The organism is Streptococcus sp. SK140, from assembly GCF_000259525.1.
Lineage (GTDB): Bacteria > Bacillota > Bacilli > Lactobacillales > Streptococcaceae > Streptococcus.
The window spans coordinates 54,852-112,522 of the sequence record NZ_AJML01000039.1 but is presented as its reverse complement, the minus strand read 5'-3'; the positions used below and the strand labels follow the sequence as shown (position 1 = coordinate 112,522).

Annotated in this window: 56 protein-coding genes, 1 other RNA gene and 2 pseudogenes (2 of these 59 cut by a window edge); 54 read left to right on the top strand and 5 right to left on the bottom strand. The window is 39.3% G+C overall.

The window, feature by feature from the left end; translation table 11 throughout:
- The 27 genes and pseudogenes from HMPREF1116_RS10490 to tnpA all read left to right on the top strand — a co-directional run.
- On the top strand, nt 1-788 hold the final stretch of the coding sequence (locus tag HMPREF1116_RS10490; RefSeq protein ID WP_000768688.1) for a peptide ABC transporter substrate-binding protein. The gene continues 1,171 nt to the left of window position 1, outside the view; the window shows 788 of its 1,959 coding nt (coding positions 1,172-1,959); the start codon falls outside the window, past its left edge; the stop codon is at nt 786-788.
- Between the two features lie 306 nt (nt 789-1,094).
- Nucleotides 1,095-2,540 (top strand): LCP family glycopolymer transferase CpsA, encoded by a 1,446-nt coding sequence (gene cpsA, locus HMPREF1116_RS10485; RefSeq protein WP_025171307.1) that lies wholly within the window; start codon nt 1,095-1,097, stop codon nt 2,538-2,540.
- Nucleotide 2,541: 1 nt separating this feature from the next.
- Complete coding sequence (cps4B, locus tag HMPREF1116_RS10480; protein ID WP_000565321.1) at nt 2,542-3,273, top strand: capsular polysaccharide biosynthesis protein Cps4B; 732 nt, start codon at nt 2,542-2,544, stop codon at nt 3,271-3,273.
- An 8-nt stretch (nt 3,274-3,281) separates the two neighbouring features.
- The gene (locus HMPREF1116_RS10475) at nt 3,282-3,974 is read left to right on the top strand and encodes a capsular polysaccharide biosynthesis protein (protein ID WP_000662752.1); all 693 of its coding nucleotides are present in this window, start codon (nt 3,282-3,284) and stop codon (nt 3,972-3,974) included.
- 10 nt (nt 3,975-3,984) lie between these two features.
- The gene (locus HMPREF1116_RS10470; RefSeq protein WP_001086091.1) at nt 3,985-4,668 is read left to right on the top strand and encodes a tyrosine-protein kinase; all 684 of its coding nucleotides are present in this window, start codon (nt 3,985-3,987) and stop codon (nt 4,666-4,668) included.
- A 21-nt stretch (nt 4,669-4,689) separates the two neighbouring features.
- Nucleotides 4,690-6,060 (top strand): sugar transferase, encoded by a 1,371-nt coding sequence (locus tag HMPREF1116_RS10465; RefSeq protein ID WP_000399058.1) that lies wholly within the window; start codon nt 4,690-4,692, stop codon nt 6,058-6,060.
- Between the two features lie 4 nt (nt 6,061-6,064).
- Entirely contained in the window at nt 6,065-6,850 is a 786-nt protein-coding gene (locus tag HMPREF1116_RS10460; RefSeq protein ID WP_007555815.1) for a LicD family protein, read from the top strand.
- Between the two features lie 19 nt (nt 6,851-6,869).
- Nucleotides 6,870-7,592, top strand: coding sequence for a WecB/TagA/CpsF family glycosyltransferase (locus HMPREF1116_RS10455; RefSeq protein WP_000538981.1), 723 nt, complete (start codon nt 6,870-6,872; stop codon nt 7,590-7,592).
- Nucleotides 7,567-8,652: a glycosyltransferase family 4 protein gene (locus HMPREF1116_RS10450; protein ID WP_000787303.1), complete on the top strand. Its 1,086-nt coding sequence runs from the start codon at nt 7,567-7,569 to the stop codon at nt 8,650-8,652. The genes HMPREF1116_RS10455 and HMPREF1116_RS10450 overlap by 26 nt, the downstream gene beginning before the upstream one ends.
- Nucleotides 8,649-9,737, top strand: coding sequence for a non-hydrolyzing UDP-N-acetylglucosamine 2-epimerase (wecB, locus tag HMPREF1116_RS10445; RefSeq protein ID WP_000757461.1), 1,089 nt, complete (start codon nt 8,649-8,651; stop codon nt 9,735-9,737). The genes HMPREF1116_RS10450 and wecB overlap by 4 nt, the downstream gene beginning before the upstream one ends.
- Nucleotides 9,738-9,742: 5 nt before the next feature.
- Nucleotides 9,743-10,708 carry a glycosyltransferase family 2 protein gene (locus HMPREF1116_RS10440; protein WP_000362088.1) on the top strand — a complete coding sequence of 322 codons (966 nt, stop codon included), beginning with the start codon at nt 9,743-9,745 and terminating at the stop codon, nt 10,706-10,708.
- 6 nt (nt 10,709-10,714) lie between these two features.
- Nucleotides 10,715-12,130 (top strand): flippase, encoded by a 1,416-nt coding sequence (locus tag HMPREF1116_RS10435; protein ID WP_000866218.1) that lies wholly within the window; start codon nt 10,715-10,717, stop codon nt 12,128-12,130.
- A gap of 214 nt (nt 12,131-12,344) precedes the next feature.
- Complete coding sequence (locus HMPREF1116_RS10430) at nt 12,345-13,493, top strand: hypothetical protein (RefSeq protein WP_007555917.1); 1,149 nt, start codon at nt 12,345-12,347, stop codon at nt 13,491-13,493.
- Between the two features lie 125 nt (nt 13,494-13,618).
- Nucleotides 13,619-14,719 carry a UDP-galactopyranose mutase gene (gene glf / locus HMPREF1116_RS10425; protein ID WP_000272511.1) on the top strand — a complete coding sequence of 367 codons (1,101 nt, stop codon included), beginning with the start codon at nt 13,619-13,621 and terminating at the stop codon, nt 14,717-14,719.
- A complete protein-coding gene (locus HMPREF1116_RS10420) occupies nt 14,716-15,708 on the top strand; it encodes a stealth family protein (protein WP_000191294.1) in 993 nt (330 codons plus the stop codon). The genes glf and HMPREF1116_RS10420 overlap by 4 nt, the downstream gene beginning before the upstream one ends.
- A 10-nt stretch (nt 15,709-15,718) precedes the next feature.
- A complete protein-coding gene (locus HMPREF1116_RS10415) occupies nt 15,719-16,774 on the top strand; it encodes a sugar transferase (protein WP_000878658.1) in 1,056 nt (351 codons plus the stop codon).
- Nucleotides 16,775-17,270: 496 nt separating this feature from the next.
- Nucleotides 17,271-18,462: pseudogene (gene ftsA / locus HMPREF1116_RS10410) on the top strand (cell division protein FtsA); the annotation flags it as partial.
- Nucleotides 18,453-18,644 carry a cell division protein FtsA C-terminal domain-containing protein gene (locus tag HMPREF1116_RS12585; protein ID WP_398578144.1) on the top strand — a complete coding sequence of 64 codons (192 nt, stop codon included), beginning with the start codon at nt 18,453-18,455 and terminating at the stop codon, nt 18,642-18,644. The pseudogene ftsA and the gene HMPREF1116_RS12585, both read left to right, overlap by 10 nt.
- Nucleotides 18,645-18,661: 17 nt before the next feature.
- Nucleotides 18,662-19,918 carry a cell division protein FtsZ gene (gene ftsZ / locus HMPREF1116_RS10405; protein ID WP_000144264.1) on the top strand — a complete coding sequence of 419 codons (1,257 nt, stop codon included), beginning with the start codon at nt 18,662-18,664 and terminating at the stop codon, nt 19,916-19,918.
- A 5-nt stretch (nt 19,919-19,923) separates the two neighbouring features.
- Complete coding sequence (locus HMPREF1116_RS10400) at nt 19,924-20,595, top strand: YggS family pyridoxal phosphate-dependent enzyme (protein WP_025171305.1); 672 nt, start codon at nt 19,924-19,926, stop codon at nt 20,593-20,595.
- A gap of 9 nt (nt 20,596-20,604) precedes the next feature.
- Nucleotides 20,605-21,156 (top strand): cell division protein SepF, encoded by a 552-nt coding sequence (locus HMPREF1116_RS10395; protein WP_000053352.1) that lies wholly within the window; start codon nt 20,605-20,607, stop codon nt 21,154-21,156.
- Nucleotides 21,156-21,419 (top strand): YggT family protein, encoded by a 264-nt coding sequence (locus tag HMPREF1116_RS10390; protein ID WP_000576493.1) that lies wholly within the window; start codon nt 21,156-21,158, stop codon nt 21,417-21,419. The genes HMPREF1116_RS10395 and HMPREF1116_RS10390 overlap by 1 nt, the downstream gene beginning before the upstream one ends.
- Nucleotides 21,416-22,201 (top strand): YlmH family RNA-binding protein, encoded by a 786-nt coding sequence (locus HMPREF1116_RS10385; protein ID WP_001224258.1) that lies wholly within the window; start codon nt 21,416-21,418, stop codon nt 22,199-22,201. Before HMPREF1116_RS10390 ends, HMPREF1116_RS10385 begins: the two co-directional genes overlap by 4 nt.
- Nucleotides 22,202-22,209: 8 nt before the next feature.
- The gene (locus HMPREF1116_RS10380) at nt 22,210-22,464 is read left to right on the top strand and encodes a DivIVA domain-containing protein (protein WP_000028986.1); all 255 of its coding nucleotides are present in this window, start codon (nt 22,210-22,212) and stop codon (nt 22,462-22,464) included.
- A 16-nt stretch (nt 22,465-22,480) separates the two neighbouring features.
- Complete coding sequence (locus HMPREF1116_RS10375) at nt 22,481-23,266, top strand: DivIVA domain-containing protein (RefSeq protein ID WP_001123200.1); 786 nt, start codon at nt 22,481-22,483, stop codon at nt 23,264-23,266.
- 258 nt (nt 23,267-23,524) lie between these two features.
- Complete coding sequence (gene ileS, locus HMPREF1116_RS10370) at nt 23,525-26,317, top strand: isoleucine--tRNA ligase (RefSeq protein ID WP_000768138.1); 2,793 nt, start codon at nt 23,525-23,527, stop codon at nt 26,315-26,317.
- A gap of 208 nt (nt 26,318-26,525) precedes the next feature.
- Nucleotides 26,526-27,040, top strand: a pseudogene (tnpA, locus tag HMPREF1116_RS10360) (IS200/IS605 family transposase).
- 453 nt (nt 27,041-27,493) lie between these two features.
- Here tnpA and ssrA read toward each other — a convergent pair.
- Nucleotides 27,494-27,841, bottom strand: a transfer-messenger RNA (tmRNA) gene (gene ssrA, locus HMPREF1116_RS11965).
- A 206-nt stretch (nt 27,842-28,047) separates the two neighbouring features.
- Between ssrA and recJ the strand changes: the two genes are divergently transcribed.
- From recJ to dnaJ, 21 genes are all read left to right on the top strand, one after another.
- The gene (recJ, locus tag HMPREF1116_RS10355; RefSeq protein WP_025171304.1) at nt 28,048-30,273 is read left to right on the top strand and encodes a single-stranded-DNA-specific exonuclease RecJ; all 2,226 of its coding nucleotides are present in this window, start codon (nt 28,048-28,050) and stop codon (nt 30,271-30,273) included.
- Between the two features lie 134 nt (nt 30,274-30,407).
- Nucleotides 30,408-30,692, top strand: a complete 285-nt coding sequence (locus HMPREF1116_RS10350) for a DUF2695 domain-containing protein (RefSeq protein WP_000359372.1) — start codon at nt 30,408-30,410, stop codon at nt 30,690-30,692.
- 226 nt (nt 30,693-30,918) lie between these two features.
- Nucleotides 30,919-32,580 carry a ribonuclease J gene (locus tag HMPREF1116_RS10345; RefSeq protein ID WP_001092164.1) on the top strand — a complete coding sequence of 554 codons (1,662 nt, stop codon included), beginning with the start codon at nt 30,919-30,921 and terminating at the stop codon, nt 32,578-32,580.
- A gap of 65 nt (nt 32,581-32,645) precedes the next feature.
- Entirely contained in the window at nt 32,646-33,425 is a 780-nt protein-coding gene (locus tag HMPREF1116_RS10340) for an alpha/beta hydrolase (protein WP_000280000.1), read from the top strand.
- 106 nt (nt 33,426-33,531) lie between these two features.
- A complete protein-coding gene (locus tag HMPREF1116_RS10335) occupies nt 33,532-34,233 on the top strand; it encodes a M57 family metalloprotease (protein WP_025171303.1) in 702 nt (233 codons plus the stop codon).
- 70 nt (nt 34,234-34,303) lie between these two features.
- On the top strand, nt 34,304-36,127 hold the full coding sequence (uvrC, locus tag HMPREF1116_RS10330; protein WP_001061164.1) for an excinuclease ABC subunit UvrC: 1,824 nt from the start codon (nt 34,304-34,306) through the stop codon (nt 36,125-36,127).
- Between the two features lie 71 nt (nt 36,128-36,198).
- On the top strand, nt 36,199-37,149 hold the full coding sequence (gene rsmH, locus HMPREF1116_RS10325; RefSeq protein WP_000159438.1) for a 16S rRNA (cytosine(1402)-N(4))-methyltransferase RsmH: 951 nt from the start codon (nt 36,199-36,201) through the stop codon (nt 37,147-37,149).
- Between the two features lie 9 nt (nt 37,150-37,158).
- Nucleotides 37,159-37,476, top strand: coding sequence for a cell division protein FtsL (gene ftsL / locus HMPREF1116_RS10320; protein ID WP_000229661.1), 318 nt, complete (start codon nt 37,159-37,161; stop codon nt 37,474-37,476).
- Nucleotides 37,477-37,479: 3 nt separating this feature from the next.
- Entirely contained in the window at nt 37,480-39,735 is a 2,256-nt protein-coding gene (gene pbp2x, locus HMPREF1116_RS10315; RefSeq protein ID WP_000860454.1) for a penicillin-binding protein PBP2X, read from the top strand.
- Nucleotide 39,736: 1 nt separating this feature from the next.
- A complete protein-coding gene (gene mraY, locus HMPREF1116_RS10310) occupies nt 39,737-40,717 on the top strand; it encodes a phospho-N-acetylmuramoyl-pentapeptide-transferase (RefSeq protein ID WP_000908759.1) in 981 nt (326 codons plus the stop codon).
- Between the two features lie 126 nt (nt 40,718-40,843).
- On the top strand, nt 40,844-41,371 hold the full coding sequence (locus HMPREF1116_RS10305; RefSeq protein ID WP_025171302.1) for an FUSC family protein: 528 nt from the start codon (nt 40,844-40,846) through the stop codon (nt 41,369-41,371).
- 75 nt (nt 41,372-41,446) lie between these two features.
- Nucleotides 41,447-41,803 (top strand): transcriptional repressor GlnR, encoded by a 357-nt coding sequence (glnR, locus tag HMPREF1116_RS10300; protein ID WP_000659543.1) that lies wholly within the window; start codon nt 41,447-41,449, stop codon nt 41,801-41,803.
- A gap of 35 nt (nt 41,804-41,838) precedes the next feature.
- Nucleotides 41,839-43,185 carry a type I glutamate--ammonia ligase gene (gene glnA, locus HMPREF1116_RS10295; RefSeq protein WP_001122888.1) on the top strand — a complete coding sequence of 449 codons (1,347 nt, stop codon included), beginning with the start codon at nt 41,839-41,841 and terminating at the stop codon, nt 43,183-43,185.
- A gap of 120 nt (nt 43,186-43,305) precedes the next feature.
- Entirely contained in the window at nt 43,306-43,626 is a 321-nt protein-coding gene (locus HMPREF1116_RS10290) for a PadR family transcriptional regulator (protein ID WP_000524678.1), read from the top strand.
- Nucleotides 43,626-44,201 carry a DUF2812 domain-containing protein gene (locus tag HMPREF1116_RS10285; RefSeq protein WP_000412844.1) on the top strand — a complete coding sequence of 192 codons (576 nt, stop codon included), beginning with the start codon at nt 43,626-43,628 and terminating at the stop codon, nt 44,199-44,201. The genes HMPREF1116_RS10290 and HMPREF1116_RS10285 overlap by 1 nt, the downstream gene beginning before the upstream one ends.
- Nucleotides 44,202-44,235: 34 nt before the next feature.
- Entirely contained in the window at nt 44,236-44,742 is a 507-nt protein-coding gene (locus HMPREF1116_RS10280; protein ID WP_001086362.1) for a DUF2812 domain-containing protein, read from the top strand.
- Between the two features lie 166 nt (nt 44,743-44,908).
- Nucleotides 44,909-45,943 carry a heat-inducible transcriptional repressor HrcA gene (gene hrcA, locus HMPREF1116_RS10275; protein ID WP_000255788.1) on the top strand — a complete coding sequence of 345 codons (1,035 nt, stop codon included), beginning with the start codon at nt 44,909-44,911 and terminating at the stop codon, nt 45,941-45,943.
- Nucleotides 45,944-45,969: 26 nt separating this feature from the next.
- Entirely contained in the window at nt 45,970-46,485 is a 516-nt protein-coding gene (grpE, locus tag HMPREF1116_RS10270) for a nucleotide exchange factor GrpE (RefSeq protein ID WP_000046046.1), read from the top strand.
- A 368-nt stretch (nt 46,486-46,853) separates the two neighbouring features.
- Nucleotides 46,854-48,677 carry a molecular chaperone DnaK gene (gene dnaK, locus HMPREF1116_RS10265; protein ID WP_000034680.1) on the top strand — a complete coding sequence of 608 codons (1,824 nt, stop codon included), beginning with the start codon at nt 46,854-46,856 and terminating at the stop codon, nt 48,675-48,677.
- Nucleotides 48,678-48,885: 208 nt separating this feature from the next.
- Nucleotides 48,886-49,518: a DJ-1/PfpI family protein gene (locus tag HMPREF1116_RS10260; RefSeq protein ID WP_000756341.1), complete on the top strand. Its 633-nt coding sequence runs from the start codon at nt 48,886-48,888 to the stop codon at nt 49,516-49,518.
- 272 nt (nt 49,519-49,790) lie between these two features.
- Nucleotides 49,791-50,927, top strand: coding sequence for a molecular chaperone DnaJ (gene dnaJ / locus HMPREF1116_RS10255; protein ID WP_001066325.1), 1,137 nt, complete (start codon nt 49,791-49,793; stop codon nt 50,925-50,927).
- Between the two features lie 74 nt (nt 50,928-51,001).
- Here the strand turns inward: dnaJ and HMPREF1116_RS10250 are convergent, their stop codons facing one another.
- The 3 genes from HMPREF1116_RS10250 to HMPREF1116_RS10240 all read right to left on the bottom strand — a co-directional run bounded on the left by HMPREF1116_RS10250 (nt 51,002) and on the right by HMPREF1116_RS10240 (nt 52,443).
- On the bottom strand, nt 51,002-51,655 hold the full coding sequence (locus HMPREF1116_RS10250; RefSeq protein WP_000808555.1) for a hypothetical protein: 654 nt from the start codon (nt 51,653-51,655) through the stop codon (nt 51,002-51,004).
- A gap of 80 nt (nt 51,656-51,735) precedes the next feature.
- A complete protein-coding gene (locus HMPREF1116_RS10245) occupies nt 51,736-52,023 on the bottom strand; it encodes a hypothetical protein (protein ID WP_000777763.1) in 288 nt (95 codons plus the stop codon).
- Between the two features lie 9 nt (nt 52,024-52,032).
- A complete protein-coding gene (locus HMPREF1116_RS10240) occupies nt 52,033-52,443 on the bottom strand; it encodes an HIT family protein (RefSeq protein WP_001278295.1) in 411 nt (136 codons plus the stop codon).
- Between the two features lie 67 nt (nt 52,444-52,510).
- Here HMPREF1116_RS10240 and HMPREF1116_RS10235 point away from each other — a divergent pair, with 67 nt between their 5' ends.
- Nucleotides 52,511-53,242, top strand: coding sequence for an ABC transporter ATP-binding protein (locus tag HMPREF1116_RS10235; protein WP_000889947.1), 732 nt, complete (start codon nt 52,511-52,513; stop codon nt 53,240-53,242).
- Nucleotides 53,239-54,288, top strand: a complete 1,050-nt coding sequence (locus tag HMPREF1116_RS10230; protein WP_000653797.1) for an ABC transporter permease — start codon at nt 53,239-53,241, stop codon at nt 54,286-54,288. Before HMPREF1116_RS10235 ends, HMPREF1116_RS10230 begins: the two co-directional genes overlap by 4 nt.
- Before the next feature lie 164 nt (nt 54,289-54,452).
- Here the strand turns inward: HMPREF1116_RS10230 and HMPREF1116_RS10225 are convergent, their stop codons facing one another.
- Entirely contained in the window at nt 54,453-54,782 is a 330-nt protein-coding gene (locus HMPREF1116_RS10225; protein WP_000132698.1) for a hypothetical protein, read from the bottom strand.
- A gap of 311 nt (nt 54,783-55,093) precedes the next feature.
- On the opposite strand from HMPREF1116_RS10225, the gene HMPREF1116_RS10220 reads away from it, so the two are divergent.
- The 4 genes from HMPREF1116_RS10220 to HMPREF1116_RS10205 form a co-directional block, all read left to right on the top strand.
- Nucleotides 55,094-55,399, top strand: a complete 306-nt coding sequence (locus tag HMPREF1116_RS10220; RefSeq protein WP_231161349.1) for a LytTR family DNA-binding domain-containing protein — start codon at nt 55,094-55,096, stop codon at nt 55,397-55,399.
- A 4-nt stretch (nt 55,400-55,403) separates the two neighbouring features.
- Nucleotides 55,404-56,141 (top strand): response regulator transcription factor, encoded by a 738-nt coding sequence (locus HMPREF1116_RS10215; RefSeq protein WP_001219115.1) that lies wholly within the window; start codon nt 55,404-55,406, stop codon nt 56,139-56,141.
- A gap of 13 nt (nt 56,142-56,154) precedes the next feature.
- Nucleotides 56,155-57,504, top strand: a complete 1,350-nt coding sequence (locus HMPREF1116_RS10210) for a sensor histidine kinase (protein ID WP_001017635.1) — start codon at nt 56,155-56,157, stop codon at nt 57,502-57,504.
- A 101-nt stretch (nt 57,505-57,605) separates the two neighbouring features.
- Nucleotides 57,606-57,671 carry the start of a hypothetical protein gene (locus HMPREF1116_RS10205; protein WP_001072333.1) on the top strand. The gene runs 291 nt beyond the window's last position, so only the first 66 of its 357 coding nucleotides appear in the window; it begins with the start codon at nt 57,606-57,608; the stop codon falls past the right edge of the window.

The following is a 57,671-nucleotide window of genomic DNA, read 5'->3' as shown; positions in this document are numbered from 1 at the left end:
CCCAGTGGTCAAATATGAATCTTGAAGATGCTCAAGATGGATACTTCAACAAAGAAAAAGCACAAGCTCAATTTGCTGAGGCTAAGAAAGAGTTAGAAGCTCAAGGTGTGAGCTTCCCAATTCATTTGGACTTGCCTGTAGACCAAGTTAACAAAACCTTGCTTCCAAAGATTAATTCGCTTAAACAATCTGTCGAATCAACTCTTGGGGCAGAAAATGTAGTGATTGATGTAGTTCAAATTTCAACAGAAGACTATGCCAATGCGACATTCCAAGCACCAACTACAGCTGATCATGACTATGATTTGAACTTGGATGGTTGGTCTGCGGACTACCAAGATCCATCAACTTATCTCAATCCTTTCAACGCTGAGGATGGATTCTATCTCAAGATTTTAGGGCTTGATCCAAGCAAGGATGCTGATAAGATTACAAGTATTGGATTGGACCAATATACTAAAAAATTGAAAGCGGCTGATGCAGAAAATACAGATGTAGCTAAACGCTATGAAAACTATGCAGACGCACAAGCCTGGTTGATTGATAGTTCGCTATTGCTTCCTGTAAATTCAAACGGTGGTGGGGCTTCAGTGACACGTGTTACACCATTTACACGAGCTTACTCACTTGTCGGAATCAAAGGTACTGGAAGTAACTACAAGTACATGAGACTGCAAACAGAGGTAGTAACAACTGCTCAATTTGACGAAGCGAAAGCTAAATGGGAACAAGAACGTAAAAATTCTGTCGAAAAGAGTCAAAAAGACTTTGAAAGTCACGTGAAATAAGTATAAAGAGTGGTAGTAGAACAGAAATCGGTAAACCCAAACTTCATCTCATAGTTTAAAAGATGAACAAAAAATCATCTGCTGTCGTGATAAAGTTTCATGATCAATAAACATAAAGGTCGGGATTTTTATCTCTGCCTTTTTAACTGAGAAATCTCTTTTAAGTAAAGTTTTAGCTGTTTTATCATTGAAATTTACTATTCATGTTTTTAAGGTGAATAAAAACGGTTACTTAATATGTCTTAATGGTATCCAGTACTACTTTATGATATAATAAAAATAAAAAATACTTTGTAGAGGTGTAAGTTGAGTAGACATTCAAAAGAAAGAAAAACGAGCAAGATTCAACAAAGCATCAATATTATTTTGTTGTTTGTGTATACCGTGCTTGCTTGTTTTTTGCTGTTTTTAATATTCAGATATCATATTTTAGCAATTAGTTATGCCAATATTCTTATAGCAATCGTGATGATCTTGCTTGCGCTAATAGCTTTATTTTTGATTCTAAAGAGAAAAGCTAAGATTTTCACCATGATTTTACTCTTGGTGTCGGTATTTGTCAGTTCCATTTCTTTGATTGGAGTTCATCAATTTATCAGCCTAGCAAATCAACTCAATGCGACATCTAACTATTCTAGTTACTCTATCAGTGTTGCAGTTTTGGCGGATAGCGAGATTGGAAATGTCTCGGAATTATCCAGTGTGACGGCTCCGACCAAAACAGATGCAGAAAATATTAAAAAACTGCTCGATGATATTAAGACAAGTCAGAGTAAAGACTTAACGGTTGAAGAGAGTGCTTCCTATCTTGCGGCTTATAAGAGTTTGCTGGCTGGAGAGGCCAAGGCAATCGTTTTGAACAGTGTCTTTGAAAATCTGATCGAGCAAGAGTACCCAGACCATGCCAAAAAGATCAAGAAGATTTATACCAAAGAACTAACCAAGACTGTTGAGGCACCTAAGGTTTCTCAAAACAAGGCTTTTAATATCTATATTAGTGGGATTGATACATACGGACCGATTAGCTCCGTTTCTCGTTCGGATGTCAATATCATCATGACGGTTAATCAAGAAACCAAGAAAATTCTTCTGACAACAACGCCTCGTGATGCTTATGTGCCTATAGCTGATGGCGGTAATAACCAAAATGATAAATTGACCCATGCAGGTATTTACGGCGTGGATGCTTCCATTCATACATTAGAAAATCTCTATGGAATTGATTTGAATTACTATGCACGACTCAACTTCACTTCCTTCTTGAAATTGATTGATCTCTTAGGTGGTGTCGATGTTTATAATGATCAAGACTTCACATCACTTCATGGGAACTATCACTTCCCTGTTGGGAATGTGCACCTAAACTCTGAGCAGGCTCTAGGATTTGTCCGTGAACGTTACTCCTTAACCAATGGTGATGGTGATCGTGGACGTAATCAACAAAAAGTCATTGCTGCCATTATTCAAAAACTAACTTCAGCAGAAGCCTTGAAGAACTTTGATGGTATTATGCAAAGTCTGCAAGATTCTGTACAAACAAATATGCCTCCTGAAACCATGGTTAGCTTAGTAAATGCCCAACTAGCAAGTGGAGGGAAATATACTGTCATCACTCGAGATCTAAAGGGAACTGGTCGTATGGATCTTCCTTCCTATGCCATGCCTGACAGTAGCCTTTATATGCTAGAGGTGGATCCAAATAGCTTAGAGACACTCAAAACAGAAATCAAAGATATCATGGAAGGAAAATAAGATGATTGATATCCATTCACACATAGTTTTTGATGTAGACGATGGCCCAAAGAATAAGGCAGAGAGTATAGCGCTTCTGAAGGAAGCCTATGCCCAAGGAGTCCGTACCATCGTTTCGACCTCCCATCGTCGGAAGGGGATGTTTGAAACACCAGAGGAGGACATTGCAAGAAATTTTAAAGTTGTCAAGGAGTTGGCTAAAGAGATTGCTCTCGACTTAACCATCTTGTATGGAGCAGAAATCTATTACAGCAGTGATGCTTTAAACAAATTAGAGAACCAACAGATTCCACAACTAAATGGCACTCGCTATGCCTTGATAGAATTCAGCATGAATACCCCTTATCGTGAAATCCATAGCGCATTGACCAATATTTTGATGTTGGGAATAACCCCTGTTATTGCCCATATAGAACGTTATGATGCTTTGGAAAATAATGAAAAAAGGGTGCATGACCTCATCAACATGGGATGTTATACACAGGTCAACAGTTCGAGTATCCTCAAACCAAAATTGTTTGGTGATACTTATAAATTTATGAAAAAGCGTGCTCGCTATTTCTTAGAGAGGGACTTGGTCCATATAGTTGCTAGTGATATGCATAATCTAGATGGTCGTCCACCTTATATGCGAGAGGCTTATGAGATAGTGAGCAAAAAATATGGCCAAGATAAGGCTAGGGAACTCTTTGTGGAAAATCCTGAAAAAGTCATTAAAGATCAAATAATCTAGGAGTTAAAATGAAAGAACAAGAAACTATTGAAATCAACGTTATTCAGTTGTTAAAGGCGCTATGGGCAAAGAAGGTACTAATTCTCCTTGTAGCTATCGTAGCAGGAGCTGTTTCCTTTGCATATAGTAGTTTTGTAGTCAAACCTGAGTATAGAAGTACAACGCGAATCTATGTGGTAAACCGAAACCAAAGTGATAAACCAGGATTGACAAACCAGGATCTACAAGCAGGAACATACTTGGTTAAGGACTACCGTGAGATCATTCTTTCTCAAGATGTTCTTGAAAAGGTGGTTTCTGATCTTGGCTTGACTATCAATGCAAAAACATTAGCGAAAAAGGTTCAGGTAACAGTTCCTGCAGATACACGTATCGTATCTATTTCGGTTAGCGACCATAGACCAGATGAAGCAAGTCGTATTGCAAATGCACTGCGAGAAGTTGCAGCACAGAAAATCATCGCAGTTACTCGAGTTTCGGATGTAACGACTCTTGAAGAAGCCCGTCCAGCTACTGGACCATCATCACCAAATATCCGACGCAATACCTTAATGGGAATCGGTGCTGGTGCAGGTCTGGTGATTGTCGCGGTTCTATTAGTTGAACTATTAGATGATCGTGTGAAACGTCCAGAAGATATCGAAGATGTTATGAAAATTTCACTCCTTGGAGTCATTCCAGATATGGATAAATTAAAGTAAGGGAGAACTTATGGCAAAGTTAGAATTATCACAACAAAAACTGAACTCTGTAAAAAAAGCAGAAGAGTACTACAATGCTTTACGTACAAATATACAACTGAGTGGTAATAACTTAAAGGTTATTGCAGTCACATCAGTTGATCCTAGTGAAGGAAAGTCTACAACAGCTACTAATGTTGCTTGGGCTTTTGCGCGTGCAGGCTACAAGACGCTTTTGATCGACGCTGATATCCGAAATTCAGTCATGTCTGGAGTATTCAAGTCAAGAGAAAAAATTACTGGTTTGACAGATTATCTGGCTGGCACTCAGGACTTGTCGAACGGCCTTTGTGAGACAAATGTTGAGAATTTATTTATGATCCAATCAGGAGCAATTTCTCCAAATCCAACAGCTCTTCTTCAGAGTGATAAGTTTGGAAGTATGATTGAAACCTTGCACAAGTATTTTGACTATATTATCGTCGATACGGCACCGATTGGAGTTGTAATCGATGCAGCCATTATCGTCCAAAAATGTGATGCATCCATTTTAGTTACTGAAGCTGGTGTTGCAAAACGAAGAGAAGTGCAAAAAGCTAAAAGTCAGTTAGAACACACAGGGAAACCATTTTTAGGAGTCGTTTTGAATAAATTTGACATTCAACGTGAAAGATATGGTTCTTATGGGTCTTACGGATCCTATGGAAAAAAATAAAATGAAGTTAGGGAGACCAGTATGGAAGGAAGGGGTTTCTACAATGTAACTCTGGCGTTCTTACAGAGTATACTTGTTAGTTTATTAGCTTATATACTGATTGCAATTTCAGAAACTGATATTGTTTTAGATACAGTATTTGTCCTTTTTTTCCTTCACTTTGCAGCCTTCTATATCAGTGGCTACGGTAAGGATTTTTTCAAACGAGGTCAGTATATTGAACTAGTTGAAACGGTCAAATACATCCTCTTTTATGCCTTGTTGATAAGTTTTTCAAGTTTCTTTCTAAAAGAAAAATTTGTAATTTCTAGACGAGGAATGCTCTATCTGCTTTCCTTGTATGGTGTTTTGAATTATCTACTCAGTTTCTTTGTGAAGCGTTATTGGAAACCCTTTAGCCACAATTTGAAGGGTAGCCGCAAGATTTTGTTGATCACAGCAACATCACGTACTGAAAAGGTATTGGATAGATTGTTAACTGCTAACGATGTTCAAGGGGAACTAGTTGCTGTATGTGTCTTAGATAAGCCAGAATTTACTCATGACAAGGTACTTGTTGTACCAAGAGAGCAACTACTCACCTATACGACGCATGAAGTAGTGGATGAAGTTTTTGTCAATCTTCCAAGTGAGGACTATGACATCGGAGCTCTTATTTCTCAGTTTGAAACGATGGGAATCGCTGTAACAGTCAATCTCAATGCTTTTGATAAAAACTTAGGTCGTGATAAACAAATTCATGAGATGGCGGGTTTGAATGTAGTAACATTTTCTACAAATTTTTACAAGCAGAGTCATGTCATTGCCAAACGTATCCTCGACATTTGTGGTGCTATTGTTGGACTGATTCTTTGTGGAATTGCGAGTCTATTTCTAGTTCCCATGATTCGGAAAGATGGTGGGCCTGCAATCTTTTCACAAACTCGTGTCGGAAAAAATGGCCGTTACTTTACCTTTTATAAATTCCGTTCGATGAGAATCGATGCTGAAGCGATCAAGGAACAGTTGATGGATCAAAATACGATGCAAGGTGGTATGTTTAAGATCGATAACGATCCTCGAGTGACTAAGATTGGACAGTTTATCCGAAAAACTAGTTTAGATGAATTGCCACAATTTTGGAATGTTTTAATTGGAGACATGAGTCTAGTAGGTACGCGCCCACCAACTGTAGATGAGTACGAAAAATACACACCTGAACAAAAACGTCGTCTAAGTTTTAAACCTGGTATTACAGGTTTGTGGCAAATTAGTGGTCGAAGTGAAATTACAAACTTCGATGAAGTCGTTAAATTGGATGTGGCTTATATCGACGATTGGACCATTTGGAAAGATTTTGAAATATTGTTAAAAACTGTAAAAGTTGTGTTGATGAGAGATGGAGCGAAATGATTCTATGAATAAAGTGAGAGAAATTCAATTAGGAGAGTTAACTCTTTTAGAAAGTTATATTGATCTTTGTAAAAGACATAATTTACGTTATTACGCTTTGGGCGGGACATTACTCGGTGCCATTCGTCATAAAGGATTTATCCCATGGGATGATGATATGGATTTAGGAATGCCTAGAAAAGATTACGAAAAATTCTTGTCAATCTGTGAGCAGGATCTTCCTGAAAGTGTTATTTTAAGACTTCACGATGATAATCTAGGTAATACTTCGATTATGGATACTTCAATTCAAATTCAATTTGGCAATGAATGGTGTAGTCCTTTTATTGATATCTTTCCCTTAGATGGTTACCCAGAAGACGGAATCCATTACTGGTTGCATACGAATAAAATAAAGTTCTATCGTGCCTTGTCTAAAATTTCTGTTATCGATCGTTTGCACGAGAGAGATAGAGGTTCGTTTGAAAATGCGATTGTGAAAGTTTCAAGAGCCTTAAAATTAAATAAACTCTTAAACACTTCAAAAATTAACAAAAAATTACAAAGTATCATTAAACAATATGATTACGAGACTAGTAGCCTTGTCGGAAATGTCTTGGGTTCCTACCGCGAACGAGAACTCGCAAGAAAAGAAGTGTTTGGGGAACCGCAATTACTAGAGTTTGAAAACTTACAAATTAGTTGTCATGAGAATCCTGATGAATATTTGACAAAGATATATGGTGATTACATGCAACTTCCAAAAGAAGCTGAGCGTAAAGGTCATTTTGAGTCTACGTGGGGAGATTAAATTGAATAGTTTTGAATTAATGGGGGTCAGAGTTGACCCCTTAACAATGGACGAAACTGTCCAAACCGTTGAAAAATTTGTTATTGAACAACGTCCACTCCACTTAATGGGAGTGAATGCAGACAAAATAAATCAATGTCAAACAGATGAATCAATTAAAAAGATAGTTAATGATTCTGAAATCATTAACGCAGATGGAGCCTCGGTTGTTCTTGCTTCTCGTTTCTTGGGTTATCAAGTTCCAGAACGAGTCGCTGGGATTGATTTGATGCAAAGATTGCTCCAACTAGCTAATGAAAAATCTTATTCGGTTTACTTTTTTGGTGCCAAGGAAGACGTTTTAATAGATATGCTAGAAATCTTTAAGAAGGATTACCCGAATTTACGAGTTGTCGGACATCGAAACGGTTATTTTTCTGAGCAAGATGAGTACAGTATTCAAGAAGACATTCGTGAGAAAAATCCTGATTTTGTTTTTGTTGGGATCACCTCTCCTAAGAAAGAATACATCATTCAAAAATTTATGGATCAAGGTGTTAATTCTGTCTTTATGGGAGTTGGAGGTAGTTTTGACGTTTTATCTGGCCATATTAAACGAGCTCCTCTATGGATGCAAAATGCACATCTTGAGTGGCTGTTCCGAGTGGCAAATGAACCTAAACGTCTCTTTAAACGTTATTTCGTAGGAAATGTCACGTTTATTAAGCGAGTATTAGATGAAAAACGAAAATCAAAAAAATAATATTTTACATATTTCACGTACCATGGATATTGGTGGTGCAGAGAGAATTGTCTACCAATTGAGCTCAGATTTGAAAGATGAGTTTGATAGTGTCCATGTGGTATCTACTGGTGGACTTTGGGAGAGCGAACTGGCTGCTCAAGGGATTCAACATCATAAAATTTTAGATATTGATAGTAAAAATCCACTGACAGTATTAAAGCTTCTATATTCTATTCGCCTGATTATCAAAAACAATGAGATTACTATAGTTCATACTCATCATCGAATGGCTGCTTTTTATATTCGATTATTAAAATTTGTTTGTCCAAAATTGACACATGTTTATACAGCTCACAATGTCTTTAAAGATAAATTGCCCTTATATAGATTTGCCTTAAAGAACGCCAAAAGTGTTGCTGTAGGAGAAGCTGTGAATACTAATCTGAAAGAAGACGTAGGAATTACTGATAGTAAGGTTATCTACAATGGAGTTATCTTAAAGGAAACAGATAATCAAGTCGATGATATTGTCGGTTATGATGGGACTAAGCTTGGCTGTATAGCTAGATTATCTGAACAAAAAGGTTTGACTTATCTTATTGAAGCTATGTCTTTACTTACAACGAAGGATATTCGGTTGTTTATCGTTGGTGATGGTGAGCTTAGAAATGAACTTGAGAATAAGGTTGAAGAGCTACATCTTCAAGATTCGGTAACATTTTTAGGTTATCGGAAGGATATTGTTGAATGTATCAATAGTTTTGATTTTTGTATCTTACCTTCAGTATTTGAAGGATTTGGCTTAGTTGCTATTGAGGCATTTATGAATAGCAAAACCTTAGTTGCGACGGATATACCGGGATTAAACGAAGTTGTTACAAATGAAAATGGTATTCTAGTTCCAGCAAAAGACCCTGTTGCCCTATCAGTTGCTATTGATAAATTAGCTACAGATGCAACATTAAGACAGGAACTTGCTAGTCAAGCTAAGAAAGACTATGAAAACAAATTTAGTTACCCTATGTTTTTGAAGAACTATAGGGAATTGTATAGAGAACTAAAGGGAGAGCAAAAATGAAAAAAGTGATGTTAGTTTTTGGGACGCGTCCAGAAGCAATTAAAATGTGTCCTCTAGTAAATGAGTTGAAGAATAATGACTCCATCAAGACTGTTGTCTGTGTGACAGGTCAACATAAGGAAATGCTAGAGCAGGTTTTAGATGTCTTTAAGGTCGTTCCTGATTATGATTTGGGAATTATGAAGGCAAATCAAACCCTATTTTCAATTACGACCAGTATTTTAGACAAAATTCAAGCGGTGTTTGAACAAGAAAAACCAGATATTGTGCTTGTTCACGGAGACACGACGACAACTTTCGCAACGGCTTTGGCAGCGTTTTACATGGGAATAAAAGTTGGGCACGTGGAAGCAGGTTTAAGAACCTACAACCTTCAAAGTCCTTATCCCGAGGAGTTTAACCGTCAGACTACTTCTATTATTGCAGATTATAATTTTGCTCCGACAGAAGTTGCAAAAGAAAATCTTCTAAAAGAGGGAAGAAAAAATATTTTTGTAACGGGTAATACGGTAATTGACGCATTGAAGACAACTGTTCAGGATAATTACGACCACCCGATTTTAGAGTGGGCTGAGGGCAGTAAGTTGATCATGTTGACAGCTCATAGACGTGAAAACCTTGGGCAACCAATGGAAAATATGTTTAATGCTGTTAGTCGCATTTTAAATGAATTTGAGGATGTTAAGGTTGTTTACCCAATTCATAAAAACCCTAAGGTTCGTGAGTTGGCCAGTAAAGTATTTGGTGATAATGAACGCATGAAAATTATTGAACCTTTAGAGGTCATTGATTTCCATAATTTTATGAATCAAAGCTACATGATTTTAACAGATTCTGGTGGAGTTCAAGAAGAAGCTCCATCGTTAGGGAAGCCTGTTTTAGTCATGCGTGATACAACAGAGCGTCCAGAGGGGATTGTGGCTGGAACATTAAAATTAGTGGGTACGGAAGAAGAAAATATTTACTCTAATTTTAAGCTTCTTTTAGAAAACCAAATAGAATATAACAAGATGAGTAAGGCTAGCAACCCTTATGGAGATGGAAAAGCTTGTGCAAGAATCGTCGATATCATTTTGGAAGGATAGGCATAATGGATAAGGTTTCTATTGTTGTACCAGTATACAATGTCGAAAATTGCTTAAGTTATTGCGTAGACAGTTTAAGACAACAGACCTATAAAAATATAGAAATTATACTGGTAGACGATGGTTCTACAGATCGTTCGGGAGAAATTTGTGACCAGTATGCTGAGGAAGATGAGCGTATTAGAGTTCTTCATATTGAAAATGGGGGACAATCTCGTGCCAGAAATATTGGAGTCCAAGCAACAACTTCGAATTGGATTATGTTTTTAGATTCTGATGATTATTATAATTTGAAAGCTGTAGAATATTTAGTTGCTTTAAGAGATAAATACGCAGTTGATTTAGTCGTAACATCAATTGTTGAAGTGCGAACATATCAAACAGAATTGAATACTGAGGACATCTCTCTTGAAAACAGCGAGAAATTAGATTGTTATACAGGCCTTGTTCGTATGTTTTACGGAAATAGTGTCGGTACACATCCAGGTGGTAAACTCTACAAGAAAGAGATTTTACTTCAGTATCCTTATCCAGAAGGAATGATATACGAAGATTTGGCGATGGCTTATGAGCATATTCACGACTGTCCTGAAATTGCGGTTGGGTATAGAAGCGTTTATAAATACTATCGACGTATGGGAAGTACTGTTAATTCGAAGTACAGTGAACGTCTCTTGAATTTTTACAAAGCCATGGAATGGAATAGAAGCTATATCGAACGAGACTATCCTAATGATAAGGAAATGAGAAGGGCTTTAAATGTCCGCTATGTCTTTAATGGTCTACATGTTGTACATGCTATGCTTAGTTCAGAAATGTATTCGGATGTCAATAAAATCAGAAAAGAATACACTAGATACTTCAACGATATTATTCCTAATCCAAATATAACAGGGAAAAATAAAGTGAAATATTTGTTATTGTTACTATCACCAAGATTATATAAAAAAATTAGAGGAAAGATTGGTTAGAAACTTATGAAAGTCTTAAAAAACTATGCGTATAATCTTTCCTATCAACTTCTAGTGATAATTCTTCCTATTATAACGACACCTTATGTAACCAGGGTATTTAGTTCAACTGATTTAGGAACTTATGGTTATTTCAATTCCATTGTTACCTACTTTATTCTTTTAGCTACTTTAGGTGTTGCTAACTATGGAACAAAAGAAATTTCAGGTCATAGGAAGGATATCTGGAAGAATTTTTGGGGCATATACACTTTGCAACTTAGTGCCACTATCCTTTCGATCACCTTATATATTATCATGTGTCTCTCCTTTCAATTTATGCAGAATCCTGTTGCTTATATATTGGGATTGGGTTTGGTATCTAAGGGGATGGATATTTCTTGGCTATTTCAAGGGTTAGAGGATTTTCGTAAGATAACAGTTAGAAATATTACTGTCAAACTTGTAGGTGTTATTTCGATTTTCTTGTTTGTTAAATCAGCAAATAATTTATATTTATATGTTTTTTTGTTGACTATATTTGAGCTGCTGGGGCAGTTGAGTATGTGGTTGCCAGCAAGGGAATTTATTGGTAAACCTCATTTTGATTTATTATATGCAAAGCACCATCTAAAGCCTGTGATTTTGCTATTTCTACCGCAGATTGCTATTTCGCTATATGTTACTTTGGATCGTACTATGCTAGGAGCATTATCCTCAACTAAAGACGTCGGAATTTATGACCAAGCCTTAAAATTAGTCAATATTTTGCTTACACTAGTGACTTCACTAGGAAGCGTGATGCTTCCTCGTGTTGCCAATCTTCTATCAACTGGAGATCACAAGGCAGTAAACAAAATGCACGAGACGTCCTTCTTGATATATAATTTAGTCATTTTTCCTATCATTGCAGGGATGTTAATTGTTAATGACGATTTCGTGCAATTTTTCTTAGGACAGGATTTCCAAGATGCTAAGTATGCGATAGCAATTATGATTTTTAGAATGTTCTTTATTGGCTGGACAAATATTATGGGTATTCAAATCTTGATTCCACATAATAAAAATAAAGAATTTATGATTTCGACAACTATTCCAGCTATTGTGAGTGTCGGTCTGAATTTATTATTACTACCTAAATTAGGTTACATCGGAGCAGCAATTGTTTCTGTATTAACAGAAGCCTTAGTATGGGCTATTCAACTGTATTTTACAAGAAACTATTTAAAGGAAGTGCCTCTTCTTGCTTCGACATTTAAAATTATAGGAGCATCGGCTCTCATGTACGGTGTATTACTCGTGGTCAAAACTACAGTAAATATTACACCTGCTGTAAATGTTATGGTATTTGCTACAATAGGAGCAGTACTTTACATTTCTCAAATACTATTCTTAAAGGTTATTAGTCCAAAAGAGTTGAAAAAGCAGTTATCTAATGAGTAAAATTTTATAGAATAAATACGAAATTTTGGTGACTTATAGCCTTGTTGCAAAAATAGAACTCTTTTGTGGATTAAATTGCTTTGATTGATTAAATAGTTAGGAAAGGGAGGATGGAAGAGTATAAGTGAACTAGAAGTTTAAAGAAATAATATTATTTTCATTCAATTCGAAATTTTTTCTATTTAGTTCACCCTATATTATTCTTTTTCAAAAAATGATAAAAATTAAATTTGAAAACCTACTAGTCAGCATTGTTGCATCTATTGTGGTGTTTTTTAATACTATATCTACTACTATGCTAGATAGGACTTTTTTTCAAGTCAAAGTAAATTTTCTATTTTTAGTTGTATTGCTTTTAGGGCTTCGTTTTTTGTATAAGATGCGTATCTCATACAAATATCTTTTACTTTCGATTTTTTTATTAATTTCGGGGGTATTAGTGTATTTTCAAACGAATAGGCTTAATTTTCTTGTCTATTCAATGCTACTTGTCTTCTTGGTTAATGTAGATATTAAAGTGGTGTTGAAGAACTATGTAGTTGTGGTTGGTATCCTTGTAGTAGCAGTTTTTATTTTATCACTCGTTGGTATTGTCCCTAACTTGCAATATAATCGTGCAGGTGTTATTCGAAATTCGTTTGGGTTTATTTATCCAACGGACTTTGCATCACATTGTTTCTATCTATTTTTAGCAATTTCTTATCTTTTAAAAGATAAATTTATTTGGACCAGATCTCTGTTTGGTGTCTTGCTATCAGCTTTTATTATAAAATACTGTGATGCACGTTTAAATGCTTTGTCTATTCTCTTAGCAACGATAATATTTGTATATTTTTACTTTACTAAAGAGAAAAAATATAGATTGTATTCTATTTTACCCTTTTCATCAATTATATTTTCAGGACTAATTTTATATTTGACATACTACTTTTCATGGTCTTCTCAGTTTTTTGTTTCGATAAATAAACTTATTACTGGTAGACTTTCTTTGGGGAAAAATGCATTCAATTCTTATGAATTACATTTATTTGGGACAAGAAACGTTCAATTTATCGGATCAGGTGGAAAAACAGAATCTGTAATAGGGTATAACTATGTAGATTCTTCTTATGTGCAGATGTTGTTTACATATGGAATAGTGCCTGTAGTTCTATTGATAATAATTTATGTTGTTGCCTCAAGGAAACAGTACAAGGATGGTCAATATTTATTAGTTGCGATTTTATCATTGATTGCTTTTAACTGTATGATTGAAGCCTTCTGGTTTGTTCCTACATATAATATATTCATGTTTTTACTATTTACAACAAATACTTTTAGTAAAAAAGAGTCAAATGATATTGTTGCATTGAATGAGACCTAGCTCTAGTACTAGATTTTAGGTGGATCTAATACATGATATGATACTTTTCTAAAAAACAACTAACTTTTGCTGATCCTGAGTCGGCATTAATAAGAAATTATAGAGTTCATTAACGGAGTTTTAATATGTATGACTATTTAATTGTAGGTGCAGGTTTGTCAGGGGCAATCTTTGCACACGAAGCCACAAAACGTGGCAAAAAAGTAAAAGTGATTGACAAGCGTAATCACATCGGTGGAAATATCTACTGTGAAAATGTTGAAGGTATCAACGTTCACAAGTACGGTGCCCACATTTTCCATACGTCCAACAAAAAAGTGTGGGACTATGTCAACCAATTCGCTGAGTTTAACAACTATATCAACTCACCAGTAGCTAACTACAAGGGCAGTCTTTACAATCTCCCTTTCAATATGAACACCTTCTACGCTATGTGGGGAACTAAGACCCCGCAAGAAGTCAAGGATAAGATCGCTGAGCAGACAGCAGATATGAAGGATGTTGAGCCTAAAAACCTGGAAGAACAAGCTATCAAGTTGATTGGTCCAGATATCTACGAAAAGCTGATTAAGGGCTATACAGAAAAACAATGGGGACGATCTGCCACAGACCTTCCTCCATTTATCATTAAACGACTTCCAGTCCGTTTGACCTTTGATAATAACTACTTTAACGACCGTTACCAAGGGATTCCAATCGGTGGCTACAACGTCATCATTGAAAACATGCTGGGTAATGTGGAAGTAGAGCTTGGCGTTGATTTCTTTGCTAATCGTGAAGAGTTAGAAGCATCGGCTGAAAAAGTTGTCTTCACAGGGATGATTGACCAGTACTTTGACTACAAACATGGTGAGTTGGAATATCGTAGCCTTCGATTCGAGCATGAAGTTTTGGATGAAGAAAACTATCAAGGGAATGCCGTGGTTAATTACACAGAACGTGAGATTCCTTACACTCGTATCATTGAGCATAAGCACTTTGAGTATGGTACACAACCGAAGACAGTTATCACCCGTGAATACCCAGCTGATTGGGAACGTGGAGATGAACCATATTACCCGATCAACGATGAAAAGAACAATGCTATTTTTGCTAAATACCAAGAAGAAGCAGCCAAAAATAACAAGGTCATCTTTTGTGGACGTCTAGCAGACTATAAATACTATGATATGCATGTTGTTATTGAACGTGTACTTGAGGTTGTAGAGAAAGAATTGTCTAAATGACACAAGAACAAATTGATATTGTTGTGCTATGGGTTGATGGGAGTGATCCTGAGTTTATCCGTGAGAAACAGACACTAACGGGGGGGATGGACTCTATTGACCCATATATTGATGGAGATATGCGATATCGTGATTATGGAACTTTTAACAATTGGTTCCGTATGATTGAAAAACATGCTCCTTGGGTCAATAAAGTATTTTTAATCACAAATGGACAGAAACCTGAATGGCTGAACTTGGATCATCCCAAATTGAGGTGGATTAAGCATAAAGAATTTATTCCACATGAATATCTTCCAAGTTTTAATGCTTCAGCAATTGAATTAAATCTTCATCGTATAGAAGAATTATCTGAGAATTATCTCTATTTTAATGACGATATGTACATGATAAAGGATTGCGAACCTTCGGATTTCTATAAAAATGGTTTGCCTAAACTATTTGCTGTTTATGATGCAATAGTTCCGTGGGCTCCGATAACAAAAACATACCTCAATAATATCGAGTTAATTTATCGCCATTTCCCTAATAAGGCTGCTATGAAAGCATCGCCCTGGAAATTCTTTAATTACCGCTATGGTTTACGCTTGTTTAAGAATTTAATATTGCTACCTTGGGGACCGACAGGATATGTCAATCCTCACTTGCCGGTTCCTATGAAGAAGAGTACTTTAGCGCACCTCTGGGAAATCGAATTTGAAACCCTTGATAGGACGTCAAAAAGTCAAATTCGAGACTATAAAGTTGATGTGAATCAGTATATATGTCAAAACTGGCAGATTGAAAGCAATCAATTTTACCCAATTGCACACAATATAGGGAAGTCGATTGACCTGAATCGACTTGATCAGCTGGACCGTATTTTTAAGGATAAGCATAAAAAGCTTCTTTGTGTAAATGACAATGTTGACTTCAAAGAAGAAAATTTGCTCCGTTTTAAAAAGTTCTTAGATGAACGTTATCCTGAAAAGTCGGCTTTCGAACTATGAGAATAAAGAGATGAAATATTATTTAAAAGAAGAATTTTTAAAGGATAAAAATATCAAAAACGCTGGTAATAAGGCGCGAAATGATGTCGAGGAAATTGTAAAAAAAGAGGGTTTTAGTCCTTTGTTATTGACGGTTGAAGACTGGTACAAAATGAGTACGATTAAAGCTCAACAACACAAATCAAAAGCCTTGGCACAAGCCTTTTCGCGGTTGAAATCAGGAGATCAACTGTTAATTCAATTTCCTATGCTCCATCATAGCTTCTTTACCACCTGTTTAGTAAAAAAATTGCAAGCTAGAGGGGTCAAAGTCTATTTTATTATTCATGATTTAGAAGTCTTGCGTTATGTCAATCTGAATACAGTACCTTTAAAACATAAAATTCGTGTACAGCTTCAAGAATCAAGTCTTTTAAAAGTTGCTGATGGCCTTATTGCGCATAATCCGATTATGAAGTCAGTCCTGGTCAATAAGGGTATTTCAGAACAAAAAATTGTCAGTCTAGGTATTTTTGATTATCTGATCCCCGATTTTCAGGAAAAAGAAGAACTTTCGAAGGATCAACCGATTATTGTGGCAGGTAATCTAGCACAAGAAAAAGCGGGTTATTTGTATGATTTGCCGTCTAGCCCTGCCTATAACCTTTATGGTGTTGGCTTTGATGAAACTAGAAAGTTAGCAAACCAAGAGTATTTCGGTTCCTTTCTCCCTGATGAACTTCCTGCAGCACTTTCAGGAGGATTTGGACTTGTCTGGGATGGTGATAGTTCTGAAACTTGTAGTGGTGTTTTTGGGGAGTATCTGCGATATAATAATTCTCATAAGGCATCGCTTTATCTAGCTGCTGGGTTTCCATTGGTGGTATGGAAACAATCTGCTTTATCTAGTTTTGTACTAGAGAACCAGTGTGGGATTGTAGTTGAATCGTTACACGATCTAGCCCAAGTCATTGAACAATTAACCCAGAATGACTATCAAAAGTTACTAAAAAATGTGAGAAGTGTAGGTCAAAAAATTCGAAAAGGGAACTATCTGCATACAGCATTAAGTCAATACGAATTTTAACAAATAGTACTAATTACTTTTTTATTCTTTGAGAAGTGTATTTACTAATAGATGGGGAAAGAGTGGTTGTGGAAGTTTTGAAACACTATTCCACTTTAAAGATTGAATAAGTTGGGCTTTTTTCTACCTTTGCCAAGTCTATCAAGCACTTAATAAAAATGATACAAGGCAGTAGCTTTGTAGAGGTTGTTGTCTTATTTGGCTCTTTGTTAACAGTAGTGGGTTGAATAAAAGCTAACATCTGGAGTGGACAATCGTTGTCCTCTCCATTTTTATATTCAGAGCGATGAAAATCCGTTTTAGACTAACATCCACTTTGGCTAACCAAGTGGATGTTAGTTTGAGAAATCACCTTCAAGAAAAAGCTTGTTTAAATGTTAGAAAATTCGAGCACGAATGTTTTTTTTGTGTTATAATATTTTGTGAGTAGTTATGCCTTGGTGTAGCTATTAAAAATAGAAGTGTGAAACTGGGAAGATAGAGAGGACGCAGTGTAATGACTAGAAATGGTTTTTTTACAGGCTTAGATATCGGAACTAGCTCTATTAAAGTGTTGGTTGCAGAGCTTGTAAACGGTGAAGTAAATGTAATTGGCGTAAGCAATGCCAAAAGTAAAGGTGTCAAAGATGGGATTATCGTTGACATCGAAGCAGCAGCGACTGCTATTAAGTCTGCAATTTCTCAAGCAGAAGAAAAAGCAGGAATTTCAATCAAGTCTGTAAACGTTGGCCTACCAGCTAATTTGCTACAAGTTGAGCCAACTCAAGGCATGATTCCAGTGACATCAGATACAAAAGAAATTACGGATCAAGATGTCGAAAATGTTGTCAAATCAGCCTTGACTAAAAGTATGACTCCAGACCGTGAAGTTATCACCTTTATTCCAGAGGAATTTGTCGTAGATGGATTCCAAGGGATTCGTGATCCTCGCGGGATGATGGGTGTACGTTTGGAAATGCGTGGTCTCTTGTACACTGGCCCACGTACGATCCTCCACAATCTTCGTAAAACTGTTGAGCGTGTAGGCGTTCAAGTCGAGAACGTGATTATTTCACCTCTTGCAATGGTTCACTCTGTCTTGAATGAAGGTGAACGTGAGTTTGGTGCGACTGTTATCGACATGGGTGGTGGTCAAACGACTGTTGCCACTATTCGCAACCAAGAACTTCAATATACAAATGTCAACCAAGAGGGTGGCGATTATGTCACAAAAGACATTTCAAAAGTTCTCAAGACTTCTAAGAAAATTGCAGAAGGTCTAAAATTGAACTACGGTGAAGCTTATCCACCACTAGCTAGCAAGGAAACTTTCCAAGTTGAAGTGATCGGTGAAGTTGAACCAGTTGAAGTGACTGAAGAATACTTAGCTGAGATTATTTCAGCAAGAATCAAGCACATTTTTGAGCAAATTAAGCAAGATTTGGAAAGACGTCACCTATTAGACTTGCCAGGTGGTATTGTCTTGATTGGTGGAAATGCTCTTCTTCCAGGTGTCGTTGAATTGGCCCAAGAAGTATTTGGAGTACGTGTTAAGTTATTCGTACCAAATCAAGTAGGTATTCGCAATCCTGCTTTTGCCCATGTCATCAGCTTGTCAGAATTCGCTGGTAGTCTTACTGAAGTGAATATTTTGGCACAACGAGCAATTCGAGGTGACGAAAGTTTACGCCACCAACCGATTGACTTTAGAAGTTCAGCTCAACCAGTTTCACCTGTTTCTCCACGACCAGTATTTAATACAGTGACAACTCCTGAGCCTGAAACAACTCAATCTGTTGAACCAGTAGCTCCTCTTCAATCAGAAGAAAAGAGCAAAGGTAAATTAACGGATCGTTTCCGTAGCTTGATTGGAAGCATGTTTGACGAATAAAATAGAGGAATATAAATATGACATTTTCATTTGATACAGCAGCAGCACAAGGTGCAGTAATTAAAGTAATCGGTGTCGGCGGTGGTGGTGGAAATGCCATCAACCGTATGGTTGACGAAGGCGTTTCTGGCGTTGAATTTATCGCAGCCAACACAGATGTACAAGCTTTGAGCAGTACAAAAGCTGAGACAGTTATCCAGCTCGGCCCTAAATTGACTCGCGGACTTGGGGCAGGAGGTCAACCTGAAGTTGGTCGTAAAGCTGCAGAAGAAAGCGAAGAAGTATTGACAGAAGCGATCAGCGGTGCGGACATGGTCTTCATCACTGCTGGTATGGGTGGTGGTTCTGGTACAGGTGCTGCACCAGTTATCGCTCGTATTGCAAAAAGTCTTGGTGCTTTGACAGTCGGTGTTGTAACTCGTCCATTTGGTTTTGAAGGAAGCAAACGTGGACAATTTGCCATCGAAGGAATTAACGAACTTCGTGAGCATGTTGATACACTCTTGATTATCTCAAACAATAACTTGCTAGAAATCGTCGACAAGAAGACTCCACTTCTTGAAGCATTGAGTGAAGCAGACAACGTTCTTCGTCAAGGTGTTCAAGGGATCACAGATTTGATTACAAATCCTGGTTTGATCAACTTGGACTTTGCAGACGTTAAGACGGTTATGGCCAACAAAGGTAATGCCCTCATGGGTATTGGTATCGGTAGCGGTGAAGAACGTGTTGTAGAAGCTGCTCGTAAAGCAATCTACTCACCACTTCTTGAAACAACTATCGATGGAGCAGAAGATGTGATTGTCAACGTAACGGGTGGCTTGGACTTGACTTTGATTGAAGCTGAAGAAGCATCAGAAATTGTTAACCAAGCAGCTGGACACGGTGTTAACATCTGGCTCGGAACATCTATTGATGAGACAATGAAAGACGAAATCCGTGTGACTGTTGTTGCGACAGGAGTACGTCAGGATAAAGTTGAGAAAGTTGTAACTGCTCAACCACGCCAAGCGACACACCGTGAACCTGCTCGAACTAGCCATGCACAAACTTTTGATCGTAATTTTGATATGGCTGATACAGCAGAAATTCCAACTCCAAGTTATCGCCGTCAAGAAACACCAAAGACATCAGCTTTTGGTGACTGGGACTTGAGACGAGACGCCATCGTTCGTCAAGGAGAGCCAGTTGTTTCTCCAGTAGAACGCTTTGAAGTTCCAGCAGCGACAGATGAAGACGAGTTGGAAACTCCACCGTTCTTTAAAAATCGTTAATGAAGATGAATTTAAAAGAAAATACGAACCTTGTTTTTCAACAGATATCGAATGCAGTTCAGGAAGCCGGTCGTGAAAACGATTCGGTTTCTGTGATTGCGGTGACCAAGTATGTAGATGTTGAAACAGCCTCAGCTTTGGTTTCGCAAGGAGTGCAACACATTGGTGAGAACCGTGTTGACAAATTTCTTGACAAGTATCATGCTCTGAGTGATAAGAATCTTACTTGGCATTTGATTGGAACCTTACAGAGACGTAAAGTCAAGGAAGTGATTTCTTATGTGGATTATTTTCATGCTTTAGATTCCTTAAAGCTAGCTCAGGAAATTCAAAAACGAGCGGACCACAAAATTAAGTGCTTTTTGCAAGTAAATATCTCCCAGGAAGAGAGCAAGCACGGTTTTTCGAAAGAAGAATTGCTAGGCCTCTTACCAGAACTTTCAGAATTAGATCAGATTGAGTACGTTGGATTGATGACCATGGCTCCGTTTGAAGCAACAAGTCAAGAGTTACAAGAGATATTTAAAGAAACGCAAGAATTGCAAAAATACATTCAAGAAAAACATCTCCCTAATATGCCGATGACCGAACTCAGTATGGGTATGAGTCGAGACTTCAAAGAAGCGATTCAATGTGGTTCAACTTTCGTTCGAATCGGTACAGCATTTTTTAAGTAGGAAATAACCATGTCACTAAAAGATAAATTTGATAAGTTTATAGATTATTTCACTGAAGATGGAGAAGAGGTGGCACCAAACGTTGCTGAATTAAAGTCTGAACAAACCTTAACTTCAGTTTCGGCTCCAAAGGAAGAACTTCCAAGATCTCAACAGTCACCACAATCTTCACAAGTGAATGCTAAAGAAAAAAATATTACACGCCTTCATGCTCGTCAGCAAGAGTTGGCGATGCAGAGCCATCGTAGCATAGAAAAGGTAACTATTGATGTTCGTTATCCTCGTCGCTACGAAGATGCAACAGATATCGTTGATTTGTTGGCAGGCAACGAAAGTATTCTAATTGACTTCCAATATATGACTGAAGTACAAGCACGACGTTGTCTAGATTACTTAGATGGCGCTCGCCATGTGCTGGCTGGTGAATTGAGAAAGGTTGCAAATACCATGTACCTTTTGACACCAGTAGGAGTTGTGGTTAATATTGAAGACATTCGCTTGCCTGATGGTTCTCACGGTGAAGAGTTTGATTTTGATATGAAGAGAAATCGAGTGAAATAATGATTTTTCTAATTCGTTTTATACAAAATGCTGCAACTATCTATTCATGGATACTTGTAGCTTTTGCTCTATTATCTTGGTTTCCCAATGCCTATGATACAGCACTAGGTCGTTTGTTGACTAGCTTAGTCAAACCGATCCTTCAACCCTTGAGACGTCTGCCCCTAAGTATTGGTGGTATTGATTTTTCAGTTTGGGTGGCTGTCATTTTAGTTCATTTAGTCGGTAACTATTTGATCCGTTTTCTTTTAATACTAGCATGAGAAAAGATATTTATCAGCATTTCTCAGTCGAGGATATTCCTTTCATTGATAAGGGACTGGAGTGGCTTAGGCAGGTTGAAGAGCATTACGCTCCCATCCTAACTCCCTTTATCAACCCCCATCAGGTCTTTATTTTAAAGACATTGGGCAATCATCATGGGATTCAAGTTTTTTCAAGCAATGATTTTGTGCCTAGTGAGTATAGTCGTGTGCTTCTTGCACCAGATTATTTCGTACCGACTTTAGCGGATTTTGAAATGGAATTACTTGAGATTGTTTATTCTAGTAAGTTTGATCAATTGACTCATTCCAAGATTTTAGGAACCGTTCTGAATCGTCTGGGAATTGATCGCAAGTTGTTTGGTGATATTTTAGTTACGGAAAATAGAGCCCAAATCATTGTGGACCAAAAATTCACTTCTCTCTTTCAAGATGGGATTCAAAAGATTGCTAGATTGCCTGTCAAACTAGAAGTCGTATCTTTTGAAGAATTGGTAGAAGCCGAGAGTGATTATCAGGAAAAGGAAGTTTTAGTTCCGAGTATGCGCTTGGATGCTTTCTTGTCAAATGTTCTGAAATTGTCTCGCTCTCAGACAGCTGATTTATTAGAAAGAAAATTTGTTCAGGTAAATTACCATCTGGTTGAAAAATCTGACTATCAAGTTAAGTTAGGTGATTTAGTAAGTGTCAGACGCTTCGGACGGATTATCTTACTCAAAGAAAATGGTCAAACCAAAAAAGATAAGAAAAAAATAACAGTCCAATTACTGCTAAGCAAGTGAGAAGAAACATGTCGATTACACCACAAGAAATTATTGATAAAGCTTTCTCCATTAAATTCAGAGGCTATAATAAGGAAGAAGTTGACGAATTCTTGGATAAGATTTATTTTGACTATGAGGAACTAGTCCGTTACAAGGATGAAACTGAAGTCTATATCAAAAGATTAGAAGAACGTCTTTCGTCTTTTACTACTGATTTTCCTAAGAGATCAGTGACAAACGAGCAAGAACCAGAACCATTGAATGATTCTATTTTTTATTAAGTAAGTGAGGAAAAATATGCCAATTACATCGTTAGAAATCAAGGATAAAACCTTTAGTACCAAGTTTAGAGGTTTTAATCCTGAAGAAGTTGATGAATTTCTAGATATTGTTGTTCGTGATTATGAAGCGCTTGTTCGTAGTAACCATGAAAAAGAGCAACACATTAAAAATTTAGAGGAACGTTTGTCTTATTTTGATGAGATTAAGGAGTCATTGAGCCAATCTGTATTGATTGCTCAAGATACTGCTGAACGCGTCAAGCAATCTGCCAATGAACGTTCACAAAATATCATCAAACAGGCAGAACAAGATGCGCAACGTCTGCTTGATGAGGCTAAGTATAAGGCTAACGAAATCTTGCGTCAAGCTACGGATAATGCTAAGAAGGTTGCAGTAGAGACGGAAGAGTTGAAGAATAAGAGCCGTGTCTTCCATCAACGTTTGAAATCTACAATTGAAAGTCAATTGGCTATTGTAGACTCATCTGACTGGGAAGAAATTTTGCGTCCAACAGCGACTTACCTTCAAACAAGTGACGAAGCATTTAAAGAAGTTGTTGGAGAAGTTTTGGGTGAAGATGTTTCTGCCTACCATGATGAAGAACCAATTGACATGACCCGTCAGTTTTCACCTGAGGAAGTAGCTGAACTCCAAGCCCGCATTGAAGCAGCTAATCGAGAATTGGCTGAATCACAAAAAGAAGCAAGACCAGATACTGCTAGCTCAGTAGTAGAAGGAGTCGTTTCTTCAAACCAAGATTCTCAACCAACCCCCTTGACAGAATCTATTGATCTTTTATAAGAAAGAAAATCTGGGAACAAGATCTAATCAAACATATTTTCAGCGAGTAGGAGATGGTGGAAGTCCTACAATCCATGTTGATTAGATTATCCTCTCAAGTTATCAAGTCTGAAGTTAGTAAGATTTGACGTTACCCACGTTACGGGAAAAGAGGGAGAAAGAAGACTAGTTCTTTTTCCGAACAAAGGTGGTACCACGATTTTCGTCCTTTTTAGCGAATCGTGGTTTTTAATTTGTCTATATAAAAAAGGAGATATCATGAAACTCAAAGAAACTTTAAATCTTGGGAAAACTGACTTCCCAATGCGTGCAGGCCTTCCTACAAAAGAGCCAGTCTGGCAAAAAGAGTGGGAAGAAGCAAAACTCTACCAACGTCGTCAAGAGTTGAATGAAGGGAAACCTCACTTCACTCTTCATGATGGGCCTCCATATGCCAATGGAAATATCCACGTAGGACATGCCATGAACAAGATTTCAAAAGATATCATTGTTCGTTCTAAATCTATGTCAGGATTTTACGCACCATACATCCCAGGTTGGGATACCCATGGACTACCAATCGAGCAAGTTTTGGCAAAACAAGGTGTCAAACGCAAAGAGATGGATTTGGTTGAATACTTGAAACTTTGCCGTGAATACGCTCTTTCTCAAGTAGATAAACAACGCGAAGACTTCAAACGTTTAGGTGTGTCTGGTGACTGGGAAAATCCATATGTAACTTTGACCCCTGACTATGAAGCAGCGCAAATCCGTGTCTTCGGTGAGATGGCTAACAAGGGCTACATCTACCGTGGTGCTAAGCCAGTTTACTGGTCTTGGTCATCTGAGTCAGCTCTTGCTGAAGCGGAAATTGAATACCATGACTTGGTGTCAACATCACTCTATTATGCCAATAAGGTTAAAGATGGTAAAGGTGTCCTAGACACTGATACTTACATCGTTGTTTGGACAACAACTCCATTTACCATCACTGCTTCTCGTGGTTTGACTGTTGGTGCGGATATTGATTACGTTTTGGTTCAACCTGCTGGTGAAGCTCGTAAGTTTGTGGTTGCTGCTGAATTGTTGAACAGCTTGTCTGAAAAATTCGGTTGGGCGGATGTTCAAGTTTTGGCTACATACCGTGGTTCAGAATTGAACCACATCGTGACAGAGCACCCATGGGATACAGCTGTTGACGAACTCGTTATCCTTGGTGACCACGTTACAACAGACTCAGGTACTGGTATCGTCCATACAGCCCCAGGTTTTGGTGAGGATGACTACAATGTCGGTGTTGCTAACGGACTCGAAGTTGCTGTGACAGTTAACGAACGCGGGCTTATGATGGAAAATGCAGGTCCTGAGTTTGAAGGCCAATTCTATGACAAAGTTGTTCCAACTGTTATTGAAAAACTTGGTGATTTGCTTCTTGCTCAAGAAGAAATCTCTCACTCATACCCATTTGACTGGCGTACTAAAAAACCAATCATCTGGCGTGCAGTTCCACAATGGTTTGCTTCAGTATCAAAATTCCGTCAAGATATTTTAGATGAAATCGAAAAAGTGAAATTCCATTCAGAATGGGGTAAAGTCCGTCTTTACAACATGATCCGTGACCGTGGTGACTGGGTCATCTCACGTCAACGTGCTTGGGGAGTTCCTCTTCCAATCTTCTACGCAGAAGACGGCACACCAATCATGACAGCTGAAACAATTGAACATGTAGCTCAACTCTTTGAAGAGCATGGTTCAATCATCTGGTGGGAACGTGATGCTAAAGACCTCTTACCAGAAGGATTTAGCCATCCAGGTTCACCAAATGGAGAGTTCAAGAAAGAAACAGACATCATGGACGTATGGTTTGACTCAGGTTCATCATGGAACGGAGTAGTGGTTAACCGTCCAGAACTCAAATACCCAGCTGACCTCTACCTTGAAGGTTCTGACCAATATCGTGGTTGGTTCAACTCATCACTTATCACATCTGTGGCTAACCATGGTGTGGCACCATACAAACAAATCTTGTCACAAGGTTTTGCCCTTGACGGTAAAGGTGAAAAGATGTCTAAATCTCTTGGAAATACCATTGCTCCAAGTGATGTTGAAAAACAATTTGGTGCGGAAATCTTGCGTCTCTGGGTAACCAGTGTTGACTCAAGCAATGACGTGCGTATCTCAATGGATATCTTGAGCCAAGTTTCTGAAACTTACCGTAAGATCCGTAACACTCTTCGTTTCTTGATTGCTAACACATCTGACTTTAACCCAGCTGAGGATGCAGTTGCTTACGAAGAACTTCGTTCAGTTGACAAGTATATGACCATTCGTTTTAACCAGCTTGTGAAAACAATTCGTGATGCTTATGCTGACTTTGAATTTTTGACAATCTATAAAGCACTAGTGAACTTTATCAACGTTGACTTGTCAGCCTTCTACCTTGATTTTGCCAAAGACGTTGTCTACATCGAAGGAGCAAAATCACTTGAACGCCGTCAAATGCAAACTGTCTTCTACGATATTCTTGTAAAAATTACCAAACTCTTGACACCAATCCTTCCTCACACTGCGGAAGAAATCTGGTCATATCTTGAGTTTGAAGCGGAAGACTTTGTTCAATTGTCAGAATTGCCAGAAGCTCAAACATTTGCTAATCAAGAAGAAATCTTGGACACATGGGCTGCCTTCATGGACTTCCGTGGACAAGCTCAAAAAGCCTTGGAAGAAGCGCGTAATGCCAAAGTCATCGGTAAATCACTTGAAGCTCACTTGACGGTTTATCCAAATGAAGTGGTGAAAACTCTTCTCGGAGCTGTTGATAGCAATGTAGCTCAACTCTTGATTGTCTCTGAATTGACTATCGCAGAAGGACCAGCTCCAGAAGCTGCCGTAAGCTTCGAAGATGTTGCCTTCACAGTTGAACGTGCTGCAGGTGAAGTATGTGACCGTTGCCGTCGTATTGATCCAACTACTGCAGATCGCAGCTACCATGCAACCATCTGTGACCACTGCGCAAGCATCGTTGAAGAAAACTTTGCGGAAGCAGTTGCTGAAGGATTTGAAGCTAAATAATTTTATATACTGGAGAGAACAGATGTTCTCTCTTTTTTATGGAGTGAATACTCTCTTATTATGTGACTATTAGTCCGTCTCGCTCCGTGAGGTGCGAGAAAAATAAACCACCCGCTATGCGGGTGCGCGTCGAAGGTTATATCAAAAAAACTCCAAACGCGATACAATAAAGGTGTTCAAGCCAATTGTAAAGCGAAAGGAGAAAACCATGGCACAAAAGTCTCATAGTTTATCACACACAAAGTGGATGTGTTCTATCACATTGTGTTCACCTCTAAGTATAGACGAAAAGTCATCTATAATCAATATCGAAGTAGTTTGGGAGAAATATTTCATCGCTTGTGTAGTTATAAAAGAGTTGAAATTATCGATGGTCACTTAATGCCAGACCATGTACATATGCTAGTAAGTATTCCACCAAGGATAAGTGTTTTAAGTTTTATGGGGTATTTAAAAGGCAAAAGTGCACTCATGATGTTCGATAAACACGCCAACCTCAAGTACAAGTTTGGGAACCGGCATTTCTGGGCAGAAGGTTATTATGTGAGTACAGTAGGGCTTAATGAAGCCACGATAAGGAAATACATCCAAGATTAAAGAAATTATCCAGTGGATGATTTCTTTACGAGTATGAAAATTTGAGAACGAGTAAAGCATGATATAGTACTAGATAAATTGAGTGTAAAAGAAAATGAGGATCCCTTTAGGGATAGTGGTAAGTAATACTCACGCCTATTTAAGAGGCAAGTGACGAGTCAAGAGTAATAAGGCTTGAACAACGTGAAAGCCAGCGTCTTTAGGCGCTGGCTGGTTGATTGGTCTACTTAATGGAAAAGTGGTAAAAAGTAAATTTCTAAAATGCTAGAAAAATAAAGAAATTGAAGAGGAGAAATTCCTATCGAGTATCATTAGTAGGATTACGAAAAATAAAAGGTGACTGTTTATTTTTAAAATATGGAGATAGAGCCTTGTAAACTAGGCAAACAAAAAAAGAGGTTGGGATAAAAAAGATCCCGACCTCACTTTTTATTAACAATCAAACTTTGACGCGGTAGCTGATTGGAGTTTTTGTTTGTCTTTTAGACTCCAAAAAGCTCCTAATCATCCTCGCGGGGCTGGGACTACGAAATCGAGACTTTGTCTATCGATTTCTGTCCCACCGCCTTTTTTAAAATATAATGGAGCCGGTGGGAGTCGAACCCACGTCCAAACACCTGCTAACATATTTGTCTACAACCATAGGTTATGTATTGTTTTAACAGCTCCTCGACACATAACTCAAGCCTAGGAACTGCGAGTCTATCAATCTCTTATCAAACTGCTAGACAAAGTTTGATCGTATCTCGCTAATAATAAGACCTGTCATTGAACACGAGCGATCCAAATCGGGTCACGCCTGCTGGTTTTTAGGCAGCTAGAGCGTAAGAAGTGTTATTTTTTGCAGTTATATTTAACTGAGCGTTTACGTCGCCACACGAGTCGCAAAATATGCCTCATAATGCCTGTCGAATCCGTAACGACCCCAAAAGACAATACAATTATTATACCTTATCTGAGGGGAAATTGCAAAAGTCAAGTAAAAAAAGGAATGACACTTTGGGATATCTATGTTTTATAAGTGGTTGTTTAGAACGATGAAGAGTCATTAACTTAGTAAGAAAATCAAGAGAAAAACTGGAAATCATGTTATAATAAAAAGATAGAATCGTAAGAAAGAGTGGATGATTTTTTTGATAATTCCTACTTATAATTGGCAATTCGCTCCGCAAGTTGAGGATGCGGATTTTACAAAGATAGCTAAGAAAGCTGGTTTGGGACCTGAAGTAGCTCGTTTGTTATTTGAACGAGGCATCAAGGATGAAACTAGTCTGAAAAAATTTTTAGAACCTTCTTTGGAGGAATTACATGATCCCTACCTTTTAAATGATATGAAAAAGGCAGTGGAGCGGATTCGCTATGCTATTGAGCAAGGGGAACTGATTCTTATTTACGGGGACTACGATGCGGATGGGATGACTTCGGCTTCCATTGTTAAGGAAAGTTTAGAACAGTTAGGCGCTGAGTGCCTGGTCTATCTTCCTAATCGTTTTACGGACGGCTATGGTCCAAATGCCAGTGTCTACAAATATTTTATCGAACAGCAGGGCGTGTCTTTGATTGTGACGGTGGACAATGGTGTGGCGGGGCATGAAGCCATTGATTTGGCTCAGTCTATGGGAGTGGACGTCATTGTGACCGACCACCATTCTATGCCTGAGGTTTTACCAGATGCCTATGCTATTATCCATCCTGAACATCCAGGGGCGGACTATCCTTTCAAGTATTTGGCGGGTTGTGGGGTCGCTTTTAAGTTGGCTTGTGCCCTTTTGGAAGAAGTACAGGTCGAGTTGTTAGACTTGGTTGCAATTGGGACAATTGCCGACATGGTCAGCTTGACGGACGAAAATCGTATCATGGTCCAATATGGTCTTGAGGTCTTGCGCAATACTCAGCGAATGGGATTGCAAGAAATGTTTGAAATCGCTGGGATTTCGAGTAGTGATGTGACAGAAGAGACAGTTGGTTTTCAGTTAGCACCGCGTTTAAATGCTCTAGGACGTTTGGATGATCCCAATCCAGCTATTGATTTGTTGACTGGATTTGACGATGAGGAAGTACATGAAATCGCCCTTTTGATTCATCAGAAAAATGAAGAACGTAAGGAAATTGTTCAGTCCATTTACGATGAAGCCAAGGGCATGGTGGATCCTGATAAAAGTGTTCAAGTTTTGGCTAAAGAAGGCTGGAATCCGGGAGTTCTTGGAATTGTAGCTGGGCGTTTGCTTGAAGAACTAGGTCAGACAGTTATAGTCTTGAATATCGAAGATGGACGCGCCAAGGGGAGTGCTAGAAGCATAGAAGCAGTCGATATCTTTGAAGCCTTGGACCCACATCGAGAACTGTTTATCGCATTTGGTGGTCACGCAGGTGCTGCAGGTATGACTCTTGAAGTGGAAAAGTTGGAAGTCTTGTCTGATGTTTTGGAAGCCTATATCCGAGAAAAAGGTGCAGATGCCCAAGGTAAAAACAATCTATTTTTAGACGAAGAACTGGACTTAGAGGCCTTGAGTTTGGAGACGGTGAAAAGTTTTGAACGTCTAGCTCCTTTTGGGATGGATAACCAAAAACCTGTCTTCTATATTCGAAATTTTCAAGTTGAAAATGCTCGCGTTATGGGGGCTGGTAATGCTCATCTCAAGCTGAAAATTTCCAAAGGTGAGGCCAGTTTTGAGGTAGTCGCTTTTGGTCAAGGGAAATGGGCGACTGAATTCTCACAGACCAAGCAATTGGAATTGGCGGTGACTCTCTCTGTCAACCAATGGAATGGACAAACCACCTTGCAGTTGATGATGATTGACGCCCGTGTAGAAGGTGTCCAGCTCTTTAACATCCGTGGTAAGAATGCCCTGTTGCCAGAAGGTGTACCTGTTTTGGACTTTACGCAAGAGTTACCTGATGTGACCTCTTGTCCAGCTATTGTCGTGAAGAATATCCCTGAGGATATATCCCTTCTTAAGAAAATCTGTCAGGAGCAGGAATTTTCAGCTCTTTACTTTAAAAATGATATAGCTAAGGCTTACTACTTGACGGGCTATGGCACAAGAGAGCAGTTTACAAAATTGTATAAAACTATCTATCAGTTCCCAGAGTTTGATATTCGCTATAAACTCAAGGATTTGGCGGCCTATCTCAAGATTGAGCAAATTCTATTAGTTAAAATGATTCAGATATTTGAAGAGCTTGGCTTTGTGACCATTGAAAATGGTGTCATGAGGGTGAATAAAGAGGCTGAAAAGCGTGATATAGCTGAGAGTCAGATTTATCAAAAGCTGAAACAAACTGTCAAGGAGCAAGAAATAATGGCGCTTGGAACAGTCCAGAAAATCTATGATTTCTTAATGGAAAAAAGTGAATAGAGATAGAAAGAGTTGGCTTGCTGACTCTTTTTATATTCATGAATAAGCTCCAATTGGAGTCGGTTTTGTGTTATAATGAGGAAAGAGGACTAGTTGGCAGATAAACTGGTCAAAGGAAAGTCTAGAGGTGTCAAATGGATAAGCTGAAGAAAAAGAGATTACGAGCGGACTATAAAAAGCAAGAAAGACAAAAATTCGAAGAAAGTTTGCCCCTGTCAAGGGAGCTCTTTTTTGACTTGTTTGACTTTTTGGATGTAGAGCTTGAATATCAAGCTTGTCAGGAAGATTTTTTATTAACACAAACATTTCTAGAAGAGCACAATGTGGATGTCGAAACAGTTAGAGACTTTTTAGAAGCAAATGGAGCCTACTGTGACTGCGAAGTGTTATTCAATGTCGCGGAAAGATTTGAAGAGTGACAGGAAGCTAGTCAGAAAACATTCTTTTGAGGAGCTTGTAGTTCTCACTTGTTTGTGCATTTGAGAAGAGTTATTTATAGTTCTTTAACTGGAAACCTTCATTTTGAAAATTAGTAAAAAAATGGTATAATGAATGGAAAAGATTCGGCTGAAAGTGAATTGGACTTTCAGAAAAAGAGAGCATTTAAAGCTCTACAAACAGTTGAAGTGACTATTCGGAGGAAAAATGAATACTATTAAATTAACAACACTTGGGGGTGTACGTGAAAATGGTAAAAACATGTACATCGCAGAAATTAACGACTCGATTTTTGTATTAGATGCAGGTTTGAAATATCCTGAAAATGAACAGTTGGGTGTCGATGTCGTTATTCCAAATATGGACTATTTGTTTGAAAATAGCGACCGTATTGCTGGGGTTTTCTTAACACACGGGCATGCGGATGCGATTGGCGCCCTTCCTTATCTCTTGGCAGAAGCTAAGGTTCCTGTATTTGGCTCAGAGTTGACCATCGAACTAGCTAAACTCTTTGTTAAGGGAAATGACAGTGTCAAGAAATTTGATGATTTCCATGTGATTGATGAAAATACAGAGATTGATTTTGGTGGAACGATAGTGTCCTTTTTCCGTACAACCCACTCTATCCCAGAAAGTTTGGGTGTGGTTTTGAAAACATCTGAAGGCAACATCGTCTATACAGGAGATTTCAAGTTTGACCAAACAGCTAGTGAATCTTATGCCACTGACTTTGGACGTTTAGCCGAAATTGGTCGTGAAGGAGTCCTGGCTCTTCTAAGTGATTCTGCGAATGCAGATAGCAATATCCAAGTAGCCAGTGAAAATGAAGTTGGTGTAGAAATCACGCAAACCATCTCTGACTGGGATGGACGCATCATCGTTGCTGCAGTTGCAAGTAACCTTTCTCGTATCCAGCAAGTTTTTGACGCAGCTGCGGAGACAGGACGCCGTGTTGTTTTGACAGGATTTGACATTGAAAATATCGTCCGTACAGCGATTCGTCTGAAAAAATTGTCTCTAGCAAGTGAAAATCTTTTGATTAAACCAAAAGATATGTCGCGTTTTGAAGATCATGAGTTGATCATTCTTGAAACTGGACGTATGGGTGAACCAATTAACGGCCTACGCAAGATGTCTATTGGTCGTCACCGTTATGTTGAAATCAAAGAAGGTGATCTAGTTTATATCGTTACAACACCATCAATCGCCAAGGAAGCGGTTATGGCACGTGTAGAAAATATGGTCTACCAAGCAGGTGGAGTTGTCAAGCCAATTACTCATAGCTTGCGTGTGTCAGGACATGGGAATGCACGTGATTTGCAATTGATGATCAATCTCTTACAACCTCAGTATCTTTTCCCAATCCAAGGAGAATACCGTGAGTTGGATGCCCATGCTAAGGCTGCTATGGCAGTTGGTATGCTACCAGAACGTATTTTTATCCCTAAAAAAGGGACTACTATGTCTTACGAGCATGGGGACTTTGTTCCATCTGGTGCCGTTACCGCAGGAGATGTTTTGATTGACGGAAATGCCATTGGGGATGTTGGGAATGTCGTTCTTCGTGATCGTAAGGTCTTGTCAGAAGATGGGATTTTCATCGTGGCTATCACTGTTAACCGTCGCGAGAAGAAAATTATTGCTAAAGCTCGAGTGCACACGCGTGGATTTGTCTATCTCAAGAAGAGCCGTGATATCTTGCGCGAAAGTACAGAGTTAGTCAATCAAACAGTAGAAGACTATCTACAAGGTGAAGAGTTTGATTGGGCAGAACTCAAAGGTAAGGTACGTGATAATTTGGCCAAGTTCCTCTTTGACCAAACCAAGCGTCGCCCAGCTATCTTACCAGTAGTCATGGAAGCAAAATAGGATCAAATAGCAAGAGAAAGTCGAGTTTCGGCTTTTTCTTATCTTAAATGAATAAGGAGCAAGTTATGGCAGTAATGAAGATTGAGTATTACTCAGAAGTTTTAGATATGGAGTGGGGAGTGAATGTTCTCTACCCTGATGCGTCTCGGGTTGAGGAGCCAGATTCTACAGATATTCCTGTTCTTTATCTCCTTCATGGGATGTCAGGGAATCACAACAGTTGGCTCAAACGGACCAATGTAGAGCGCTTGGTGCGAGGGACCAATCTGATTGTTATCATGCCTAATACAAGTAACGGTTGGTATACAGATACTCAGTATGGCTATAACTACTATACAGCTCTAGCAGAAGAACTGCCTAAAGTACTCAAACGTTTCTTCCCTAATATGTCTAGCAAGCGTGAAAAAACTTTCATCGCTGGCCTTTCAATGGGAGGCTACGGTTCCTTCAAGTTGGCTCTGTCAACCAATCGTTTCTCACACGCAGCTAGTTTTTCTGGTGCTCTTAGTTTCGAAGAGTTTTCTCCAGAAAGTCAAAATCTTGGAACGCTTGCTTACTGGCGAGGAGTTTTTGGCAAGCTTGATAACTGGGAAACTAGTCCTTATTCACTTGAAACCCTTGCTAAAAAGTCAGACAAGAAGACCAAGCTTTGGGTTTGGTGTGGCGAACAAGATTTCTTGTATGCTGCCAATAACCTAGCGGTGAAGAATCTCAAGAAACTTGGTTTTGATGTGACCTATAGCCACAGTGCAGGAACCCATGAGTGGTATTATTGGGAAAAACAATTGGAACGGTTTTTGGCTACACTGCCGATTGATTTTGTTTTGGAAGAACGCTTGTCTTAGTTTTAGTTTTCTTTCAGCTTACTAAAGTAAAATAAGGAATCTATCTTTAGAATGGGAATCCATGGTTTAAAGGTGGATTCTTATTTTTTTAGAAAGGCGGGAAATCATGTTCTGGATTATACGTGTTCTATGTCGATTGTTACTAGGAATTTGGCGCATGTTCTGGCGCCTTGTGTGGACTCTTGTAGTCTTAATTCTCATTGCTTTAGGGATTCTCTGGTATGTGACGGGGGATTTATCTGGTGTCTTCAATCAAGCGGGACAATTAGTTCAAGTTGGTCAAGCAGGTTGGCATCAATGGCAAGAAACTGGTAAGTTGCAAGGCTTGTCTCAGACCGATCATCATCAAGATTCAGGAGTAAAATGGCCCCAAGCACAGGCGACTATTTATATTGATCCCCAAATGGATGCAACCTTCCAAAAAGCTTATGCTGAAGCTATTTCCAACTGGAATCAGACCGGCGCTTTTAATTTTGTAGTTGTGACAGAACCTGACCAAGCAACTATTTTTGCGACTGAAATGAATGATGGTTCCACATCTGTTGCTGGTGAGGCGGAGAGCCAGACAAATCTCCTGACCAAACAATTTACTTCAGTAACAGTTCGTTTGAATCATTATTATCTATCCAATCCAAACTATGGCTATACCTATGATCGCATCTTGCATACAGCAGAGCATGAGTTAGGACATGCCATTGGGCTGGAGCATACTAATGAAGTGTCAGTCATGCAGCCAGCAGGTTCTTATTATGGTATTCAGGCTCAAGATGTTCAAGCAGTTCAAGAACTATATGAGTCTGGAGAATAAGTGATTTTCAAACGAAAAATAGAGCTCCTTGATGTAAGCAATGAAGGGGGCTTTTTGCTATAATGGAACTATGAATAACTTGATTAAATCAAAACTAGAGCTCTTGCCGACCAGCCCTGGTTGTTACATTCACAAGGATAAAAACGGTACGATTATCTATGTAGGAAAGGCCAAAAATCTACGCAATCGTGTACGGTCCTATTTCCGTGGAAGTCATGATACCAAAACAGAAGCCTTGGTGTCTGAAATTGTGGACTTTGAGTTTATTGTTACGGAGTCTAATATTGAAGCCCTCCTTTTGGAGATTAACCTGATTAAGGAAAACAAGCCCAAGTACAATATTATGCTCAAGGATGATAAGTCCTATCCTTTCATCAAAATTACCAATGAGCGCTATCCTCGCTTGATTATCACCCGTCAGGTCAAGAAAGACGGAGGTCTCTATTTTGGACCCTATCCGGATGTGGGGGCGGCCAATGAAATCAAGCGACTTCTGGATCGGATTTTCCCTTTTCGCAAGTGTACTAATCCACCATCGAAGGTTTGTTTTTATTACCATATCGGGCAGTGCGTGGCTCACACCATCTGTAAGAAAGACGAGGCTTATTTTAAAGCCATGGCTCAAGAAGTCTCAGATTTTCTAAAGGGTCAGGATGACAAAATCATCGATGACCTCAAGGAAAAGATGAATGTGGCAGCTCAGAGTATGGAATTTGAACGTGCAGCTGAATATCGGGATCTGATTCAGGCCATTGGAACACTTCGGACCAAGCAACGGGTTATGGCCAAGGATCTCCAAAATCGCGATGTCTTTGGTTACTACGTGGATAAGGGTTGGATGTGTGTTCAGGTATTCTTTGTCCGCCAAGGTAAGCTCATTGAGCGTGATGTCAACCTTTTTCCTTACTACAATGATCCAGATGAAGATTTTCTGACCTATGTTGGGCAGTTTTATCAAGAAAAATCTCATCTGGTTCCCAATGAAATTTTGATTCCTCAGGATATTGATGAAGAGGCAGTCAAAGCCTTGGTGGATACCAAGGTTCTCAAACCACAACGTGGGGAGAAAAAACAACTGGTTAATCTGGCTATCAAAAATGCGCGTGTAAGCTTGGAGCAAAAATTTAACCTACTAGAAAAATCACTTGAGAAGACACAAGGGGCTATTGAAAATCTGGGGCGCTTGCTACAAATTCCAACCCCAGTTCGCATCGAGTCCTTTGACAATTCCAATATCATGGGGACTAGTCCAGTTTCTGCCATGGTTGTTTTTGTCAATGGGAAACCGAGCAAGAAGGATTACCGCAAGTACAAGATAAAAACAGTTGTTGGACCAGATGACTACGCAAGTATGCGAGAGGTTATCCGCAGACGCTATGGTCGAGTTCAACGTGATGGCTTGACCCCGCCTGACTTAATTGTTATTGATGGTGGTCAAGGTCAGGTTAATATCGCTAAGCAGGTTATTCAAGAAGAGTTGGGGTTAGATATTCCAATCGCAGGTCTGCAAAAGAATGACAAGCACCAAACCCATGAATTGCTCTTTGGAGATCCGCTTGAGGTGGTAGAGCTGTCTCGTAATTCGCAGGAATTTTTCCTCCTACAACGCATTCAGGATGAGGTCCATCGCTTTGCGATCACCTTCCACCGTCAACTGCGCTCTAAAAATTCTTTCTCCTCTCAATTGGATGGAATTGAAGGCTTGGGTCCAAAACGCAAGCAGAACTTGATGAAATATTTCAAATCTCTGACAAAAATCAAGGAAGCCAGTGTGGATGAAATTGTCGCAGTTGGTATACCAAGAGCAGTAGCAGAGGCTGTTCATCACCACTTGAATCCCCAAGAGCGTATAGAACTAGCTCAGGTAGCAGAGTCGCCTGCTGAATACAAGTGATAAAGTAGTAAGGAAAGGTTTTTTCTTTAGCGAGTGCAAGCTAGTCAGAATTGTGGTAAAATAGATAAGATATGACTAAAGAATTTCATCATGTAACGGTCATGCTCCATGAAACCATTGATATGCTTGATGTAAAACCTGACGGTATTTACGTTGATGCGACCTTGGGTGGAGCAGGCCATAGCGAGTATTTATTAAGTAAATTAAGTGAAAAGGGGCATCTCTATGCCTTTGACCAGGACCAGAATGCCATTGACAATGCGCAAAAACGTCTGGCGCCTTATATCGAAAAAGGAATGGTCACCTTCATCAAGGACAACTTCCGTCATTTGCAGCTACGTTTGCAGGAAGCAGGTGTAGAAGAGATTGATGGTATTTGTTATGACTTGGGAGTTTCTAGCCCGCAGTTGGATCAGCGTGAGCGTGGTTTTTCTTATAAAAAGGATGCGCCACTGGATATGCGGATGAACCAGGAAGCTAGTTTGACCGCTTATGAGGTTGTCAATCATTATGACTATCATGACTTGGTACGAATCTTTTTCAAATATGGAGAAGACAAGTTTTCCAAGCAGATCGCTCGGAAGATTGAACAGGCGCGTGAGTTGAAACCAATTGAGACAACGACTGAATTAGCAGAGATTATCAAGTCTGCTAAGCCTGCCAAGGAACTCAAGAAAAAAGGTCATCCGGCCAAGCAAATTTTCCAAGCCATCCGTATTGAGGTCAATGATGAATTAGGAGCTGCAGATGAGTCCATCCAACAAGCTATGGAATTACTAGCAGTGGACGGAAGAATCTCAGTCATTACCTTTCATTCGCTGGAAGATCGCTTGACCAAGCAATTGTTCAAGGAGGCTTCAACAGTGGAAGTACCAAAAGGCTTGCCTTTTATTCCAGATGATCTTAAGCCCAAGATGGAATTAGTCTCTCGCAAACCGATTTTACCAAGCAAGGAGGAGTTGGAGGCCAATAATCGTTCCCACTCAGCCAAGCTACGAGTAGCTCGAAAAATTCATAAGTAAGGGGATAAAATGGTAGAAAAAAGAGAAACGACGAGCCAATTACTGCAAGCTCGTATCAAGAGATTTTCACGTGTTGAGAAGGCTTTTTACCTTTCGATTGCCATTACAGCCCTTGTATTAGCCATCAGTGTTGTTTATATGCAGACCAAGCTCTTGCAAGTCCAGAGTGAACTAACGACTGTTAATGCTCAGATTGAAGAAAAGAAGACAGAGCTGGATGATGCTAAGCAAGAAGTCAATGAATTGATCCGTTCAGAGCGTCTGACAGGAATTGCGGATTCGCAAGAACTGCAACTAAATAATGAAAATATCCGATCGGCGGAGTAGTATATGAAAACCTGGAAAGAAAAAATAGTACACTTTGCCATTAAGAATCGCAAATCTCCCCTTGAAAACCGCAGACGAGTTGGGAAGAGCCTTAGTCTCTTAGCCGTCTTTCTCTTTGCTGTTTTTTTGGTTAACTTTGCGGTGATTATTGGTATGGGGAAGAAGTTTGGTGTTGACCTGGTCAAAGAAGCCAGTAAGGTTCACCAAACGACTCTAACAGTTCCTGCTAAGAGGGGGACCATTTATGATCGTAATGGAACGCCAATTGCTGAGGATGCAACTTCCTATAATGTTTATGCTGTCATTGATAAGGACTATAAATCAGCTAATGGAGATGTTCTATATGTTGAGGAATCTCAGTACAATAAGGTAGCCGAAATTTTCCATAAGTACTTGGATATGGAGGAGACCTACGTCAAGGATCAACTCTCTCAACCAAATCTCAAACAGGTTTCCTTTGGTGCTAAAGGAAATGGGATTACCTACGCTAATATGATGTCCATTAAACAGGATTTGGAAACTGCTAAGGTCGAGGGTGTTAACTTTACCACTAGTCCCAACCGAAGTTATCCAAATGGGAAATTTGCTTCATCATTTATTGGTTTAGCCCAGTTACATGAAAATGAAGATGGGACAAAAAGTCTCATTGGAACATCTGGTGTCGAGAGCTCCTTAAATAGCTTGCTGGCAGGGACAGACGGCATTATTACCTATGAAAAAGATCGTTTAGGTAATATTGTTCCAGGTACGGAACAAGTTACCCAACAAACGGTAAATGGAAAAGATGTCTACACGACCTTATCCAGTCCATTGCAGTCCTTTATGGAAAGTCAAATGGATGCCTTTCAAGAAAAAGTTAAAGGCAAGTACATGAATGCGACCTTGGTTAGTGCCAAGACAGGGGAAATTCTTGCCACAACCCAAAGACCGACTTTTGATGCAAATACAAAAGAAGGTCTAACAGATGATTTTGTTTGGCGAAATATCCTCTATCAAAGTAACTACGAGCCAGGTTCGACCATGAAGGTCATGACCCTAGCTGCGGCTATTGACAATAAAACCTTCTCTGGAGGCGAATACTTTAATAGTAGTGAATTGAAGATAGCTGATGCGACTATCAGGGACTGGGATGTTAATGATGGCTTATCAGCTGGGAGTATAATGACATACTCGCAAGGTTTTGCACACTCAAGTAATGTGGGTATGACTTTGCTCCAACAAAAGATGGGGGATGCTACTTGGTTAGAATACCTCAATCGATTTAAGTTTGGAGTTCCAACCCGTTTTGGTATGCCTGATGAGTATGCGGGACAACTACCTGCAGATAACGTTGTTAATATTGCCATGAGTGCCTTTGGTCAAGGGATTTCTGTTACCCAAACCCAAATGCTCCGAGCTTTTACAGCCATTGCTAATGATGGGGTTATGCTAGAGCCTAAGTTTATCAGTGCCCTTTATGATCCTAATGATCAGACCGTGCGGAAGTCCAAAAAAGAAATTGTAGGTAATCCTGTATCAAAAGAAGCGGCTAGTCTGACTCGAGAAAATATGATTTTGGTTGGTACAGATCCTGTTTATGGTACAATGTACAATAAACTTACCGGTAAACCAATCGTTACTGTACCTGGTCAGACTGTTTCTGTAAAATCAGGAACTGCCCAGATTGCTGACGAACAAAAAGGGGGATACTTAAAGGGAGGCACCAACTATATCTACTCAGTAGTATCGATGAATCCGAGTGAAAATCCTGATTTTATCCTCTATGTGACAGTTCAACAACCAGAACATATTACTTCAGTACAACTAGGAGAGTTTTCTAACCCGATTTTGGAGCGAGCTTCAGCCATGAAAGAGACGCTCAATCTTCAATCTACGGCTAAGAATTTGGACCAAGTGACAACTACAACTAGTTATGCCATGCCTAGTATTAAGGACTCTAGCCCTGGAGATTTAGCTGAAGAACTCCGTCGTAACCTTGTACAACCAATTGTTATCGGTTCGGGAACAAAAATCAAAGAAAGTTCTGTAGCAGAAGGAACCAATCTAGATGCCAATCAGCAAATTTTACTCCTTTCAGATAAGGTAGAAGAGATGCCTGACTTATATGGATGGTCTAAGAAAAATGTTGAAACCTTTGCCAAATGGCTGAATCTTGAAGTTGAGTTTGAAGGTACAGGAGAAACTGTTAAAAAGCAAAGTGTTCGTTCCAATACAGCTTTAAAAGATTTACAGAAAATAAAAATAACATTAGGAGATTAGAATGCTTATTTCTATCTTTGCTGGAGTGATTGCCTTTATTCTAACAGTCATAGGAATTCCAGCCTTTATCCGTTTTTACCATAAAGCACAGATTACCGGTCAACAGATGCATGAGGATGTCAAACAACACCAAGCAAAAGCTGGGACACCAACAATGGGAGGACTCGTCTTTCTCCTAGCAGGAGTTTTAGTTAGTCTGGTCCTTGCTCTCGTGACTAATCAATTAACCAATAATGTCGGAATGATCCTCTTTATCTTGGTCTTATATGGTTTGGTCGGTTTCTTGGATGATTTCCTCAAGGTTTTCCGCAAAATCAATGAAGGACTTAATCCTAAACAGAAGCTCTTGCTTCAGTTGGTCGGAGGAGTTATCTTCTATTTCTTCTATGAAAGAGGAGGAGATATCTTAAATGTATTTGGTTATCCCTTGCATTTAGGTGTTCTGTATATTCTCTTTGCCCTCTTCTGGTTAGTTGGTTTTTCAAACGCAGTTAACCTGACTGACGGAATCGATGGCTTGGCAAGTATTTCTGTGGTGATTAGTCTATCTGCCTATGGAGTGATTGCCTATGTGCAAAATCAGCTCGATATCTTACTAGTGATTGTAGCTATGATTGGTGGTCTTCTTGGCTTCTTTGTCTTTAACCACAAGCCTGCCAAAGTTTTCATGGGAGATGTGGGTAGCCTAGCCCTTGGAGGGATGTTGGCGGCTATTTCCATGGCACTTCACCAAGAATGGACGCTGCTTTTGATTGGTCTAGTGTATGTCTTTGAAACAACATCTGTTATGATGCAAGTCACCTACTTTAAGTTGACTGGAGGAAAACGTATCTTCCGTATGACACCAGTTCACCATCATTTTGAGTTGGGGGGCTTTTCTGGAAAAGGCCAAGCTTGGAGTGAGTGGAAGGTCGACTTCTTCTTCTGGGGAGTGGGCTTACTCGCTAGTCTCTTGACTTTAGCTTTCATGTATTTGTTCTAAAAATAGAATATTGATTATAAGAGAGAAGGATTAAGTTCCTTCTCTTTTCTATTTCCATCAGTTTATTGCATCCCCTTCTCAAAAATAGGTAAATTTATGGTAAAATGGAAATAGAAAGTTGAAATGATGAGTTATTTTAAAAAGTATAGATTTGACAAATCCAAGTTTAAGTTAGGAATGCGAACTTTCAAGACAGGAATCGCTGTTTTTTTAGTTCTCATGATTTTTGGTTTTTTTGGTTGGAAAGGACTTCAGATTGGAGCCTTGACTGCAGTTTTTAGTTTAAGAGAAGACTTTGACAAGAGTGTTCATTTTGGTACTTCTCGTATTCTCGGAAATAGTATCGGTGGTTTTTATGCCCTGATTTTCTTTCTCTTAAATAATCTTTTTCACGGCGCCTTCTGGGTAACCCTCCTTGTTGTTCCAATTTGCACCATGTTAACCATTATGACAAATGTTGCTATGAACAATAAAGCAGGTGTTATCGGTGGAGTTGCGGCTATGTTGATTATTACCTTATCAATTCCAAACGGTGAGACAGTTTTGTACGTGTTTGCTCGAGTTTTTGAAACATTTATGGGTGTTTTTGTAGCAATTCTTGTAAATTACGATATTGATCGTTTACGGAGTATTTTATTGAAAAAAACAAAATAATGTCACAAGATATAACATTATTGATTGACGATTGAATTTTTTTAGACTATAATAGACAGAAAGAAGGAAGTGTACATGAAGGAAAAAGAATTTCGTCGCAATATGGCAGTTTTTCCAATTGGTAGTGTTATGAAACTGACCGATCTTTCGGCGCGCCAAATTCGTTATTATGAAGACCAGGAATTGATTAAGCCTGATCGTAACGAGGGCAATCGTCGTATGTATTCTTTGAATGACATGGATCGATTACTTGAGATTAAAGATTATATCTCTGAAGGTCTTAACATTGCTGCCATCAAGAAAAAATATGCTGAACGTGAGGCGAAGTCTAAGAAACCAGTGAGTCAAACTGAAGTACGAAGAGCCCTTCGGAATGAAGTTCTCCAACAAAGTCGCTTCGCTTCTCAACAATCACCTTTTGGTCGCGGTTAGGCAACCGCAAGTCGTCATATATAAGGAGAAAAACCATGCCAATCACAGCTGCAGATATTCGTCGTGAAGTTAAGGAAAAAAATGTAACCTTTATCCGTCTCATGTTTTCAGATATTTTGGGAACTATGAAAAACGTCGAAATTCCTGCTACAGATGAACAACTAGACAAGGTCTTGTCAAATAAGGCTATGTTTGATGGATCTTCTATTGAAGGGTTTGTTCGTATCAACGAATCAGATATGTACCTCTACCCTGACTTGGACACTTGGACAGTCTTTCCTTGGGGAGATGAGAACGGTAGTGTCGCAGGATTGATCTGTGATGTCTATACAACAGAAGGGGAACCATTTGCAGGAGATCCTCGTGGAAACCTCAAACGTGCTCTTCGTCACATGGAAGAAGTTGGATTCAAATCTTTCAACCTTGGACCAGAGCCAGAATTCTTCCTATTTAAGCTTGATGAAAATGGAGATCCAACTCTTGAGGTAAATGACAAGGGTGGTTACTTTGATTTGGCGCCTACAGACCTTGCTGACAACACTCGTCGTGAGATTGTTAATGTCTTGACCAAGATGGGATTTGAAGTAGAAGCAAGTCACCACGAAGTTGCCGTAGGTCAACATGAGATTGACTTTAAGTACGATGAAGTCCTCCGTGCTTGTGATAAGATTCAAATCTTTAAACTCGTTGTTAAAACAATTGCGCGTAAACATGGTCTCTATGCAACCTTTATGGCTAAGCCAAAATTTGGTATTGCTGGTTCAGGGATGCACTGCAATATGTCCTTGTTTGATGCGGAAGGAAACAATGCCTTCTTTGATCCAAATGATCCAAAAGGCATGCAGTTGTCAGAAACAGCTTACTACTTCCTTGGTGGTTTGATCAAGCACGCCTACAACTACACAGCTATCATGAACCCGACCGTTAACTCATACAAACGTTTGGTTCCAGGGTATGAAGCGCCTGTTTACATTGCTTGGGCAGGTCGCAACCGTTCACCGTTGGTGCGCGTTCCTGCTTCTCGTGGCATGGGAACTCGTTTGGAGTTGCGCTCAGTAGACCCAATGGCAAACCCATATATCGCTATGGCTGTTCTTCTGGAAGTTGGTTTGAACGGTATTGAAAACAAAATCGAAGCACCAGCACCAATCGAAGAAAACATCTACATTATGACTGCTGAAGAGCGTAAAGAAGCTGGCATTACAGACCTTCCATCAACTCTTCACAATGCTTTGAAAGCTATGACCGAAGATGAAGTGGTTAAAGCAGCTCTAGGTGAACACATTTACACTAGCTTCCTTGAAGCCAAACGAATCGAGTGGGCAAGCTATGCAACCTTTGTCTCACAATGGGAAATTGATAACTACCTAGATCTTTACTAATGATAAATCAAAAAGATTGTCCGTGAGGACGATCTTTTTTTTCTTGCATTTTATATCGAGGTGTGATATATTTTATATAACGAAGTGCGATATATCGAAATGAATAGAAGGTTTTGTTAAATGGGATTAACAGATAAGATTAGACGGGTATACCTTCCCATGACTGAAACAGGTTTTTATATTCTGTTCTGTCTGCAGAAGGAAAATCATGGCTATGGTATTACGCAAAAGGTCAAAGAGATGACAGATTCACAGGTTTCAATTAGTCCTGGAACCATGTATGGAACCCTATCAAAGATGGAAAAGGATGGTTTGATTTCCTTTGTCCGAGAAGAGGAAAAACGAAAAATCTATCAGATAACAGACTTGGGTCGTAAAGTTTTAGAGATTGAGTTGAAACGTATTGAACGACTCTACAGAAACAGTCAGGAGGAGTTTTGATGGAAAAGAAAGTTGTTTATAGGATTTGTACCATTGCGGATTATGAGAGGGAGGCTATCTATCTCAGAGAAATGCATGCTCAGGGCTGGAAACTTAAGGAAGTGAGTTACTCTAACTTAGTGGTTGCGGTTAAGTATACTTTTGAAAGGTGCCAACCGGAGCAGGTGGTTTATCAGTTGGATTTTTATCCTATGAAAAAGTCAGAGAGAGCTTCCTATTTACAACTGTTTAAAGATTGTGGTTGGGAGCATATTACAGACTTTAATGGTTTTTCCTATTTTAGAAAACCTTATTATCGAATTGAATCAGATGCCGAGTTTGAAATTTATAATGATGCGGCCGGGAAGTTAGCTATGGTCAAGCGCATTTTAATAATGCGGATGCTTCCTGTCTTGCTTCTCTTTTCAGCGCTACTACCGGTTTTCTCAAAGTTACTCAGTGGAAGAGGTTCTTTCAGTTGGGGAATGTTTTTGATTGTTAGCGTAGACTGTACTTTATTGATAGTTTTTTCGATTCAGATTTCTTATATTTGTTGGAGATTGTTTCAAAAATGGAAAGAATTATCCGATAAATAAAATCAAGCATGTTTTCTAATTTGGAGGTTAGACAATGAATAGCAAAGTACAATTTCGAATGTTTACCATTTTTGATTTGGATAAGGTAGAAGAGTATTTGCATGAGATGCATTTGAAAGGTTGGAAATTTAAATCGAATCGTTTTGGCTTTTTCTATTTTGAACAATGCCAACCTGATGATGTAATTTACCGTGTGTGGAATACTAGCTATCTTAGAAAAAATGAGCTAGATTTACAAGGTATTAAGGATAGAGGATGGGAATTTGTGGAAAATTGTTCTCATTCTGTTTTTCGAAAAGCAACTTGTGATGTAGATTTAAATGATCGATTTTTCATGGACAATCGTCTTAAATGGGATGGTGTGAAATCTGGACTTCGTACATCTACAGTTTCTATCTCTGGTGGTCTTGTTGTATGTATGAGTCTGTTTCGCGAAAGTCTTTCTCAGTCTTTTTTCGTTATTTTTGCCCTATATGCTCTCATGATTTCTTATCTAATCTATAGTTTTTACAGACTTAGACGGAAATATCTGGTTGATTGACATTAGTTTCTAGGTCCTCAGACCGATTTTTAGCACTCTTGATAAAAGAGTGCTAATTTTTTGAGTTTTTGTCTTGACATTCTTTTCTAAGGGTGTATAATAGAATCATAAGTTAGCACTTGGATGTATCGAGTGCTAAAACGATCTATCAGAGAGGAGTAGCGAGATGGTTACAGAACGTCAGCAGAATATTTTAAACCTGATTATTGACATCTTTACCAAAACGCACGAACCTGTTGGATCCAAAGCCTTGCAAGAGTCTATCAACTCTAGCAGTGCTACTATTCGAAATGATATGGCAGCTCTAGAAAAGCAAGGTTTACTTGAAAAGGCTCATACTTCCAGTGGTCGGATGCCGAGTGTGGCTGGATTTCAATACTATGTCAAACACTCCCTATCCTTTGACCGTTTAGCTGAGAATCAAGTTTATGAGATTGTAAAAGCCTTTGATCAAGAATTCTTCAAGCTTGAGGATATTCTTCAAGAGGCAACGAAAATCTTGGCAGACTTGAGTGGTTGTACGGTTGTAGCACTGGATGTCGAACCAAGTAGGCAGAAGCTGACAGCTTTTGATATTGTTGTCCTCGGACAACATACAGCACTGGCAGTTTTTACGCTTGATGAGTCTAGAACAGTTACCAGTCAGTTTTTGATTCCGAGAAATTTCTTGCAGGAGGATTTAAATCGCCTCAAGACCATGATTCAAGAGCGTTTCCTGGATCAGACTGTTTTGGATATTCACTACAAGATTCGGACAGAGATTCCGCAGATTATCCAACGTTACTTTACAACAACGGATAACGTTATGGATCTCGTTGAGCATATCTTCAAAGAGATGTTCAATGAAAATATCGTGGTTTCTGGTAAAGTCAATCTTCTGAATTTCGCTAATTTAGCGGCCTATCAGTTTTTTGATCAGCCACAAAAGGTAGCTTTGGAAATTCGAGAGAATCTGATTGGCGACCAGATGCAAAGTGTCCGAGTTGCGGATAGTCAAGAATCTTGTCTTGCTGACTTAGCAGTGATTAGCAGTAAGTTCCTGATTCCCTATCGTGGATTTGGAATTCTTGCGATTATAGGTCCGGTCAATCTGGATTATCAACAATTGGTCAATCAACTCAATGTAGTTAATCGAGTTTTGACTATGAAGTTGACGGATTTTTACCGCTATCTCAGCAGTAACCACTATGAAGTGAATTAAGATTGAAATCATTAAAGGAGGCGAAAATGGCCCAAGATATTAAAAATGAAGAAGTAAAAGAAGAGGAAGTTGTGGAAACAACTGAAGAAACAACTCCTGAGAAATCGGAATTGGATTTGGCTAATGAACGTGCCGAGGAATTTGAAAACAAATATCTTCGTGCTCATGCAGAAATGCAAAATATTCAGCGCCGTGCCAATGAAGAACGTCAACTCTTGCAACGCTATCGTAGCCAAGATTTGGCGAAAGCAATCTTGCCATCACTGGATAACCTTGAACGTGCCCTTGCCGTCGAAGGCTTGACAGATGATGTGAAGAAGGGCTTGGAAATGGTCCAAGAAAGTTTGGTACATGCTCTGAAAGAAGAAGGGATTGAAGAAATTCCAGCAGATGGTGAATTTGACCATAACTATCACATGGCTATTCAAACAGTTCCAGCAGATGACGAACATCCAGCAGATACCATCGCACAAGTCTTCCAAAAAGGCTACAAACTCCATGACCGCATCCTAAGACCGGCTATGGTGGTGGTTTATAACTAGGCAATTCTGACGGTAGCTAAAGCAAATCGTCAGAAAACGGCAATCGCTATGGCGTTTGCCTAGCCTCCTTACTAAAACTCGTCGTCGAAATAATATCGATTTCGACTCCTCGTGTCGTAACATAATAGAAACCTTGTCCGAAACGACAATAAACTATGAAAGAAAGATAAGAAATGGTTCGTCTTTACCAATAGTGAGCGAAGCGAACCAAGGGCGATACTCTTCGTCGTGGCGGTATTTTCGCAAACTTTGAGACTTTAGGCTCAAAGTTTAGTCAAAGAGATTGACGAAGTCAAGCTCTGACGGCGTCGCCACTTAAGAAGAGTATCAAAAAGAAAAAAGAGAATAAATAACAAGGAGAAAAACACATGTCTAAAATTATCGGTATTGACTTAGGTACAACAAACTCAGCAGTAGCAGTTCTTGAAGGAACAGAAAGCAAAATCATCGCAAACCCAGAAGGTAACCGCACAACTCCATCTGTAGTGTCATTCAAAAATGGTGAAATCATCGTTGGTGACGCTGCAAAACGTCAAGCAGTAACAAACCCAGATACAGTGATCTCTATCAAATCTAAGATGGGTACTTCTGAAAAAGTTTCTGCTAACGGTAAAGAATACACTCCACAAGAAATCTCAGCTATGATCCTTCAATACTTGAAAGGTTACGCTGAAGAATACCTTGGTGAAAAAGTAACGAAAGCAGTTATCACAGTTCCAGCTTACTTCAATGATGCTCAACGTCAAGCAACAAAAGACGCTGGTAAAATCGCTGGTCTTGAAGTAGAACGTATCGTCAACGAACCAACTGCAGCAGCTCTTGCTTACGGTTTGGACAAGACAGACAAAGAAGAAAAAATCTTGGTATTCGACCTTGGTGGTGGTACATTCGACGTATCTATCCTTGAATTGGGTGATGGTGTCTTTGACGTATTGGCAACTGCAGGGGATAACAAACTCGGTGGTGACGACTTTGACCAAAAAATTATCGACCACTTGGTAGCAGAATTCAAGAAAGAAAACGGCATCGACTTGTCAGCTGACAAGATGGCTCTTCAACGTTTGAAAGACGCAGCTGAAAAAGCTAAGAAAGACCTTTCTGGAGTGACTTCAACTCAAATTAGCTTGCCATTTATCACTGCTGGTGAAGCTGGACCTCTTCACTTGGAAATGACTTTGACTCGTGCTAAATTCGACGATTTGACTCGTGACCTCGTAGAACGTACAAAAGTTCCAGTTCGTCAAGCCCTTTCAGATGCAGGTTTGAGCTTGTCAGATATCGACGAAGTGATTCTTGTCGGTGGTTCAACTCGTATCCCTGCCGTTGTAGAAGCTGTTAAAGCTGAAACTGGTAAAGAACCAAACAAATCAGTGAACCCTGATGAAGTTGTTGCCATGGGTGCTGCTATCCAAGGTGGTGTCATCACTGGTGATGTTAAAGATGTTGTCCTTCTTGACGTAACACCATTGTCACTTGGTATTGAAACAATGGGTGGAGTCTTCACAAAATTGATCGACCGCAACACAACCATTCCAACATCTAAATCACAAGTCTTCTCAACTGCAGCAGACAACCAACCAGCCGTTGATATCCACGTTCTTCAAGGTGAACGCCCAATGGCGGCAGATAACAAGACTCTTGGACGTTTCCAATTGACAGATATTCCAGCTGCACCTCGTGGTATCCCACAAATCGAAGTAACATTTGACATCGATAAGAACGGTATCGTATCTGTTAAGGCCAAAGACCTTGGAACTCAAAAAGAACAAACAATCGTTATCCAATCTAACTCAGGTTTGACAGACGAAGAAATCGATCGCATGATGAAAGATGCAGAAGCTAACGCTGAAGCAGATAAGAAACGTAAAGAAGAAGTTGACCTTCGTAACGAAGTAGACCAAGCAATCTTTGCGACTGAAAAGACAATCAAAGAAACTGAAGGTAAAGGCTTCGATGCAGAACGTGATGCTGCACAAGCTGCCCTTGATGATCTTAAGAAAGCCCAAGAAGATAACAACTTGGACGAAATGAAAGCAAAACTTGAAGCATTGAACGAAAAAGCTCAAGGACTTGCCGTTAAACTCTACGAACAAGCTGCAGCAGCGCAACAAGCTCAAGCAGGAGCAGAAGGCGCACAAGCAACAGGAAACGCAGGCGATGACGTCGTAGACGGAGAGTTTACGGAGAAGTAAAACAATCCAGTGGATTGTTTTAGCGGAACCTCTTGAAATAAAGAAAGGTTCCGAGATTTTAGGATTCCTTTAATCCGAAAATCAATTCAGCCTTACTAGTTCAAAAACAAAGTATAATCGACTTTGTTTTTGAACGTCGTAATGATAAGAAGAAATCCAGAGGTTGCAACCCAGCCTCTGTTTTTCGGTAAAATAGAGGATGTTGCGTATGAAAAAAGTACTTTGTATCATTTATCCTAATTTTTCTCTCTATGAGATAACCGCTTTAACAAGTACTTTAGCTCTGTCTTTTGACGTCACGATTGATTATGTCGCTTCAGATCATTCGATAGTGGTCTCTGAGGATGGTTTGCCCTGTCAACCAACGAAAACACTAGATCAGATTCGTATAGAAGATTATTCTTGTATCATTTTGCCAGGAATGGTAAACATAGGTCCTGCTCTACGCGATGAGAAATTGATTTCGTTCTTGAGGAACCTTGGTGAGCAAGATATCCTAATTGCCGCCATTTCTTCAGCGCCTCTTTTATTGGCGAAAGCGGGTTTATTGCAAGATACGAAATTTACAGGTGGCATCTGGCAAAACTTCTTTGACTATTTTGAATTTCTTCCACGTGAGAATTTCCAACCCAAACTGGTTGTGCAAGATAAACAAATCATTACGGCTATAGGCTTTGCGCACCAAGAGTTTGCAAGAAAAGTAATTCTTAGTCTAGGGTTGGCAGAAAATACTGACAACTATTTTAAAGAACAGAACGAGTATGCTGAAGAGGATTTGATATTTACTCTATCGGACCAAGAGTTTGATCAAGTGAAGCAGAGTATAGAAAACAGCCTCTAAAGATTTACTTATAAATTATAGAAAGGAACAAAGAGCGTTCGGGGAATTGTAGCCGAGCTCTGAAGTTTCTTACTCAATATAAAAGAAAGGAATTGAACCCGACTGAATTCGTGGTTTGATTCACAACATCAATAGAAAGGAACAAAGAGTGTTCGCAACTGAACACGGGCTACGGACTGTGCCAAAAAGATAGTTTTTTCTAGGACGCAAGCGTCCGTCGTCAAAACTCCTATTTTGGCTGTGTCCGTTTGACGCCCTTTGTATCTTGAATTATGAACAATACTGAATTTTATGACCGTTTGGGCGTTTCGAAAAATGCATCTCAAGATGAGATCAAGAGAGCCTATCGGAAATTATCTAAAAAATATCATCCAGATATTAACAAGGATCCTGGAGCTGAGGACAAGTACAAGGAAGTTCAAGAAGCTTATGAAACTTTGAGCGATGAACAGAAACGTGCTGCCTATGACCAATATGGTGCTGCTGGTGCCAATGGTGGTTTTGGTGGTGCTGGCGGTTTCGGAGGCTTCGACGGAGCAGGTGGCTTTGGCGGATTTGAAGATATCTTCTCAAGCTTCTTTGGTGGTGGCGGTGCATCACGTAATCCAAACGCCCCTCGTCAAGGTGACGACCTCCAGTATCGCGTTCATTTGACTTTTGAAGAAGCTATTTTTGGTACAGAAAAGGAAGTCAAATACAATCGTGAAGCAAGCTGTCGTACTTGTAATGGGTCTGGTGCTAAACCTGGAACAAGTCCAGTTACTTGTGGACGCTGTCATGGTTCAGGTGTGATCAATGTTGATACCCAAACACCTCTCGGTATGATGCGTCGCCAAGTAACCTGTGATGTCTGTCATGGCCGTGGTCAAGAAATCAAAGATCCATGTACAACCTGTCATGGAACTGGTCATGAAAAACAAGCCCATAGCGTACACGTAAAAATCCCTGCTGGTGTGGAAACAGGTCAACAGATCCGCCTAGCTGGTCAAGGTGAAGCAGGATTTAACGGTGGACCATATGGTGACTTGTACGTGGTGGTTTCAGTTGAAGCTAGTGATAAGTTTGAACGTGAAGGAACCACTATCTTCTACAATTTGAACCTCAATTTTGTTCAAGCGGCACTTGGTGATACAGTAGACATCCCTACAGTTCATGGTGATGTAGAATTAGTCATTCCGGAAGGAACTCAGACTGGTAAACGATTCCGTCTACGTGGTAAAGGTGCGCCTAGCCTTCGTGGTGGTGCTCTTGGTGACCAATATGTTACTGTCAATGTCGTGACTCCAACAGGCTTGAACGAACGACAAAAAGCAGCCTTGAAAGAATTCGCAGCTGCAGGTGATTTGAAAGTAAATCCAAAGAAAAAAGGCTTCTTTGACCATATTAAGGATGCCTTTGAAGGAGAATAAAGCATAAAGTAAAAAGAGCCCGAGGGCTCTTTTTAGTGTTTTGTCATCGAAGAAATCATTATCCAACTGGTCTGCTATTCAGATCTTTGAGTGAGCAAGCCAGCTGCATCCATGTCCTGAATGAGTTGCCTGAATTCCGCTTCTTTTCCAGGTTTAAGGGCGACGGTATCAATGTGATTAATCGCCGAATTATCCTGAATATCCACCAAGGTCAAAGCTTTTTCATAAAATGCGATCCCTTTTTTCATGCTTTCTGGATCCCTCCAAGAGAGAATAAAGTAAGAAGGATTTGATTTCTTTCCGATTTCTTGGAAATACTTCCTGCTTTCCTCCTCTAAAAATTGGAATAAACCATGATTGAATAAGTTGTCTTCTACTGAATAGTAGGAAATATCTCCTGTGTTTAAGACATAGACTTTGAGTCGGTTTTTAGTCAGGTTTGGACTTTCTTTTAGGACTGGGTGGCTATTGACAACATCATCAGAGAATGTCACATAAAAATCCAACCCCCCGCCTTCGAATTGATACTTTCCATTTGATTCTACTTTCTCAGGAGGCAGGTCAAGGGAGATGAAGATTTGTTTTAAGGCTTCATTTCCTTTTTTGATGTCACTCGGTGAGGCCTTGAACAGATTGGTCAGTATTAGAAATGCCAGGGCTGCAAGAAGGCAGAGGCCACCACAAATGATCAGGATGATACGCGTCAGAACTTTAAAAAACTGTTTCATTTTCATGCCCTCCCTGGTCTGTTAGAATTTGCTAACCCAAAATGGATTTAAAGGGGAAATAAGGAAAATTGGAGTTTCCCTTAGTTTTCTTCAGTTTCCTGCAATTCTTTTAGTACAGCAAGTCTTGTTTGGACGTCTTTTTCCAAGACTTTAAACTTATAGGTCAAATCTTTTTGATATTCCTTGATGAGTTCTTTTTGTTGGTCGATAATTTGCAGGCTATCTTGGATGATATCCAAGTCATCCTTAATGGCTTCAATACGATCAGTTGTATCTAGAACCTCTTCAGTGATAGCTTGGCGGTTCTTAACGAGGAGGTATGAACCGACTGCAGAACCTGCAAAAAGTAGTAAGTTTGATAGTTTCATAGTGACTCCTTAAGCATTTTTGATCGTTTCAGCGACTTGGGCAAGTTTGTCGAAGTCTGGTTCATGTGCGATAAAGTCAATCTTGAGGTCGTCATCTGCACTATAGCGAGGAACCAGGTGGACATGGGTATGGAAAACGGTTTGTCCGGCAACTTCTTCGCAGTTGGCGATGATATTCATACCTTCAGCTTTGGTAGCTTTCATGACTTTTTGAGCAATCTTTGGTACTTGGGCGAAAAGTTGGCTAGCACTAGTAGCATCCATTTCTAAAAGATTGCGATAGTGTTCTTTTGGTACGACCAAGGTGTGACCAGGTGTTACTTGTGAGATATCAAGGAAGGCAAGAACTTGATCATCTTCGTAAACCTTTGATGCGGGAATCTCTCCTGCGATAATTTTACAAAAAATGCAATCTGACATAAAATCTACCTCTACTGTATTGAATTTTGATATAATATAGCTACATTATACCAGATTTGGAGAAAATATGTTAGAAATTAAAAACCTGACAGGTGGCTATGTTCATGTCCCTGTCTTGAAAGATGTGTCCTTTACAGTCGAGAGTGGACAGTTGGTCGGTTTGATTGGTCTCAATGGTGCAGGAAAATCAACGACCATCAATGAAATTATTGGACTTTTGACACCTTATAGTGGAGAAATAAACATTGACGGGCTAACCTTAGGTGCCAATCCTCGTGAATATCGTCAACAGATTGGTTACATTCCTGAAACTCCTAGTTTGTACGAAGAATTAACTCTCAGAGAACATATCGAGACGGTTGCCATGGCCTATGGTGTTGAGCAAAACCTAGCTTTTGAACGTGTAGAACCTCTTTTAAAGATGTTCCGTTTGGATCAGAAATTAGATTGGTTCCCTGTTCATTTTTCAAAAGGGATGAAACAGAAGGTCATGATTATCTGTGCCTTTGTTGTGGATCCGAGTCTCTTTATCGTCGATGAACCTTTCCTTGGTCTTGATCCCTTGGCAATTTCGGACTTGATTCAGCTTTTGGATCTTGAAAAGAAAAAAGGGAAGTCTATCCTCATGAGTACCCACGTTCTTGACTCTGCTGAAAAAATGTGTGACTCTTTTGTCATTCTCCACAAAGGTCAAGTCAGAGCTAAAGGGGATCTTGAAGAGCTGAGACAAGCTTTTGCCATGCCAGAAGCAAGTCTCAATGATATCTATTTGGCTTTGACCAAAGAGGAGGACCGATGAAAGACTTGTTTCTAAAGCGAAAGCAGGCTTTTCGTAAAGAGTGTGTCGGTTATCTTCGATATGTGCTCAATGATCACTTTGTCTTGTTTTTACTGGTCTTAGTAGGTTTTCTAGCCTATCAGTATAGTCAGCTGCTCCAGCATTTTCCTGAGAATCATTTACCAATCCTAGGTTTAATTGGGATTGTCTCTGTTTTACTCTTACTTTGGGGAGGAATAGCAACCTATGTGGAAGCGCCTGATAAGCTCTTTCTCTTAGTAGCTGAAGAAGAAGTGAGAGAACACATCCAGAAGCAAAGTTTAGTTTCCTTCATCTTTTGGGTTAGTGTACAGACTCTCTTTTTGCTCTTTTTTGCTCCGTTATTTTTAGCCATGGGTTTAGGCTTAGGAGTTTTTGGGGTCTATGTTCTTCTTTTGGGAGTCGGGAAATATTTCCTGTTTCAGAAAAAAGCAGGCAAGTTTTTTAGTGCAAATCATCTGGACTGGGACTATGTGATTGCCCAAGAAAGTAAACGCAAGCAGTTTTTACTTCGTTTCTTTGCCCTCTTTACCCAAGTCAAGGGAATTTCAAACAGTGTCAAGAGACGAGCTTATCTAGATGCTATCCTAAGAGTAGTTCAGAAGGTGCCGAGCAAGATTTGGCAGAACCTCTATCTTCGTTCTTATCTGCGAAATGGAGATCTTTTTGCCCTCAGTCTTCGCCTCCTCTTCCTATCTTTGCTGGCGTTGATCTTTATCGAGCAGTCTTGGATAGCGACAGCAGTGGTAGTTTTATTTAACTATCTCTTGCTCTTTCAGTTATTGGCCCTCTATCATGCCTTTGACTACCAATATTTGACCCAACTTTTTCCGCTAGACAAGGGGCAAAAGGAAAGGGGATTACAGGCAGTTGTCCGAGGATTGACTGGTTTTGTTTTATTGGTTCAACTGGTAGTTGGGTTGATTACCCTCCAAGAAAAACTAGCCCTTCTAGCCCTCCTTGGAGCTGGATTGGTCTTGCAAATCTTGTATCTCCCTTATCAGGTGAAACGTCAGATGCAGGACTAATACTCTTCGAGAATCTCTTCAAACTAGGTCAGCATCCATCTGCAACCTCAAAGCGGTGCTTTGAGCATTCCTAGTTTGCTCTTTGATTTTCATTGAGTATAACATTGCTTATATGATACTAAAAAAGAAGTTGAGTTCAATCTGTCTCAGCTTCTTTTTAGTTACTACAGGATAATGGTTGGTCCGTAGAGACTCAACTTGGTCTTGACTTGGTCAAAGTGGAAGCGGTCATAGGCTCTCCAAGCGGCGCGAGTAGGAGCGTCTGGATTGAGAGCACTGAGGCCCATGAGAAGACTGGAAGTTTGGTAAAATTTTTCCAGCTCAATCAAGAATCGATTATCCACTGTCTCAGCTTTAGAGAGAAAGCGGAGGATATTGTCCAGTTGCTCCTGAAAGCGGATATCATCAGCTGTTGCCTGTTTGCAGACTTGGTAAGCTTTGTTTAACTCAGTTATCAGTGTCTGAGCAGTTTTGATTGGGTTTGTATCCGTCATGAGAATTCCTCCTTTGTGATGGTTTTAAAGTTGTTTTAAGCCTTTGTCTTTCTATAATCCTAACCTATCACTTTTTACTCATTTTTTACTTTCAAATCTTTAATTGTCATTGAAATTTCCTGAATGGTAATAGTGGGATTTTATGATAAAATAGTTGTAAGGTTATCATAGTTATTTTGAAAAAACTTCGACTCTTTAGGAATTTTTAAGAACCGTTTAGGATTTGGCAAAAAATGATTTCTAGACTTATGGTATCCTCTCTTCAGGAGGTTTTATCCATGAGCTATATCATCATCCAAAAAGAGAAATAAATTTTCAAATTAAACATAAAGGATATCTACTACATCCAAACGCATCCAAGGAAAGCTCATACCGTGCAGATTGTTACAGAAGACGCTAGCTTTGATCTGTTTCAAAATTTAAGCAAGCTTGAAAAACAATATGGGGAAAGCTTAACGAGATGTCATCGAAATTGTCTGGTCAACCTTGAACGAGTAAAATCCATGGAACTCCAATCAAAGACCCTCTTTCTTGGAGAAGAAGGTCAATATGCTGTTCAGTATGCCAGGCGTCGTTATAGAGAAATTCGCCAAAAATGGTTGAAACAAGGAGAGTAAGAAGATGAGAATATTTGTTTTAGAAGATGATTTTTCCCAACAAGCCAGAATTGAAATGACGATTGAAAAACTTTTGAAAAAACAGAGTATCATTCCCAGTTCTTTTGAAGTCTTTGGCAAGCCAGACCAACTGCTGGCAGAGGTGCATGAGAAGGGTGCGCATCAGCTTTTCTTTTTGGACATTGAGATTCGAAATGAAGAGATGAAAGGACTAGAAGTGGCTAGAAAGATTCGGGATCGGGATCCTTATGCTCTAATCGTCTTTGTGACGACACACTCAGAGTTTATGCCCCTGTCCTTTCGCTACCAAGTGTCAGCTTTGGACTACATTGATAAGGCCCTTTCGGCAGAGGAGTTTGAATCTCGTATCGAGACAGCCCTTCTCTATGCCAATAGTCAAGACAGTAAAAGTCTAGCGGAAGATTGCTTTTATTTTAAATCAAAATTTGCCCAATTCCAGTATCCCTTTAAAGAGGTTTACTATCTCGAAACGTCCCCAAGACCCCATCGTGTTATTCTCTATACCAAGACAGACAGGTTAGAATTTACGGCTAGTTTAGAGGAGGTTCTCAAGCAGGAACCCCGTCTCTTGCAGTGCCATCGCTCTTTTCTAGTTAATCCAACTAATGTAGTTCGTTTGGATAAGAAAGAAAAACTCCTTTTCTTTCCCAATGGCGGAAGCTGTCTAATCGCGCGTTATAAGGTCAGGGAAGTGTCTGAGGCTATCAATAACTTACACTGAGCTAGGAGAGTTTATGAATATTGCTTGGATATTATTGTATACACTTGTTACTCATGGGCTAGAAATTGTCATTTTCTTTAAGGTGGATGGAATTGGTATCACTTTTGAGAGGATTTTTAAGGCCTTTCTTTTTAAGATACTGTTGGCCTTTGTTTTTTTAATGATTGATTATATGGTAGGAGATAGTTACCTATTTTATTTTATGGAACCCTTGTACGGCATCGGCTTATCTTTCTTATTGTTAAGAGGACTTCCTAAAAAACTCCTTCTCTTTTATGGTCTCTTTCCAATGATATTAGTGAATCTCTTTTATAGAGGCGTTTCCTATTTTGTGTTTCCATTTTTGGGGCAAGGAATAGTAGATATAGATGGCAATCCTGCCTTTTTATTGATTATGTTTTTCGTTTGCTTCATAGTTTTAGTTTTTTTGAAATGGTTGGACTATGATTTCGCAAACTTGAGAAAGGAGATTCTCGATAAAGATTTTCAAAAGTCCCTGACTAAGATTAACTGGGTAATGGGGGCTTATTATCTAGTGATGCAAAGTCTATCTTACCTTGAATATGAACAAGGTATTCAATCAACGACTGTTCGCCATCTAATCCTAGTGTTTTACCTACTCTTTTTTATGGGGATTATCAAGAAGCTGGATACTTATTTGAAGGACAAACTCCATGAGAGACTGAACCAAGAACAGGACTTGCGCTATAGAGATATGGAACGCTATAGTCGGCATATAGAGGAGCTTTATAAGGAAGTTCGGAGCTTTCGTCATGATTATGCCAACCTCTTGACCAGCTTACGTCTGGGCATTGAAGAGGAGGATATGGAACAGATAAAAGAAGTCTACGACTCCGTCTTGAAGGACTCCAGCCAGAAATTGCAGGATAATAAATATGACCTGGGCCGTTTGGTGAATGTTCGGGATCGTGCCCTCAAAAGTCTCCTAGCAGGCAAATTTCTAAAAGCCAGAGAAAGGGATATTGTCTTTAATGTCGAAGTTCCTGAGGAGATTCAAGTCGAGAGTATGAGTCTGCTTGATTTTCTGACTATTGTGTCTATCCTTTGTGACAATGCCATTGAAGCTAGTGCAGAGGCCAGTCAACCTCATGTCTCAATCGCCTTTATAAAAAATGGAGCACAGGAAACCTTCATCATTGAAAACTCTATCAAAGAAGAGGGTATAGATGTTTCTGAAATCTTCTCTTTTGGAGTTAGTTCTAAAGGGGAGGATCGAGGTGTTGGTCTTTATACCGTCATGAAGATTGTGGAAAGTTATCCCAATGCCAGTCTCAATACCACCTGTCAAGATCAAGTCTTTCGTCAGGTTTTGGCGGTTCATTTGCTGTCAAGTTCTGATTAGAAAATGTGTGAACAAGAGAATCTTGGCATTTTAGGTTGAAAAACATTGCAACTATTTATCCTTATCCAGCCTGACTTTTTATAATATTCGAGGAAAATTAAATGAACCAGAAATCTTATTTTATAGCGTGTTCTGTACTGATCATCCTATCCAATCTTCTCATGTTT

What these genes read in the sequence shown, in the direction of transcription:
- HMPREF1116_RS10450 (WP_000787303.1), top strand. Translation starts at nt 7,567, where the DNA reads ATGAAAAACGAAAATCAAAAAAATAATATTTTACATATTTCACGTACC.
- HMPREF1116_RS10435 (WP_000866218.1), top strand. Translation starts at nt 10,715, where the DNA reads ATGAAAGTCTTAAAAAACTATGCGTATAATCTTTCCTATCAACTTCTA.
- HMPREF1116_RS10305 (WP_025171302.1), top strand. Translation starts at nt 40,844, where the DNA reads ATGAGTTATTTTAAAAAGTATAGATTTGACAAATCCAAGTTTAAGTTA.
- HMPREF1116_RS10395 (WP_000053352.1), top strand. Translation starts at nt 20,605, where the DNA reads ATGTCACTAAAAGATAAATTTGATAAGTTTATAGATTATTTCACTGAA.
- HMPREF1116_RS10400 (WP_025171305.1), top strand. Translation starts at nt 19,924, where the DNA reads ATGAATTTAAAAGAAAATACGAACCTTGTTTTTCAACAGATATCGAAT.
- HMPREF1116_RS10385 (WP_001224258.1), top strand. Translation starts at nt 21,416, where the DNA reads ATGAGAAAAGATATTTATCAGCATTTCTCAGTCGAGGATATTCCTTTC.
- HMPREF1116_RS10240 (WP_001278295.1), bottom strand. Translation starts at nt 52,443, where the DNA reads ATGTCAGATTGCATTTTTTGTAAAATTATCGCAGGAGAGATTCCCGCA.
- glf (WP_000272511.1), top strand. Translation starts at nt 13,619, where the DNA reads ATGTATGACTATTTAATTGTAGGTGCAGGTTTGTCAGGGGCAATCTTT.
- HMPREF1116_RS10430 (WP_007555917.1), top strand. Translation starts at nt 12,345, where the DNA reads ATGATAAAAATTAAATTTGAAAACCTACTAGTCAGCATTGTTGCATCT.
- HMPREF1116_RS10285 (WP_000412844.1), top strand. Translation starts at nt 43,626, where the DNA reads ATGGAAAAGAAAGTTGTTTATAGGATTTGTACCATTGCGGATTATGAG.
- ftsL (WP_000229661.1), top strand. Translation starts at nt 37,159, where the DNA reads ATGGTAGAAAAAAGAGAAACGACGAGCCAATTACTGCAAGCTCGTATC.
- HMPREF1116_RS10210 (WP_001017635.1), top strand. Translation starts at nt 56,155, where the DNA reads ATGAATATTGCTTGGATATTATTGTATACACTTGTTACTCATGGGCTA.
- HMPREF1116_RS10465 (WP_000399058.1), top strand. Translation starts at nt 4,690, where the DNA reads ATGGAAGGAAGGGGTTTCTACAATGTAACTCTGGCGTTCTTACAGAGT.
- HMPREF1116_RS10475 (WP_000662752.1), top strand. Translation starts at nt 3,282, where the DNA reads ATGAAAGAACAAGAAACTATTGAAATCAACGTTATTCAGTTGTTAAAG.
- HMPREF1116_RS10455 (WP_000538981.1), top strand. Translation starts at nt 6,870, where the DNA reads ATGGGGGTCAGAGTTGACCCCTTAACAATGGACGAAACTGTCCAAACC.
- hrcA (WP_000255788.1), top strand. Translation starts at nt 44,909, where the DNA reads ATGGTTACAGAACGTCAGCAGAATATTTTAAACCTGATTATTGACATC.
- HMPREF1116_RS10375 (WP_001123200.1), top strand. Translation starts at nt 22,481, where the DNA reads ATGCCAATTACATCGTTAGAAATCAAGGATAAAACCTTTAGTACCAAG.
- glnA (WP_001122888.1), top strand. Translation starts at nt 41,839, where the DNA reads ATGCCAATCACAGCTGCAGATATTCGTCGTGAAGTTAAGGAAAAAAAT.
- HMPREF1116_RS10235 (WP_000889947.1), top strand. Translation starts at nt 52,511, where the DNA reads ATGTTAGAAATTAAAAACCTGACAGGTGGCTATGTTCATGTCCCTGTC.
- HMPREF1116_RS10280 (WP_001086362.1), top strand. Translation starts at nt 44,236, where the DNA reads ATGAATAGCAAAGTACAATTTCGAATGTTTACCATTTTTGATTTGGAT.
- ftsZ (WP_000144264.1), top strand. Translation starts at nt 18,662, where the DNA reads ATGACATTTTCATTTGATACAGCAGCAGCACAAGGTGCAGTAATTAAA.
- HMPREF1116_RS10440 (WP_000362088.1), top strand. Translation starts at nt 9,743, where the DNA reads ATGGATAAGGTTTCTATTGTTGTACCAGTATACAATGTCGAAAATTGC.
- HMPREF1116_RS10420 (WP_000191294.1), top strand. Translation starts at nt 14,716, where the DNA reads ATGACACAAGAACAAATTGATATTGTTGTGCTATGGGTTGATGGGAGT.
- grpE (WP_000046046.1), top strand. Translation starts at nt 45,970, where the DNA reads ATGGCCCAAGATATTAAAAATGAAGAAGTAAAAGAAGAGGAAGTTGTG.
- HMPREF1116_RS10250 (WP_000808555.1), bottom strand. Translation starts at nt 51,655, where the DNA reads ATGAAACAGTTTTTTAAAGTTCTGACGCGTATCATCCTGATCATTTGT.
- HMPREF1116_RS10415 (WP_000878658.1), top strand. Translation starts at nt 15,719, where the DNA reads ATGAAATATTATTTAAAAGAAGAATTTTTAAAGGATAAAAATATCAAA.
- HMPREF1116_RS10225 (WP_000132698.1), bottom strand. Translation starts at nt 54,782, where the DNA reads ATGACGGATACAAACCCAATCAAAACTGCTCAGACACTGATAACTGAG.
- glnR (WP_000659543.1), top strand. Translation starts at nt 41,447, where the DNA reads ATGAAGGAAAAAGAATTTCGTCGCAATATGGCAGTTTTTCCAATTGGT.
- HMPREF1116_RS10460 (WP_007555815.1), top strand. Translation starts at nt 6,065, where the DNA reads ATGAATAAAGTGAGAGAAATTCAATTAGGAGAGTTAACTCTTTTAGAA.
- rsmH (WP_000159438.1), top strand. Translation starts at nt 36,199, where the DNA reads ATGACTAAAGAATTTCATCATGTAACGGTCATGCTCCATGAAACCATT.
- uvrC (WP_001061164.1), top strand. Translation starts at nt 34,304, where the DNA reads ATGAATAACTTGATTAAATCAAAACTAGAGCTCTTGCCGACCAGCCCT.
- cps4B (WP_000565321.1), top strand. Translation starts at nt 2,542, where the DNA reads ATGATTGATATCCATTCACACATAGTTTTTGATGTAGACGATGGCCCA.
- HMPREF1116_RS10350 (WP_000359372.1), top strand. Translation starts at nt 30,408, where the DNA reads ATGGATAAGCTGAAGAAAAAGAGATTACGAGCGGACTATAAAAAGCAA.
- HMPREF1116_RS10470 (WP_001086091.1), top strand. Translation starts at nt 3,985, where the DNA reads ATGGCAAAGTTAGAATTATCACAACAAAAACTGAACTCTGTAAAAAAA.
- HMPREF1116_RS10380 (WP_000028986.1), top strand. Translation starts at nt 22,210, where the DNA reads ATGTCGATTACACCACAAGAAATTATTGATAAAGCTTTCTCCATTAAA.
- HMPREF1116_RS10345 (WP_001092164.1), top strand. Translation starts at nt 30,919, where the DNA reads ATGAATACTATTAAATTAACAACACTTGGGGGTGTACGTGAAAATGGT.
- HMPREF1116_RS10230 (WP_000653797.1), top strand. Translation starts at nt 53,239, where the DNA reads ATGAAAGACTTGTTTCTAAAGCGAAAGCAGGCTTTTCGTAAAGAGTGT.
- pbp2x (WP_000860454.1), top strand. Translation starts at nt 37,480, where the DNA reads ATGAAAACCTGGAAAGAAAAAATAGTACACTTTGCCATTAAGAATCGC.
- mraY (WP_000908759.1), top strand. Translation starts at nt 39,737, where the DNA reads ATGCTTATTTCTATCTTTGCTGGAGTGATTGCCTTTATTCTAACAGTC.
- HMPREF1116_RS10260 (WP_000756341.1), top strand. Translation starts at nt 48,886, where the DNA reads ATGAAAAAAGTACTTTGTATCATTTATCCTAATTTTTCTCTCTATGAG.
- HMPREF1116_RS10390 (WP_000576493.1), top strand. Translation starts at nt 21,156, where the DNA reads ATGATTTTTCTAATTCGTTTTATACAAAATGCTGCAACTATCTATTCA.
- HMPREF1116_RS10215 (WP_001219115.1), top strand. Translation starts at nt 55,404, where the DNA reads ATGAGAATATTTGTTTTAGAAGATGATTTTTCCCAACAAGCCAGAATT.
- HMPREF1116_RS10335 (WP_025171303.1), top strand. Translation starts at nt 33,532, where the DNA reads ATGTTCTGGATTATACGTGTTCTATGTCGATTGTTACTAGGAATTTGG.
- ileS (WP_000768138.1), top strand. Translation starts at nt 23,525, where the DNA reads ATGAAACTCAAAGAAACTTTAAATCTTGGGAAAACTGACTTCCCAATG.
- HMPREF1116_RS10245 (WP_000777763.1), bottom strand. Translation starts at nt 52,023, where the DNA reads ATGAAACTATCAAACTTACTACTTTTTGCAGGTTCTGCAGTCGGTTCA.
- dnaJ (WP_001066325.1), top strand. Translation starts at nt 49,791, where the DNA reads ATGAACAATACTGAATTTTATGACCGTTTGGGCGTTTCGAAAAATGCA.
- HMPREF1116_RS10340 (WP_000280000.1), top strand. Translation starts at nt 32,646, where the DNA reads ATGGCAGTAATGAAGATTGAGTATTACTCAGAAGTTTTAGATATGGAG.
- dnaK (WP_000034680.1), top strand. Translation starts at nt 46,854, where the DNA reads ATGTCTAAAATTATCGGTATTGACTTAGGTACAACAAACTCAGCAGTA.
- HMPREF1116_RS10290 (WP_000524678.1), top strand. Translation starts at nt 43,306, where the DNA reads ATGGGATTAACAGATAAGATTAGACGGGTATACCTTCCCATGACTGAA.
- wecB (WP_000757461.1), top strand. Translation starts at nt 8,649, where the DNA reads ATGAAAAAAGTGATGTTAGTTTTTGGGACGCGTCCAGAAGCAATTAAA.